The 57671-nt window shown below is 71.4% G+C and carries 46 protein-coding genes and 4 pseudogenes (1 of these 50 running past the window's edge); 19 read left to right on the top strand and 31 right to left on the bottom strand.

All coding sequences use genetic code 11. The features are described 5' to 3' along the window. The 6 genes from AC0666_RS09905 to AC0666_RS09880 all read right to left on the bottom strand — a co-directional run. On the bottom strand, positions 1–766 hold the 5' portion of the coding sequence (locus AC0666_RS09905; protein WP_478707390.1) for an ATP-grasp domain-containing protein. It extends 509 nt beyond the left edge of the window; the window shows 766 of its 1275 coding nt (coding positions 1–766); the start codon lies at positions 764–766; its stop codon lies beyond the left edge, outside the window. After that, complete coding sequence (locus AC0666_RS09900) at positions 763–2082, bottom strand: MFS transporter (RefSeq protein ID WP_478707389.1); 1320 nt, start codon at positions 2080–2082, stop codon at positions 763–765. The genes AC0666_RS09905 and AC0666_RS09900 overlap by 4 nt, the downstream gene beginning before the upstream one ends. After that, entirely contained in the window at positions 2079–3143 is a 1065-nt protein-coding gene (locus AC0666_RS09895; RefSeq protein WP_478707388.1) for an NAD(P)/FAD-dependent oxidoreductase, read from the bottom strand. The genes AC0666_RS09900 and AC0666_RS09895 overlap by 4 nt, the downstream gene beginning before the upstream one ends. Positions 3144–3181: 38 nt before the next feature. Further along, positions 3182–4729, bottom strand: a complete 1548-nt coding sequence (locus tag AC0666_RS09890) for a class I tRNA ligase family protein (RefSeq protein ID WP_478707387.1) — start codon at positions 4727–4729, stop codon at positions 3182–3184. Beyond that, positions 4726–6006 carry a lysine N(6)-hydroxylase/L-ornithine N(5)-oxygenase family protein gene (locus AC0666_RS09885; RefSeq protein ID WP_478707386.1) on the bottom strand — a complete coding sequence of 427 codons (1281 nt, stop codon included), beginning with the start codon at positions 6004–6006 and terminating at the stop codon, positions 4726–4728. The genes AC0666_RS09890 and AC0666_RS09885 overlap by 4 nt, the downstream gene beginning before the upstream one ends. Before the next feature lie 92 nt (positions 6007–6098). Then, on the bottom strand, positions 6099–7433 hold the full coding sequence (locus AC0666_RS09880; RefSeq protein ID WP_478707385.1) for an MFS transporter: 1335 nt from the start codon (positions 7431–7433) through the stop codon (positions 6099–6101). A gap of 161 nt (positions 7434–7594) precedes the next feature. Between AC0666_RS09880 and AC0666_RS09875 the strand changes: the two genes are divergently transcribed. Then, positions 7595–8275 carry a 2'-5' RNA ligase family protein gene (locus AC0666_RS09875; RefSeq protein ID WP_468973149.1) on the top strand — a complete coding sequence of 227 codons (681 nt, stop codon included), beginning with the start codon at positions 7595–7597 and terminating at the stop codon, positions 8273–8275. Here the strand turns inward: AC0666_RS09875 and AC0666_RS09870 are convergent. Next, on the bottom strand, positions 8254–9702 hold the full coding sequence (locus tag AC0666_RS09870; RefSeq protein WP_468973152.1) for a glyceraldehyde-3-phosphate dehydrogenase: 1449 nt from the start codon (positions 9700–9702) through the stop codon (positions 8254–8256). The genes AC0666_RS09875 and AC0666_RS09870 overlap by 22 nt on opposite strands. A 115-nt stretch (positions 9703–9817) precedes the next feature. Then, the gene (locus tag AC0666_RS09865) at positions 9818–11809 is read right to left on the bottom strand and encodes an APC family permease (RefSeq protein ID WP_478707555.1); all 1992 of its coding nucleotides are present in this window, start codon (positions 11807–11809) and stop codon (positions 9818–9820) included. A gap of 306 nt (positions 11810–12115) precedes the next feature. Between AC0666_RS09865 and AC0666_RS09860 the strand changes: the two are divergent. Both AC0666_RS09860 and AC0666_RS09855 read left to right on the top strand, forming a co-directional pair. Then, a pseudogene (locus AC0666_RS09860) lies at positions 12116–12508 on the top strand (potassium-transporting ATPase subunit KdpA); the annotation flags it as partial. 10 nt (positions 12509–12518) lie between these two features. Beyond that, positions 12519–12725 (top strand): annotated as a pseudogene (locus AC0666_RS09855) (potassium-transporting ATPase subunit C); the annotation flags it as partial. 95 nt (positions 12726–12820) lie between these two features. Here AC0666_RS09855 and AC0666_RS09850 read toward each other — a convergent pair. Further along, complete coding sequence (locus AC0666_RS09850; protein WP_478707384.1) at positions 12821–13192, bottom strand: carboxymuconolactone decarboxylase family protein; 372 nt, start codon at positions 13190–13192, stop codon at positions 12821–12823. Between the two features lie 82 nt (positions 13193–13274). Here AC0666_RS09850 and AC0666_RS09845 point away from each other — a divergent pair, with 82 nt between their 5' ends. After that, the gene (locus AC0666_RS09845; protein WP_478707383.1) at positions 13275–14150 is read left to right on the top strand and encodes a LysR family transcriptional regulator; all 876 of its coding nucleotides are present in this window, start codon (positions 13275–13277) and stop codon (positions 14148–14150) included. Here AC0666_RS09845 and AC0666_RS09840 read toward each other — a convergent pair. Then, a complete protein-coding gene (locus tag AC0666_RS09840) occupies positions 14099–14530 on the bottom strand; it encodes a Fur family transcriptional regulator (RefSeq protein WP_468973161.1) in 432 nt (143 codons plus the stop codon). The two genes, AC0666_RS09845 and AC0666_RS09840, sit on opposite strands and share 52 nt — an antisense overlap. A gap of 377 nt (positions 14531–14907) precedes the next feature. Between AC0666_RS09840 and katG the strand changes: the two genes are divergently transcribed. From katG to AC0666_RS09820, 4 genes are all read left to right on the top strand, one after another. Beyond that, entirely contained in the window at positions 14908–17139 is a 2232-nt protein-coding gene (gene katG / locus AC0666_RS09835) for a catalase/peroxidase HPI (protein WP_468973164.1), read from the top strand. 92 nt (positions 17140–17231) lie between these two features. Beyond that, positions 17232–17588: a VOC family protein gene (locus tag AC0666_RS09830; RefSeq protein WP_468973167.1), complete on the top strand. Its 357-nt coding sequence runs from the start codon at positions 17232–17234 to the stop codon at positions 17586–17588. A 61-nt stretch (positions 17589–17649) separates the two neighbouring features. Beyond that, entirely contained in the window at positions 17650–17862 is a 213-nt protein-coding gene (locus AC0666_RS09825; RefSeq protein WP_468973170.1) for a hypothetical protein, read from the top strand. Beyond that, the gene (locus AC0666_RS09820; RefSeq protein ID WP_468973173.1) at positions 17862–18092 is read left to right on the top strand and encodes a hypothetical protein; all 231 of its coding nucleotides are present in this window, start codon (positions 17862–17864) and stop codon (positions 18090–18092) included. Before AC0666_RS09825 ends, AC0666_RS09820 begins: the two co-directional genes overlap by 1 nt. Positions 18093–18156: 64 nt before the next feature. On the opposite strand, the gene AC0666_RS09815 is transcribed toward AC0666_RS09820, so the two are convergent. Together AC0666_RS09815 and AC0666_RS09810 are read right to left on the bottom strand one after the other, a co-directional pair. Further along, positions 18157–18429, bottom strand: a complete 273-nt coding sequence (locus tag AC0666_RS09815; RefSeq protein WP_468579622.1) for a hypothetical protein — start codon at positions 18427–18429, stop codon at positions 18157–18159. Then, positions 18420–25580 carry a polymorphic toxin-type HINT domain-containing protein gene (locus tag AC0666_RS09810; RefSeq protein WP_478707382.1) on the bottom strand — a complete coding sequence of 2387 codons (7161 nt, stop codon included), beginning with the start codon at positions 25578–25580 and terminating at the stop codon, positions 18420–18422. The genes AC0666_RS09815 and AC0666_RS09810 overlap by 10 nt, the downstream gene beginning before the upstream one ends. A 382-nt stretch (positions 25581–25962) precedes the next feature. Here AC0666_RS09810 and AC0666_RS09805 point away from each other — a divergent pair, with 382 nt between their 5' ends. Then, complete coding sequence (locus tag AC0666_RS09805; RefSeq protein WP_468973179.1) at positions 25963–30903, top strand: FG-GAP-like repeat-containing protein; 4941 nt, start codon at positions 25963–25965, stop codon at positions 30901–30903. A 141-nt stretch (positions 30904–31044) separates the two neighbouring features. On the opposite strand, the gene AC0666_RS09800 is transcribed toward AC0666_RS09805, so the two are convergent. Both AC0666_RS09800 and AC0666_RS09795 read right to left on the bottom strand, forming a co-directional pair. Further along, entirely contained in the window at positions 31045–31479 is a 435-nt protein-coding gene (locus AC0666_RS09800) for a nuclear transport factor 2 family protein (protein ID WP_468579487.1), read from the bottom strand. A gap of 35 nt (positions 31480–31514) precedes the next feature. Beyond that, positions 31515–32243, bottom strand: coding sequence for a helix-turn-helix transcriptional regulator (locus AC0666_RS09795; protein ID WP_468579489.1), 729 nt, complete (start codon positions 32241–32243; stop codon positions 31515–31517). 167 nt (positions 32244–32410) lie between these two features. On the opposite strand from AC0666_RS09795, the gene AC0666_RS09790 reads away from it, so the two are divergent. Then, on the top strand, positions 32411–33577 hold the full coding sequence (locus AC0666_RS09790) for a copper resistance D family protein (protein WP_468973184.1): 1167 nt from the start codon (positions 32411–32413) through the stop codon (positions 33575–33577). Between the two features lie 13 nt (positions 33578–33590). Here the strand turns inward: AC0666_RS09790 and AC0666_RS09785 are convergent, their stop codons facing one another. The 5 genes from AC0666_RS09785 to AC0666_RS09765 all read right to left on the bottom strand — a co-directional run bounded on the left by AC0666_RS09785 (position 33591) and on the right by AC0666_RS09765 (position 39979). After that, complete coding sequence (locus AC0666_RS09785) at positions 33591–34637, bottom strand: tetratricopeptide repeat protein (protein WP_478707381.1); 1047 nt, start codon at positions 34635–34637, stop codon at positions 33591–33593. A gap of 441 nt (positions 34638–35078) precedes the next feature. Beyond that, the gene (locus AC0666_RS09780; RefSeq protein WP_468973190.1) at positions 35079–35630 is read right to left on the bottom strand and encodes an LppU/SCO3897 family protein; all 552 of its coding nucleotides are present in this window, start codon (positions 35628–35630) and stop codon (positions 35079–35081) included. A gap of 57 nt (positions 35631–35687) precedes the next feature. Beyond that, the gene (locus AC0666_RS09775; protein WP_478707380.1) at positions 35688–38138 is read right to left on the bottom strand and encodes a SpoIIE family protein phosphatase; all 2451 of its coding nucleotides are present in this window, start codon (positions 38136–38138) and stop codon (positions 35688–35690) included. Positions 38139–38424: 286 nt separating this feature from the next. Continuing rightward, entirely contained in the window at positions 38425–39501 is a 1077-nt protein-coding gene (gene tsaD, locus AC0666_RS09770; RefSeq protein WP_478707379.1) for a tRNA (adenosine(37)-N6)-threonylcarbamoyltransferase complex transferase subunit TsaD, read from the bottom strand. A gap of 97 nt (positions 39502–39598) precedes the next feature. Beyond that, the gene (locus tag AC0666_RS09765) at positions 39599–39979 is read right to left on the bottom strand and encodes a nuclear transport factor 2 family protein (protein ID WP_361723197.1); all 381 of its coding nucleotides are present in this window, start codon (positions 39977–39979) and stop codon (positions 39599–39601) included. Positions 39980–40177: 198 nt separating this feature from the next. Here AC0666_RS09765 and AC0666_RS09760 point away from each other — a divergent pair, with 198 nt between their 5' ends. Next, positions 40178–40909, top strand: coding sequence for a hypothetical protein (locus AC0666_RS09760; protein ID WP_468973199.1), 732 nt, complete (start codon positions 40178–40180; stop codon positions 40907–40909). Positions 40910–40952: 43 nt separating this feature from the next. Here the strand turns inward: AC0666_RS09760 and AC0666_RS09755 are convergent, their stop codons facing one another. From AC0666_RS09755 to AC0666_RS09745, 3 genes are all read right to left on the bottom strand, one after another. Beyond that, positions 40953–42212 carry a molybdopterin molybdotransferase MoeA gene (locus AC0666_RS09755; RefSeq protein ID WP_478707378.1) on the bottom strand — a complete coding sequence of 420 codons (1260 nt, stop codon included), beginning with the start codon at positions 42210–42212 and terminating at the stop codon, positions 40953–40955. Between the two features lie 129 nt (positions 42213–42341). Next, positions 42342–43487 (bottom strand): RNA polymerase sigma factor, encoded by a 1146-nt coding sequence (locus AC0666_RS09750; protein WP_478707554.1) that lies wholly within the window; start codon positions 43485–43487, stop codon positions 42342–42344. Between the two features lie 8 nt (positions 43488–43495). After that, positions 43496–43903: a YciI family protein gene (locus tag AC0666_RS09745; RefSeq protein WP_361723206.1), complete on the bottom strand. Its 408-nt coding sequence runs from the start codon at positions 43901–43903 to the stop codon at positions 43496–43498. 627 nt (positions 43904–44530) lie between these two features. Between AC0666_RS09745 and AC0666_RS09740 the strand changes: the two genes are divergently transcribed. Genes AC0666_RS09740 through xdhC form a run of 3 tightly spaced genes read left to right on the top strand, consistent with a single transcriptional unit; the run spans position 44531 to position 49288 of the window. Then, positions 44531–46030: a xanthine dehydrogenase small subunit gene (locus tag AC0666_RS09740; protein ID WP_478707377.1), complete on the top strand. Its 1500-nt coding sequence runs from the start codon at positions 44531–44533 to the stop codon at positions 46028–46030. Further along, complete coding sequence (xdhB, locus tag AC0666_RS09735) at positions 46027–48426, top strand: xanthine dehydrogenase molybdopterin binding subunit (protein WP_478707376.1); 2400 nt, start codon at positions 46027–46029, stop codon at positions 48424–48426. Before AC0666_RS09740 ends, xdhB begins: the two co-directional genes overlap by 4 nt. Position 48427: 1 nt before the next feature. Further along, positions 48428–49288, top strand: coding sequence for a xanthine dehydrogenase accessory protein XdhC (xdhC, locus tag AC0666_RS09730; RefSeq protein ID WP_468973210.1), 861 nt, complete (start codon positions 48428–48430; stop codon positions 49286–49288). Positions 49289–49336: 48 nt separating this feature from the next. Here xdhC and AC0666_RS09725 read toward each other — a convergent pair whose 3' ends face one another. Next, positions 49337–49711 carry a VOC family protein gene (locus tag AC0666_RS09725; protein WP_468973213.1) on the bottom strand — a complete coding sequence of 125 codons (375 nt, stop codon included), beginning with the start codon at positions 49709–49711 and terminating at the stop codon, positions 49337–49339. Positions 49712–49843: 132 nt separating this feature from the next. Here AC0666_RS09725 and AC0666_RS09720 point away from each other — a divergent pair, with 132 nt between their 5' ends. Beyond that, on the top strand, positions 49844–50011 hold the full coding sequence (locus AC0666_RS09720; RefSeq protein ID WP_468973216.1) for a hypothetical protein: 168 nt from the start codon (positions 49844–49846) through the stop codon (positions 50009–50011). A gap of 67 nt (positions 50012–50078) precedes the next feature. Here the strand turns inward: AC0666_RS09720 and AC0666_RS09715 are convergent, their stop codons facing one another. Both AC0666_RS09715 and AC0666_RS09710 read right to left on the bottom strand, forming a co-directional pair. Beyond that, positions 50079–51443 carry an NAD(P)-binding domain-containing protein gene (locus tag AC0666_RS09715; RefSeq protein WP_468973219.1) on the bottom strand — a complete coding sequence of 455 codons (1365 nt, stop codon included), beginning with the start codon at positions 51441–51443 and terminating at the stop codon, positions 50079–50081. 49 nt (positions 51444–51492) lie between these two features. Next, on the bottom strand, positions 51493–51690 hold the full coding sequence (locus AC0666_RS09710; RefSeq protein WP_478707375.1) for a hypothetical protein: 198 nt from the start codon (positions 51688–51690) through the stop codon (positions 51493–51495). Between the two features lie 129 nt (positions 51691–51819). Between AC0666_RS09710 and AC0666_RS09705 the strand changes: the two genes are divergently transcribed. After that, positions 51820–52191, top strand: a complete 372-nt coding sequence (locus tag AC0666_RS09705) for an ArsR/SmtB family transcription factor (protein ID WP_468973223.1) — start codon at positions 51820–51822, stop codon at positions 52189–52191. Further along, the gene (locus tag AC0666_RS09700; RefSeq protein ID WP_478707374.1) at positions 52188–52685 is read left to right on the top strand and encodes an N-acetyltransferase family protein; all 498 of its coding nucleotides are present in this window, start codon (positions 52188–52190) and stop codon (positions 52683–52685) included. The genes AC0666_RS09705 and AC0666_RS09700 overlap by 4 nt, the downstream gene beginning before the upstream one ends. A 78-nt stretch (positions 52686–52763) precedes the next feature. Here AC0666_RS09700 and AC0666_RS09695 read toward each other — a convergent pair whose 3' ends face one another. Both AC0666_RS09695 and AC0666_RS09690 read right to left on the bottom strand, forming a co-directional pair. Beyond that, a complete protein-coding gene (locus tag AC0666_RS09695) occupies positions 52764–53570 on the bottom strand; it encodes an aquaporin (RefSeq protein ID WP_478707373.1) in 807 nt (268 codons plus the stop codon). A gap of 37 nt (positions 53571–53607) precedes the next feature. Continuing rightward, positions 53608–53922, bottom strand: a complete 315-nt coding sequence (locus AC0666_RS09690) for an ArsR/SmtB family transcription factor (RefSeq protein WP_468973230.1) — start codon at positions 53920–53922, stop codon at positions 53608–53610. A gap of 102 nt (positions 53923–54024) precedes the next feature. Here AC0666_RS09690 and AC0666_RS09685 point away from each other — a divergent pair, with 102 nt between their 5' ends. Next, on the top strand, positions 54025–54441 hold the full coding sequence (locus tag AC0666_RS09685) for an arsenate reductase ArsC (RefSeq protein WP_478707372.1): 417 nt from the start codon (positions 54025–54027) through the stop codon (positions 54439–54441). Between the two features lie 89 nt (positions 54442–54530). On the opposite strand, the pseudogene AC0666_RS09680 reads toward AC0666_RS09685, so the two are convergent. After that, a pseudogene (locus AC0666_RS09680) lies at positions 54531–54794 on the bottom strand (2'-5' RNA ligase family protein); the annotation flags it as partial. A gap of 168 nt (positions 54795–54962) precedes the next feature. Further along, entirely contained in the window at positions 54963–55394 is a 432-nt protein-coding gene (locus tag AC0666_RS09675) for a GNAT family N-acetyltransferase (RefSeq protein ID WP_468973236.1), read from the bottom strand. A gap of 121 nt (positions 55395–55515) precedes the next feature. Between AC0666_RS09675 and AC0666_RS09670 the strand changes: the two genes are divergently transcribed. After that, entirely contained in the window at positions 55516–56085 is a 570-nt protein-coding gene (locus AC0666_RS09670; protein ID WP_478707371.1) for a LysR family transcriptional regulator, read from the top strand. Between the two features lie 29 nt (positions 56086–56114). Here AC0666_RS09670 and AC0666_RS09665 read toward each other — a convergent pair whose 3' ends face one another. Then, the gene (locus AC0666_RS09665; RefSeq protein ID WP_478707370.1) at positions 56115–57020 is read right to left on the bottom strand and encodes a LysR substrate-binding domain-containing protein; all 906 of its coding nucleotides are present in this window, start codon (positions 57018–57020) and stop codon (positions 56115–56117) included. Positions 57021–57348: 328 nt separating this feature from the next. Next, a pseudogene (locus AC0666_RS09660) lies at positions 57349–57671 on the bottom strand (amino acid permease); the annotation flags it as partial.

Raw genomic sequence — 57671 nt, 5'->3', positions numbered from 1 at the left:
CCTCCGGGATGTCGGCCGGCACGGTGTGCGCCATCTCCACCGGGTGCGGCCCGGGGAAGAGCTGTTTGCCGGTCACGTTGACGAACAGCGCTCCGCCGCCGCGTACGAGCATCTCGACGCTGTACTCCGGCCCCTCCACGTACTCCTCGGCCAGCATGGACAGCCCGATCGGGCGGTCCGGGACGAAGATGCCCTCGTCCTGCACGAGGCAGTCCGCCCAGGCCGTGTCGACCTCGGCCGGGTCGTGGACCACCCGGGTGCCCACCGAGGCCTGCCGGTTCGCGGGCTTGAGCACCACGGGCCCGGTTCGGCCGCGCAGGAAGGCCCGCAGGTCGTCCGGGCCCGTGACCGGGACACTGGCCGGGTTGGCGATACCGGCCGCGGCGCTGACCTGCCGCAGCAGTGCCTTGTCCCGCAGGATCTGCGCGGCGCCGAGACCGGCGCCGGGCAGCCCGTAGCGTTCGGCGAGCCTGGCGGCGAACGGCGTCGCGTACTCGATCGCCGGGATCACGGCCGAGGGCCGCAGGTCGCGGTGGGCGAGGTAGAACGCGTCGGCGGTGCCCGGGAGGTGGTATTCCCACTCGATCAGTCCGCGGACGAACGCCACCCCTTCGATCTGCTCGCGCACGTGCCGCTTGCGGACGACGTCCGGCTCCTCGACGTAGACCACCGAGCGGTCCGGCTGGAACGCCCCGATGGCGGCGAGGGTGACGCCCACGAAGCCCACGACCAGCACGGGCCCGACGTCGTTCCGGTGCCCGGTCACGACGTGCCCCCGACGGATTCCGGCTTGGCCCGGGTGCTCGGGGCCCCGTCCGCCGCAGCGCCCGGTTCGGCGGGCTCCTTCACGCCGGCCAGGGCGAGCAGTCCGGCGATCCCGGTCACGACTCCGCACAGCAGCCAGAAGCCGCTGCCCATCCGGCTCCACAGGAAGACGCCGAACAGGGGGGCGAGGGCCGAGGCCATGCCGCCCACGGCCTGCATCGTGCCGATGTACCGGGCCTTGATCGCCGCAGGGAAGGTCGCCGGGTGGGCGAACATGCTCGGCGCAGCGATCATGATCCCGCACACGACGAGCACCGCGCCGGTGATCGTGAAGGCACCGGACCGGGAGGACAGTCCGTACGCCGCGAGGCCGACCGCCTCGACCAGGTGGCCGGTGATCACGCGGACGTGCTTGGGCAGGCGGCTGAGGTACGCCGTGATCTTGAGCTCGCAGGTGATCAGCACGACGGAGGAGACGGTGAGCACGGTGCTGTAGAAGCTGGTGGGGTACCCGTCCTCGACGAGCTCCAGTGGCAGGGCGATGTGCCCCTGCGCATAGGTGAGCGAGCCGAGCAGCACGGCGGCCAGGAAGTAGAGGTACGCGCGGTCCCGGAGCATGGCCGCGTACGCCGAGCGGCCGCCGGGGGCGGGCTGCGGCCCGGCACCGGCCGCCGCCGCGTCCGTGTCCGCCGCGTCCGTGTCCGCCACGCCTTCGGCCGGCGCCAGTTGCCTCGGCAGCAGGGCGAAGGCCAGCAGCGCGTAGACCAGTGCGGTGGCGCCGTCGATCCAGAACAGCAGGTCCCAGTCGACCAGGATGAGCCCCGCGGCGATCAGCGGCGCCACTGCGGCGCCGATGTTCAGGGCGATCCGCATCATCGAGAAGGCCATGACCTGGTACCGGTCCGGCATCAGGTCGCTGAGCAGTACGGCGGCCGCCGGCCGGTACGCCTGGGTGAACAGTCCCGCGAGGCCCACGACCACGAGCAGGGGCACCAGCCTCCCGGGCCCGCCCAGCCAGGGGATCGCCGCCACCAGGGGGGCCGAGGCGGCCATGGCCGTCATGATGGTGGCCCTCGGCCCGAACCGGTGGGTGATCTCCCCGCCCAGCATCGTGCCGAAGACCGAACCGGCGCTGTAGGCGACGAGGCTCAGGCCCGCCGTGCTCACCGACGCGCCGCGGAAGGTGAGGTACAGAACGAGGAACGTCTGCACGAACGCGCCGAGTTGGTTGATCAGTACGCCCCCCAGGAGATACCGGACCGGGGCGGGGGTCGCCTTCAGCGCATCGAACACTCGGACCGGGGCTTCCTCCGTCATACCGCTCCTTCCCTCAAGGCATCGACGATCTGTCCCGCGACGAGCGGAGCCTGGCTGAATCCGGAACCACCGCAGGCCGCGCGCGACCAGACGGCGGGACCGACGCGGGCGAGGACGGCGCCGCCGGGGTCCGCCCCGCCGGCATCGCCCGCAGCGGTGACGTCCGCGCCGACGGCGTAGTGGCACGTCCGCACGGCGGCGACGGTGTACCGCTCGATCTCGGACAGCGGGGCCGTCCGGGCCAGTTGCCCGGCCCAGGGCAGCTGGCCCTCGCCCTCCGCGTCCTCGGTGGCGGCCACCTCTCGGCACACCGCATCGGAGCTGATCTTCAGGAGGGTGCCGTCTCCGGGCGGTACGACCCAACCCCGGCCGTCCGCACCGAGTCCGCCCGCCGCGGGTGCGCCGTCCCACCACCGGGCAGTGTCCCCCGGCGGCCGCAGGTACACCATGGTCTGGCGGTACAGGGAGACCGGATGCGGGACCAGGTCGCGCGACCACGGTCCGGCCGCGACCAGTACGAGGTCGGCGACCAGCGGCTCCCCTGCCGCCGGGGTGACCTTGGCGGAGTCCGTGTCGATCTCCACCACCGGGCAGTACGGGCGCAGCGTGACCCCGTCCTGCCCGGCCAGCCACCGTGCGGCGGCCCGCAGCACCCGCCGTGCGAGCAGGACCCCGCCCTCCACGTCCAGGAGCCCTGCGGTGCCGGCCGGGAACTCCAGGTGTGCCAGCCGCTCCGGTTCCAGCGTCTCGACGGGGACGGCCGCCTCGGCCGCTGCGGCGGTGTCGGCGGCGAGCTGCTCCCGGGGGCGGGCCGTGACCACGCCGACCGGCCGGCACAGGGGGGTGGCCCACAGGGTTTCCAGTTCCCGCCAGCGGCTGCGAGCGGCGGTCATCCGCCGGGTGGCGGCCGCGTCGTCCGGGTGGAAGGTACGGATGACCCGGTGCTGGTCGTGGGAGCTCGACCGCGGGTTCGGGATCGGCCCGCGGTCCAGTACGGTCACGCGGTGCCCGGCCCGCGCGCATTCCACCGCGGTCAGCAGCCCGGTGACGCCCGCGCCCACGATGATCACCTGTCGGCGTCGGCGAGCGGCCGCCGCCCTCACGGGCCGGTCTCCGCCAGCCGCGGCAGCCGTACGGGTGTGAACCGCGCGGCGTGCGGCCGGGCCGGGATCGTCCGGTCGTCCGGCAGGGCCTCGGCTGCCAGGTCGATGAGCAGGGGCGCCGCACAGCGCAGGAACACATCCACCTCGTGGCAGAAGTCGCCCGCGTCGTCCGCGGTCACCTCCCACCGGTCCAGCCGGGCCAATTGCTCGCAGAGGGTGAAGGCGCCGGCGGTCAGGCTGAACCGCCGGACGCCGAAGGCGGCCCCGAACCGTTCCGTGATGCGCGCGGCAGCCTCCCGGGACCGCTCGGACACCGGCAGCGGTCCGCGGCCGGTCCAGGCGGCGGCCTTGTCCGCCACCCGGTTCCACGGCCGTACGAGCCGGGCACCGGTCACCTGCGTCATGGCCTCGCGGGTGAAGTTGGTGCGCTGGAAGTCCGGTCCGGTCGCCGCCAGGTAGAAGCGGGTGAGGTCCCGTGGAACCTCGGCGGCCAGTTGCCGTCCCGTCACGACGTGCCCGCGGCTGGTGGAGAACTTGTCGTGGTCCAGCTCGTAGAACTCGTTCGTGACGAAGTGCTCGGGCAGGGCGTAGTCGCCGAGGGCCAGCAGCATCGCCGCGCCGACGACCGCGAAGGCGAAACCGGCGTCGGATCCGAAGAAGTACACGACCTTCGCCCCGGCCTCGGAGAACCACAGCTCGTCGTCGGCGGAGAGGACGGCGCCGCGCTGTTCGGCCGCGAGGGCCGTGGTGTGCATGCTCCAGGCGATGGTCTCGGCGTCCGCGTACAGCACCTGGCCCGCGACCTCGGGGAACGGCGCGGGGATGCCCCAGGAGATCGGCAGGGTGACCGGGTAGTCCGGGAGCGGCCGGGCGAGGACCTCCTCGACCATCTGGGCCAGGCGGGGCCGCATGGTCGCGCTCTGCCGGGCGAAGTACGCGGTGAGCGCCTCGCGGTACTCCTCCAGCGGCAGCACGAGCACCTGCTGCTCGCGCAGTTCCACCGGATCGTCGGGGTGCAGGGTGGAGTGCGGGTCGATGAGGTCGCCGGAGGCGATCCAGTGCCCGCAGTTCTCACAGAGTCCGGCGCACCCCTCGGCGAGGCACACCGGGCAGCCGCCGCGCACGTAGGCGTCGGTGAGGTACTCGCCGGTGCGCGGGGTGTAGGGGAACGGGACCGCTTTCAGGCGCAGTCGGCCCAGGCCGTGCAGGCGCTCGAAGAAGTGCCGGACTGTCTTGACGTACCGGTCGCCGAACCGGACGAAGCCGTCGGGTTCGATGCCCACGGCCGCCAGCGTCTCCTCCACCTGGGCGGCGGAGCGGACGCGCAGGTCCTGCGGCGGGAGGCCCAGCCTGCGGGCGGTGGTCACGATGTAGTTCTGGGTGAAGTGCACCCCCGTGCCGAACAGTACGTCGCCGCCCGCCGCGCGTCCGTACCTGGCGCAGACGTCCGCGGCGAGGAAGGGGCCGGCCAGGTGCCCGAGGTGCAGGTCGCCGTTGGCGGTCGGGCCGGGCGCGATCACCAGCGTGCGCTCGTGTGCCGTCATGCCCTGCTCCCCTCGGCGATGGCGCGGCGGGCCATGAGGTCGGTGAGGATGTCCTGCGAGCGGTGCGCGAGGACGCTGATGAGGGAGTCGGCGATGCCGTGCGTCTCCTCATTGACACCCTGCAGGTACACCGCTCCCCAGGCCGAATCCCCCAGGTCCACCCGGTAGGAACGGCTCACCGACACCTCGTCCAGCCCCACCTGCGCGGCCAGTTCCCGGACCAGCGCGGGCTTTCGCGGGTCGTAACCGGTGCCCAGCAGCACCAGATCGCACCGCAACGGCTCCGTCTTGCCGCTCAACCGGTCCCGCAGGTCCAGCACCACCTCCTCGCCCTCCACCCGGGCCCCCACCACCTCGGTCATCGCCCGCACCGAGGAACGCTGCGGTCCCAGCACTTTCTGCCGGTACAGCGTCGTGTACAGCTCTTCCAGGAACGGCGGGGCGAGACCCGCGTAATTCGTGAACCTCAGCTCCTCCAGGAGTTGTTCACGGACTTCCGCCGCTGTGTCGTGGAAATCGTCCACGAAGGAGGGGAAGAACAATTCGTTCACGAATTTGCTGGTCTGGTAGTTCTGGAGTCCGATCGACCGTACGACCATCGTGATCTGGCTGTGCGGCAGGTCCTCGTGGAGGGCGAAGAACATCTCCGCGGCGCTCTGCGCCCCGCCCACGACCACCGCGCGGACCGGCTTCTCCTTCGGAATGCCGGCGATCCGCGACCGGTACTGGGTGCTGTGGACCACCCGGTCCCCGGGCAGTCCCGCGAACACCTCCGGGATGCGCGGATCACGGCCGCCGCCGACCACCAGATCTCGGCACCGGATCCGGTCCCCGTCGGTCAGCAGCACGCTCCAGCCGGCCACCGACCCGTCCGCGCCGCGCACCGGTTCGACGCGTTCGGCGCGGGCGCCGCAGCGGATCTGCACCCGCTCCAGCGACGCCGCGACCCACTGGAGGTAGTCCGAGAACTCCCAGCGGAAGGGGTGGAACGTGCCCAGGTTCACGAACTCGTCCAGCCGCCCCTGCTCGTGCATGAAATTCAGGAACGAGAACCGGCTGCAGGGGTTGCGCAGGGTCACCAGGTCCTTCAGGAAGGACACCTGGCTGCGCGCCCACGGCATCAGCAGATCACGCTGCCACTTGATGTCCGGACTCTGCTCCAACAGCAGTGTCCCGTCCGCCAATTCGGCAGGACCCGACTCCTCGATGGCCACTGCGAGCGCCAGATTCGCCGGACCCGCACCGATCGCCAGGACGCCAACCTCCCGGTCCGTCACACTTCCCCCTCGATCACATGGATCCCACTCGCGGACAGGCAGTAGCGAGGCTAGGTATCCGCTGTTCCCGATCGATAGGGGAAGTTCTCCCGTCAGCTGGGGAATCTGAGCCGGGAAAGGGGCTGCGACCCGGGCACGGCGTCCAGCCGGTGCAGTGAGGTGCGCCGCTGTACGACGGCCAGCCCGGCGACCGCCGCCCCGAGCAGCAGCCAGCCCGCCGGCCCGGCCGTCATCACCGCCCCGGTGAGCAGCAGCGGCCCGGCGGACTTCTGGATGGACGGGGACATGCCCGCCACGCCCAGGTACGCGGCCCTCTCCCCGTCGGGCGCGAGGGAGACGGCGAGTTCCCAGGAGCTCACCGACCGCATCAGCTCCGCCGTGGTGGCCAGCACCGCGCTCGCGAGCATGACGACGGAGGCGGTCCAGACCCCGTGGCCGGGTGTGAGGGCGATGAGGGTGCAGCAGGCGAGCAGCGTCAGCCCGTACAGGCGGGCGACCCCCGCGGCCTGGCGTGGATCCCGGACCCGCGCCGACACCCGCAGCTGGAGGAGGAGGACCAGCACCGTGTTGATGACGAGGAAGGCGGGGACCAGGGCATGGGGGGCGTCGGTGTGGTGGACCAGCCACAGCGGCAGCCCGACGCCCAGGATCGAGTCGTCGAGGTTCATCGGGATGTCCAGCAGGACGAACCGCAGGTAGCCGCGGTCCCGCCACGGATTGGGCCCGCGCCCGGGCGCGGGTGCGGGCCGGGGACCCGCAGCCGGTGCGTCCGCGGCCGTAGCGGCCACCAGGGTGTGGCCGGGCTGCTCCCGGGTGCGCCACACCAGCGCCGCGGCGGCGAGGAAGGACAGCGCGTTGCCGAGGATCAGCGCCTCGTAGGCCCCGCGGGTGCCGACGGCCAGGCCGAGTGCGGCGATGCCCGCCCCGAGTGCGTACCCGGCGTTCGCCGCACTGCGCGACAGCGCCTGGTACGTGGCGCGGCGCTCGCCGGCGGCGCGGGTCGCGAAGAGCATCTCCAGCGTCTTGGCCGCCCGGTCGCCCAGGGAGGTGAGGGCGACGACGGACAGCAGCAGCTCGAAGCGGCTGACGACGAGCAGGGCGCAGAGCACGACCAGGCGCAGCAGGTGACAGCCGATCAGCAGCGAACGCACAGGGAAGCGGCCCGCGAGGTGGCCGGCGAGCGGCGAACCGGCGATGCCCGCCACTCCGGCCGCCCCCAGGAGCAGACCCAGCCGACCGGCGTCCAGGCCCACCACGAAGGTGAAGAAGAGGACGGAGGAGGCGGCCCACACGCCGGTGCCGATGCGGTCCAGCAGCTGGGCGAGCAGCATGATCCGGGCGTCCCGGCCGCCCGGGGGCCGGCGCAGCTGCGCCACCAGCCCGGTCTTCTGCCGCCGGCCCTTGCCGGTGTCCACGCCGCGCCGCATGTCAGGCCCCCGTATCCCTGTGCGTACCCTTGGAAACTATCTCGATGTCGAGATACTTCGCGGTAGCCTGCCGCACAACAATCTTGACGTCAAGATATTTGGGCCGGGGTGGGGGCAGACGTCGGCGGACCCGCGGGCAGCCGCGGGCGGAGAATGGCGGTGTGGAAGCCCGACCGGACTACGGCGGGGCCGAGCCCGCCGTCCCCCTCGACATCCCGCCCACCGCGCGTACGGCCGTGGCGTGGATCCCTCCGCCGGAGCTCTGGCCGGCCATCCAGGACATCCGCCGGGAGCACGACCCGCAGATCCGCCGGTGGCCCCCGCACGTCAATGTGCTCTTCGGCTTCGTACCGGAGCAGGACTTCGGCCGGGCGGCCCCGCTGCTCGCCGAGGCGGCCGGGGAGAGGGAGCCGTTCGAGATCCGGCTGGAGGGGGTTCGCTTCTTCCGGCACCGGCAGTACGCCACGATCTGGTGGGACCCGGCCGCCGCGGGCGCGGCTCCGTGGACCCGCCTGTACGGCGCCCTGACCGAGCGCTTCCCGGGCTGCCGGGGGCGGCGGGCGGGCTTCACCCCGCACCTCTCCCTCGGCCGGACCCGCCACCCCGCCGAGCTCGCCGCCGCGTGCACCGCCCGGTTGGGCAGCGGCTCGTCCCGGGTGGACCGCCTGGTGGTGCTCGCCCGGGACGCCGACGGGCCGATGCGGCCCCGGGCGGCCCTCGCCCTCGGCTCCGGCGCCCTCACCTGGCAGCCGAAACACTCCGGCCCGGATCCGCAGGAAGCGGATCCGGGCCGGAGAGCGGGTCGGACGGACCGTCGGGATCAGACCGCCGGAGCCGGGTAGGTCGGGTACTCCACCCCGGAAACGTGCTGGACGACGCGGATGACCTGGCAGGAGTAGCCGAACTCGTTGTCGTACCAGAGGTAGAGGATGGCGTTGTCGCCGTCGACCTTGGTGGCGCCGGCGTCGACGATCGAGGCGTGGCGCGAGCCGACGAAGTCCATGGAGACGGCGTCGGGGGCGGTGGTGAAGTCGATCTGGCGCTTCAGCGGCGAGGACAGCGAGACGTTGCGGAGGTAGTCGAGGACTTCCTCGCGGGTGGTCTCGCGGCCGAGGCGCAGGCTGAGGATGGCGATCGAGACGTCCGGGACGGGGACGCGGATCGAGCTGCCGGTGATCGGCGCCTTGAGGTCGGGCAGCGCCTTGGCGACGGCGGAGGCGGCACCGGTCTCGGTGATCACCATGTTCAGCGGCGCCGAGCGGCCGCGACGGTCGGCCTTGTGGTAGTTGTCCAGCAGGTTCTGGTCGTTGGTGAACGAGTGGACGGTCTCCACGTGGCCGCGCAGCACGCCGTACTCGTCGTCCATGGCCTTCAGCGGCGGGACGATGGCGTTGGTGGTGCACGAGGCGCAGGACAGGATGCGCTCGTCCGGCTTCACCATGTCGTGGTTGACGCCGTGCACGATGTTCGGGACGTCGCCCTTGCCCGGGGCGGTCAGGACGACCTTGTCGATGCCGGGACGCAGGTGCTTCGAGAGCCCCTCGCGGTCGCGCCACTTGCCCGTGTTGTCGATGAGGATGGCGTCCTTGATGCCGTACGCCGTGTAGTCGACCTCGGAGGGGTCGTTGGCGTAGATCACCCTGATCGCGTTGCCGTTGGCGACGATCGTGCTGTTGGCCTCGTCCACGGTGATGGTGCCCTGGAACTGGCCGTGGATGGAGTCACGGCGCAGCAGCGAAGCGCGCTTGACCAGGTCCTGCTCGCCGCCGCCGCGGACGACGATGGCGCGCAGGCGCAGGCCGTTGCCGGAGCCGGCCTTCTCGATGAGCAGGCGAGCGACGAGGCGGCCGATGCGGCCGAAGCCGTAGAGGACGACGTCGCGGCCCTCGCGGCGCTGCTCGATCTTGTTCTCACCCGTGGCACCGGCGACGGCGCCGGCGGTGAACTCCTCCACGGTCAGACCGCGGTCGTCGCTCTTGTACATGGCCGCGAGCATGCCGATGTCGATCTGGGACGGGCCGAGATCAAGGGTGGCGAGCGCCTGCAGGAAGGGCAGGGTCTCGGTGACCGACAGCTCCTCGCCGTCGATCTGCCGGGCGAACCGGTGGGTCTTGAGGATGCTGACCACCGACTTGTTCACCAAGGAGCGGCTGTGAAGCAGGACAGTGACGTCCCGCTCCCGCTGCAGCTTCCCGATGATCGGGATCATCGACTCCGCGATCTCCTCGCGGTTTTTCCAGTTGGTGAACGAGTCCTCGTTGACAGTCACAGGATTATCTTTCGAGCTAGGCGGTGCTCATATGCTAACCCCTCCCGATTTTGGCCCATCAGGCGGTACCGCCTGAGCGGGGATACGCCCCTCCGTCGCGGCTGGATGCCCCGGTTCAGGGCGATTTGCCGGAGGTGACGGCGCGCTCACGGGGTGGGGTGGGCTCCCCCCGGCGGTACGCGCCGGGGGCTCGGGCCACCGGGTGGTCGGCGGAGGCGGCGGAGGTCAGCTGCCAGGGCACGCTCGTCACCATGACGCCCGGTGTGAAGAGCAGGCGGCTCTTGAGCCACAGCGCGGACTGGTTGTGCAGGAGGTTCTCCCACCAGTGGCCGACCACGTACTCGGGGATGAAGACGGCGACCACGTCACGCGGCCCCGCACGCCGGACGGAGCGCACGTACTCGACGACGGGCTTGGTGATCTCGCGGTACGGGGAGTCGATGACCTTGAGCGGTACGTCGATCTCGAACTCCTCCCACTGCTGCCGGAGCCGGGCCGTCCCTTCGCGGTCCACGGCCACCGTGAGCGCCTCCAGCCGGTCCGGCCGGAAGGCCCGCGCGTAGGCCAGGGCGCGCATGGTCGGCTTGTGCACGGTGGACACCAGGACGATCGCCAGCACCCGGGAGGGCAACTGCCGTTCCGCGCGCGGATCGGTGACCGCGAGTTCGGCGGCGGTGCTGTCGTAGTGCCGGCGGATGCCGCGCATCATCAGCCACAGCAGGCCGGCGGCGAGCACGGCCAGCCAGGCACCCTCGGTGAATTTGGTGATCAGCACGATCACCAGGACCAGGCCGGTGACGACCGCGCCGGTGGCGTTGACCACCCGGGACCACTGGTGCCGGCGGCGCGCGGCCGGAGCGGTCCCGGTGCGCAGCTCGCGGTTCCAGTGCCGGACCATGCCCGTCTGGGAGAGCGTGAAGGAGGTGAACACCCCGAGGATGTAGAGGTGGATCAGACTGGTGACGTTCGCCCGGTAGCCCCACAGCAGCAGACCGGCCACCACGGCCAGCGCCAGGATCCCGTTGGAGAAGGCCAGCCGGTCGCCGCGGTTGTGCAGCTGGCGCGGCAGATAGCGGTGCTGGGCGAGGATCGAGGCGAGCAGCGGGAAGCCGTTGAAGGCGGTGTTCGCGGCGAGGACCAGCACCAGGGCGGTGGCGGCCTGGAGGAAGTAGAAGCCGATGCTGTCGGTGCCGCCGAAGACGGCGGAGGCCAGCTGGGCGATCACGGTGCGCTGGGTGTACGCCGAGCAGTCCCCGCCGAGGCCGGTGAGCCTGCAGGCGTCGTCGGTGATGTGCACCCGGGCCACGACGGCGAGGGTGGTGACGCCGACGAACATGGCCACCGCGGTGATGCCCATCGCGGCCATGGTGGCTGCGGCGTTCCGGGACTTGGGCTTGCGGAAGGCCGGTACGCCGTTGGAGATCGCCTCCACGCCCGTCAGCGCCGTACACCCGCTGGAGAAGGCGCGCAGGACCAGCATGACCAGGGCGAGACCCGCCAGGCTCGCGTCCCCTTCTGCCGGCCTGATCCCGTACGCGGCGCTCTCGGCCACCGGGGCGTCGCCGAGCAGGTAGCGGAACAGACCGGTGGCCACCATGATCAGCACGCCGCCGATGAAGAGGTACGTCGGAACGGCGAACAGCCGACCCGACTCGCGCACCCCGCGCAGGTTCATCGCCGTCAGGAGGGCGACGAACCCGAGGGCCATCGGCACCCGGTGCCCGGCCAGTGAGGGCAGCGCCGAGATGATGTTGTCCACCCCGGACGCGACCGACACCGCCACGGTCATGACGTAGTCGACGAGCAGCGCGGCGGCGACCACCAGGCCGGCCGAGGGGCCCAGGTTCGTGGAGGCGACCTCGTACGAGCCGCCGCCGGTCGGGTAGGCGTGAACCACCTGGCGGTACGAGGCCACCACCACCGCCATCAGGGCGACCACCGCGGCCGCGATCCAGGGCGTGAAGTGCAGATACGCCAGGCCGCCGAGGGTCAGGACGACGAGGATCTCCTGCGTGGCGTAAGCCACCGAGGACAGCGGGTCGGACGCGAAGATCGGCAGCGCCAGCCGCTTGGGCAACAGTGTCTCGCCCAGCTCCTCGCTGCGCATGGCCCGCCCGATCACCAGCCGCTTGAGGACCTCGGTCACCTTGAGCACGGCACGAGCCTAGGGGGTGTCCCCCCGATCAGGCCGGAGCAGGGAGCGGTGTCCGGCGCGGTGTCCGCGCGGCCGCGTCAGGACGGCGTCAAGACTTCCGCGCCTTCCGTATGGAGCCCGTCAAGGACGGGCCGGGACGGCTGCGCCTGCGTTTTGCTCGTCCCAGGCCGATCTGGCCGAATCCACCTCATCACTTCATCCAGGAGCTCACGACGGCCGATCTGGCCTTCGTCGCCACCACGGTCGCGGTCTTTCGCGCTGGTGACCCTCATCCAGGGCAGCCTCCCCGGCTCGCTCGGCTTCGTGTCGATCGACCCCGACCAGGCCTTCGACACCGCCGCGTCCTTCGTGTCGAACACCAACTGGCAGTCGTACGCGGGCGAGCAGGCCATGGGCCACGTCGTGCAGACGGGCGGCCTGGCCGTGCAGAACTTCGTCTCGACCGCGGTCGGCATGGCCGTCGCCGTGGCCCTCGTACGGGGCTTCGCCCGCTCCCGCACCGGTGAACTCGGCAACTTCTGGGCCGACCTGGTGCGCGGCACCCTCCGCATCCTGCTGCCCCTCTCCGTGATCGGCGCGATCGTGCTGGTCGCGTGCGGGGTGATCCAGAACTTCTCCGGGATCCACGAGGTCGGCCAGTTCCTGAACGGGCACGGCACGGGCGGCAGCCGGCCTCGATCCGCACATCTCCCCGGCGTACGCGAAGCTCCAGGTCCACCGCGTCGCCGAGCAGAACGGGCTCGACGTCCGGCAGGTCGAACGGCTCGTGGAGCAGAACACCGAGGGCCGCACGCTCGGCTTCATGGGCGAGCCCCGGGTCAACGTCCTCAAGCTGAACATCGCCGTCGAGGCGCTGTCGCGAGGCTGACGGCGCCGGCCCGCCGGTCGGTTCCGGCGTGGGCGCCGGCCGGGCCGGCAGGCGCCCACGCACCGTCCGCAGGCGGTGAGCAGGCGCCGCGCAGCTCAGCCGTGGCCGTGCGCCCCCGTGGGCGCCGTCTTCCCGTGCCCTTGTTGGTCCCGGTGGAGGCGGTGGGAGAGCAGGCCGTGCGCCATGGCGCCGCCCGCGCTGACGGCCGCGGCGACGAAGGCGACTTCCGTCATCTCCTGGCCGGTCGCACCGGCCTCCGCGGCGCCGCGGGTATGCGTGTCGATGCAGTAGGCGCAGCGGTTGGCTGTGGCGACGGCCAGTGCGACCAGTTCGCGGTCCTTGCGGGAGACGACGCCGTCGTCGCGGAAGACTGCGGCGTGGAAGGCGAGGAAGGCGTCGGCTTCGGTCTTCGCCAGATCTCGGACCTGGCCGACGCGGTGCAGGTCAGAGGGGTGTTGGTAGGTCATGGCCTGATGGAAGCAGGCTTCGGCGGGCCGGGTCCAAGACTGCTTTGATCAGCCTGCACACCCTTTCGATATCGTCCCGGACATGGACTTGCGCAAGCTCCGGTACTTCGTCGCCGTCGCGGAGGAGGGCAATGTGGGACGGGCCGCCCGTCGCCTGCACATGTCCCAGCCGCCGCTCAGCCAGCGCATCCGCGAGCTGGAAGCCGATCTGGGCTGCGCCCTGTTCCTGCGCACGCCGCGCGGTATGACCCTCACCCCGCCGGGTGAGGTCCTGCTCGCCGAAGCCCGGAGGCTGCTCGAAGCCGCGGAGCGGGCCCGTGAGCGCGTGCGCCGGGCGGCCGGCGAACGCGTGCTGCGCGTGGGGGTGATGGGGCCCGGGGAGGCGGCGCTGTCCGCCGCGGTCGCGGAGTCCTTCATGGGCGCCCACGAAGGGGTGGCGGTCAGCCTCGTCCAGGGCGGGCTCGGCGACCCCACCCTCGGCCTGGCGGCCGGCCGGGTCGACGCGGCGATCACCTTCACGCCGTTCACCCGCTCGGGCCTGTCGATCCGCACGGTGCGGCAGGGCCCGTGCTACGCCGCCCTCCCCGCGTCCGACCCCCTGGCCACCGCCCCGCACGTGCGGCGCGCAGACCTGGCCGACCGGGTCTGCGTGCGGCTTCCCGCCGGCACCGACCCGGTGTTCCGGGCCCACTGGGAACCCCTCGGCACGCCGGACGGGCCGCTGGTGAGTTCACTGGACGAGTGCCTGCACGCCGTCCTGTGGCAGCGCGCGACGGCGTTCGTCCCCGAGCAGATCACGGGCGGCCACCGGCTCCCCGGCATCGCGTACGTGCCCGTGGCCGACCTGCCCCCGGCCGCACTGGTGGTCGCGTGGCGCCGCGGCGACCGCAACCCGCTGGTCGCCGACTACGTGCGCGCCGTCTGCTCCGCCGCGCAGGACGGGCACAGGCCGCGGTAGGTGACCTCGACCTGGGACACCGTGAAGCCGAACCGCTCCTCCTCCCGGAGGCCGGCCAGCGGACTGCCGGTCGGGTGCACATCGCGGATCAAACCGCAGTGGGAGCACACGAGGTGCTGGTGCGGACGGTGGGCGTTGGGGTCGTACCGCTTCGCGCGGCCGTCCGTCGAGACCTCCACGACCTCGCCGAGGGAGACCAGTTCGCCCAGGGCGTTGTAGACCGTTGCCCGGGAGATCTCGGGCAGCCGCCGCATCGCGAGGGCGTGCACCTCGTCGGCCGTGAGGTGCACGTGGTCGCCGTCGAGGACCTCCGCGACGACGCGCCGCTGGGACGTCATCCGCCAGCCGCGCGCCCGCAGCCGCTCCAGAAGGTCACTCATGTCGACTCACCTCTTCAGGTCGGCGGGACACCCCCGAATGTACCGGGGAGCGTCCGGTATCCGATCGGATATGGGTTTGGTGTTCTTCTTGACTTGGATTCTGTCCATCGTAGGATCGGCTTCGTTGACAGCCAAGGGACAGGCAGACACCGGAGCGGCAGGAGACGGGACGTGGCGGACCTCCGCCGAGGAACCACGCGGGGCCCGCAGTTAGGCGCGGCCACCCGCATCCCGCTCCCCTGGACCCTCCGGGACGGTGACCACCCCGGCGTCACAGCGATCGACGGGCCGGGGCCACCACCTGCGGCCCTGTGCCCCGACTGTTCCACCCCCGCAGTTACTGAGCACCGTGATCCGCCTGGTCCGGAAGGATTCCCATGTCTGAGAACCATGATGCAGTCGTCACAGACGCCAAGACGGAGGGCGGAGGTGGCTGCCCCGTCGCGCACGGACGCGCCCCGCACCCGACGCAGGGCGGCGGAAACCGCCAGTGGTGGCCGGATCGGCTCAATCTGAAGATCCTCGCCAAGAACCCCGCCGTGGCCAATCCGCTGGGCGAGGAATTCGACTACGCCGCGGCGTTCAACTCCCTGGACCTCCCGGCCGTCAAGCGGGACATAGCCGAGGTGCTGACGACCTCCCAGGACTGGTGGCCCGCCGACTTCGGCCACTACGGCCCGTTCATCATCCGCATGGCCTGGCACAGCGCGGGCACCTACCGGATCAGCGACGGCCGCGGCGGCGCGGGGGCCGGCCAGCAGCGCTTCGCCCCCCTCAACAGCTGGCCGGACAACGCCAACCTCGACAAGGCCCGCCGCCTGCTGTGGCCGGTCAAGAAGAAGTACGGCCAGAGCCTCTCGTGGGCCGACCTCATGATCCTCGCCGGCAACGTGGCCCTGGAGTCGATGGGCTTCGACACCTTCGGCTTCGGCGGCGGCCGGGCGGACGTCTGGGAACCCGACGAGGACGTGTACTGGGGTCCCGAGACCACCTGGCTGGGCGACGAGCGCTACACCGGCGACCGTGAGCTGGAAAGCCCCCTCGGCGCCGTCCAGATGGGCCTCATCTACGTCAACCCCGAAGGCCCGGGCGGCAATCCGGACCCGCTCGCCGCGGCCCGCGACATCCGCGAGACGTTCCGCCGCATGGCGATGAACGACGAGGAGACCGTCGCCCTCATCGCAGGCGGCCACACCTTCGGCAAGACCCACGGCGCGGGCCCCGCGGACCACGTGGGCGACGACCCCGAGGCCGCCTCCATGGAGGAGCAGGGCCTGGGCTGGAACAACACCTTCGGCAGCGGCAAGGGCGGTGACACCATCACCAGCGGCCTCGAAGGCACCTGGACGAACACGCCGACGGCCTGGGACAACAGCTTCTTCGAGATCCTCTTCGGCTACGAGTGGGAGCTGTTCAAGAGCCCCGCCGGCGCGCACCAGTGGCGGCCGAAGAACGGTGCCGGGACCGGCACCGTGCCCGACGCCCACGACCCGTCCAAGAGCCACGCGCCCACGATGCTCACGACCGACCTGTCGCTCCGCTTCGACCCGGCCTACGAGCAGATCTCCCGGCGCTTCCTGGAGAACCCGGCCGAGTTCGCGGACGCCTTCGCCCGCGCCTGGTACAAGCTGACCCACCGTGACATGGGCCCGGTCGTGCGCTACCTCGGCCCGGAGGTCCCGGCCGAGACGCTGCTGTGGCAGGACCCCCTCCCCGCGGTGGAGCACGAGCTCGTCGGCGCCGACGACATCGCCTCGCTCAAGAGCCGGGTCCTCGCCTCCGACCTGACGGTGTCCCAGCTCGTGTCCGCGGCCTGGGCGTCCGCCTCGTCCTTCCGCGGGAGCGACAAGCGCGGCGGCGCCAACGGCGCGCGCGTCCGCCTCCAGCCGCAGAGCGGGTGGGAAGTCAACGAGCCCGACCAGCTGGCGAGGGTGCTGCGCACCCTGACGGAGATCCAGGAGGGCTTCAACGCCGCTCAGAGCGGGGGCAAGCGGATCTCCCTCGCCGACCTGATCGTCCTCGCCGGCGCGGCCGCGGTCGAGCAGGCCGCGAAGGACGCCGGGTTCGAGGTCGAGGTCCCGTTCACGCCGGGCCGCGTGGACGCCTCGCAGGAGCAGACGGACGTGGAGTCGTTCGCCGCGCTCGAACCGACCGCCGACGGGTTCCGCAACTACCTCGGCAAGGGCAACCGCCTGCCGGCCGAGTACCTGCTGGTCGACCGGGCGAACCTGCTGACCCTGAGCGCCCCCGAGATGACGGTCCTCGTCGGCGGCCTCCGCGTCCTGGGCGCGAACCACCAGCAGTCGCGGCTCGGCGTCTTCACGAACACCCCCGGAGCGCTGACCAACGACTTCTTCGTCAACCTGCTCGACCTGGGCACGAAGTGGAAGGCGACCTCCGAGGACCAGCACACCTTCGAGGGGCGCGACGCCTCCACGGGCGAGCTCAAGTGGACCGGCACCCGCGCCGACCTCGTCTTCGGCTCGAACTCCGAGCTGCGCGCGCTCGCGGAGGTCTACGCGAGCGACGACGCGAAGGAGAAGTTCGTGAAGGACTTCGTCGCCGCGTGGGACAAGGTGATGAACCTGGACCGGTTCGACCTCGTCTGATCACACCGCCGTCCAGGCCGGCCCCGACGGGCCGGCCTGGACGGTTCTTCGTTTCCTCAACCGATCTTCAGTGGGGCACCTAAGCTCGGTGCATGGCACTGGAGTGGGAACAGACCGTGGTGGACGCCCGGGACCCGGGCCGGCTCGGAGGGTGGTGGGCCGAAGCGCTGGGATGGGCCGTGGTGAACGACTCCCCCGAGGAGTACGAGATCCGCCCGGCACCCGACCGGCTGCCGGGGCTGATTTTCGTACCGGTACCGGAGGAAAAGACGGTGAAGAACCGGCTCCACCTGGACTTCCGGCCAGACGACCAGGCCGTGGAGGTGGCCCGGCTGCTCGCGCACGGTGCCAGGCGGTGCGAGGTCGGGCAGGGCGGGGCGGTGTCCTGGACGGTGCTGGCCGATCCCGAGGGCAATGAGTTCTGCGTCCTGGCCTCGCGCGCCCGCTGAGCCGGGGCGGGCCGGGCGTCCGGCCGGCCGGGCCCGCCGGGGAGTCGGAGACGATCAGCGCATGAAGATCACCAGTCGGCGTGGCGTCCTGACTTCCGTGGCGGCAGTGGCCGCCGGTGTGCCCCTGCTCGACGACCTTGCCGGAAACGGCGCCACTGCCGCCGCGGCCCCCGCCACGACCACGGCCACGACCACGGCCACGGCCACGGGCGACCGGTTCCCCTCGAATGCCGCGCTGTACAGCAGCACCGGCTTCCAGGAAGGCGTGCACTGATGCGCCGCTTCCGCTGCAGCCCTCGGGCCGAGCTCCTCGACAACGCCGCCGCCACGAGCGCCCCCGTCCGCAGCACGGCGGTCATCGCCCCGCACGGCGGCGGCATCGAGGCGGGCACCACCCACTGCGACGCCCCGGCCGCCCTGGCCGCCGTACGCGAAGCCCTCGACCGGCACGAACTCGGCCTCGACGACCTGCCGGAACCCGTGCCCTACACCGGCACCCCCTAGAACGGGAGAACCCCGCCGGACGCGTGTCCGGCGGGGCTCTCCCCAGTGGTTCAGGCCGTACGGGCTACCAGGGCGGCAGCGGCAGTCCCGCCGCGCGCCTGGGCTCCAGGAAGTCCTCCCGGAAGATCTCCAGGGAGGCCCTGAGCAGTGGGATCTCCACCTCCGCACCGAGGTGGGTCAGCGTGGCCGACTCCTCGTCCATGCGGAACTCCAGCAGGAGCGCACCGCGTCCGGCGTCGGTCATCTCCACCACTTCCATGGCGTCGAAATCGTCGCTGCCGAGCACGGTGAGGGCGGCGTACTCGCGCGCCCCTACGGTGAAGAGCCTCATAGCCATCCCTCGAATTGGAGTCCGCCGCCGCGCAGACTCCATCTCCCGCCGCGGCCGGTGGATTTCTCGACGATGTCGAGAACGTGCCCACCGTAGAAGGGGGTGGACGGCTTGATGGCTCTGGTGGCGGTGGAGCTGCCGAGAAGTTCGTCCAGCAGTACCTCGGCCCCGTCGTTCAGTGCACGATAGTCGTTGAGGCGGTTGGCCCCGTTGAGGAACGGCAGATACTTCTTGACGTGGTCGGCGGTGCGCTTGACCGGGTCGGTGTGCTTCTGCAGGGCCCGGCCGGCCTCGGTCATGTGGAAGTCGCGCTGGAACGGCTTGCCGTTCTTCGGCGGGATCTCCTTCACTGCCGCCGCCCGCAGGTCGTCGTCCGTGGCGTTCTTGAGAGTGCCGCAGTTGTGGACCAGGACGGCGGCCGCGCCCGCACGCACGTAGTACGTGTGCGTGTCGGTGACCGTCAGGTTGTGGACCCGCTGTGCCTGCGTCCACGCAGCCACGGAGGTGACCTGCACCCACGTCCCGGAGGACGTCTGGAGCCACTGACCGGCCTTCAGCTCCCCGGCGTCGACCCAGCGCCCCTGCTCCGGCACCCAGAAGGGGTGGCCGTCGGTGGCGGTGATGACGTCGGTGGCCGCTCCCTTGTCGCCGTCGGTGTCGACGGTGATGCGGACCAGGTGCTTCTCGCCCTCGCCGGTGATCCGTGCGGAGACCGGTTCGGCGGTGGTGGTCCCGGTCTGCGGGTCGGTGGCGAGGACCTGCTCGCCGATCTCCACGTCCTCGATGGGCTTGGCGGAGCCGTCGGCCATCACGACCTCGGTGCCGGGGGTGAAGCTGTTGCGGACCTTGCAGCCGCCTCCGCCCCCGTCGCCGCTGTCGTTCTTCGTGGCCTTCTTCGGCTCGGCCGACTTGGAGGACTTGCCGTGCCGGTCGGCCTTCTTGGCGCGGGCCGCCGCCTCCTTTGCCTGCCGGGCCGCGGTGGCCTTGGCCTCCTCGGCCTTGCGGGCCGCCGCCGCGGCGCGTTCCTGTGCGGCTCTTCTGGCCGCGGCCGCTTCCTCCTCCAGTTTTCTGGCCCGTTCGGCCGCTTCCTCGACCTGGCGTTTCCATTCGGCCAGGTCCTCGGCGTACTTGGCCATCGCCTGCTGGTAGCGCTCGACGCGCGCGAGGATGTCCCGCGCGAGCTTCAGCTTGCCCATCCAGCTGTTGAAGGCGTCCCAGGCCCGGTCCAGGGCCTTCAGGATGCGCTTGGCCTTGCCCGCGAAGGGCAGGGCCGCCTCGAAGGCGAGGCCTGCGCAGGCACCCCAGTCGCCGCCGAGGCAGGCCTTGATGTCGTTGTAGCCGGAGGCGTCCTTGAGGATGCCGATGGCCACGTCCAGCGCCACGTCGAGCGCGCTTCGGCCGTTCGCCCAGTTCGCCCAGGCCACTTCCGCGTCGGTGAAGTCCTTGATCGGCATCACCGGGGGCGCAATGGCCTGGCCGGAGGGGTCCGAGAACGTCACGGGCGAGTTGTTGGCGTAGGCGTACGGGTTCTGCTGCGCGGCCTCGCTGTGGTCGACGATCGGGTCGACGGACAGGAACCGCCCGGTGGCCGGGTCGTACTCCCGGGCCCCCAGGTGGACCAGGCCGGTGGACTCGTCCATCTCGCCGCCGACGAAGGCCTTCTTGCCGGGCCACACCGCCGGGGCGGTGCCCCGCGCGTCACCGAAGGGGGTGAACTTGCGGCGGGTGACGGCCTGGGTGGCCGCGTCGACGGCCGTGGTGGCCGTGCCGTTGTTGTCGGCGAGCAGGTAGGAGGTGGTGACCGTGCCGTCCTTGGCGGTCTTCACCATCGTCGGGCCGGCCGTGTGCGCGTAGTAGCGCGTGGCCTCCACCGCGCCGTTCGGCTTCAGCTTGACCTCGGTGCCGGGCAGGTACAGCGTCGTACCGGCCGGGTCGCGCTTGATCAGGCGGTTGCCGTTGGCGTCGTAGAGGAACTCGGTCGTCTTCGCACCCTCGGTCACCTTGGCGAGGTGGCCCTCGATGTCCCACTCCATCTGCTGGGTGTTGCCCTGGACGGTGCGGGTCTTGGTGTTGCCGACCTCGTCGTAGGTGAACGAGTCGCTGCGGGTGCCGCCCGGACCGGTCGTGTCGACCCGCTGGAGGCGGTTGGCGCCGGGCTTGCCCGGGGTGCCGTACCCGTAGGAGCGGATGACGTCCTTGGTCAGGTCGCCGGTGGTGGAGTGCTGGACCTCCTTGGTGCGGTTGCCGGCCGTGTCGAAGGAGTACGACGTCCAGTACGGGGACGGACCGCCGACCTTCGGCGCGGAACCGGGACCGGTGGCGTTCGGCTTGACCGCGCAGTCGTCGCTCGCCGTCCACGCCTCGCTCATGCGGCGCATGTAGTCGTAGGCGAAGCACTGCGTGTCCGTCGTGCCGGTGGCGGCCGCACCCTCCTGGTCCTTGACCTTGAGGATGTTGCCGACGGCGTCGTACTCGTACGACGTGTCGTTGATCCGGCCCGGGGCCTTCTCCCGGTCATTGACGGTGCGGGTCAGGCGCCGGGTCTGCTCGTCGTAGAAATTGGTGGTGAACAGCTGGGAGCCGGCGGCGCCGGTCTCCGTGCGCAGCACGTCGCCCATCGGCGAGTAGTCGACCTTGCCCACGAACGTCTTGCCCGCCACGCCCATGACGGTGGGCAGTTCGAAGTGGTTGTAGGTCATGGTGACGCGCTCGGCGGGGAGTCCGCCGACCGCGGGCTGCTGCGTCCACGCGGTCAGGCCCGTGTTGGGCCGGTAGCCGGTGGAGAAGGAGTACGTGCCCGCGAGCGCGCCCTCGGACTTCGGGATGGTGACCGTGGATCCGGTGGGCCGGTACCCCTGGTCGTAGCCGGTGATCGCGTGGGTGTACGCGTTGCCGCCCACGTAGCGGGTGGAGGAGACCGGCAGGCCGACGGCGCCCGGCAGGGTGTCGTAGACGATCTCGCTGAGCTTGGCGCCGGACAGCGTGCCCTCGTGGGTCTCGGTGACCCGGCCCAGGGCGTCGTAGGCGAACGCCACGGTCTTGTTCCGCTGGTCGGTCACCGACTCCAGGCGGTCGCCCTTGCCGAAGACCTTGGACGTGGTGCCCTTCTCCGGGTCGGAGATTTTCGTCTGGCGGCCCCGGATGTCGTACTCGAAGGACCAGGTGTCCCCGGCCGCGTTGACGACGCTCTCCAGCTGGCCGCGCCGGTCGTAGCCGTAGCGGGTCGCGTCGTAGGCGCCGGTCGGCGAGTCCGAGCGGAAGTAGCGCAGCTCTGTCTTGCGGCCCTGGCCGTCGAGGAACGCCTGGGTCGGCGTCTCGCCGGTCGGCGGGTCGACGGTGATGCTGTCGCCGCCGTACGTGGTGGTCGTCCGCGAGGTCTCCTCGCCGAACTTGCGGGAGATCTGCGCGGTGGCCCGGCCGCTGCCGTCGTACTCGGTGACGGTGGAGGACGGCACCTCGTTGTCCTTCGGGGCCCACTGCTCGCCGGAGGCGGTGCCGCCGGTGTAGTAGGCGCCGTTGGACTTCCACACCTGGCCGAGGCTGTTGTAGAAGGTGTCCGCGATCAACCGGCCGCCACCGAGGGCTTCCAGCTGGGTCTGGCGGATGCGCAGGCTGCTGTCGTAGATCTCGTAGCTGCTGCGGTAGGTGCCGTCGTCGACGAGCGACTTGGTGGTGATGACGACGGGCGCGTCCGGGCGGACGTCGTAGGTGAACTCGGCGTCCGGGGACTTGGTGTCGGGGTCGCGGTCCGGGGACCACGCCTTGGCGAGGCGGCCGAGTGCGTCGTACTGCATGACGCTGCGGCGGCCGTTGGCGTCCTGCTTGGCCAGGATGGAACCGCGGCCGAGGTCCGTCTCGGTGGTGTCGGTGTGGCCGAGCGGGTTGGTGGTGACGACCTTGGTGACGATCTGCCCGGCGGCCGGGGTGTAGTCGATCCTGGTGACCTTGCCGAACACGTCGGTCGTGGTCTTCGGGCGCCCGTAGGAGTCGAAGGTGAGCGAGCCGTCCAGCGTGTACTGCGGCTGACCGCCCGCGTAGCCCGACAGCGACTCGGAACGGACCACGTTGCCGACGGCGTCGTAGGACAGGCGGGCGTCGGAGATGACGTCCTCGGGACGCTTCACGTCCTTGGCGTCACATGCCTTGCCGACCGTCTCGATCCGCTTCTCACGGCCGATGATCCACAGGGATTCATCGGACTCGTACTCGTAGCGGGTGCAGCTGTCGTCCTTGGGGTCCGAGACGTCGCCGAGGTCGGAGACCGACTGCGGCTTGCCCTGGTCGTCGAGGACGGTCTCCTGCGCGGTGCGCCGCCAGCCCCGGTTGTCCGAGAGCAGGGTGCGGGAGGAGACGTCGGTGGTGCCCCGGACGAAGGACTGCAGCGGCTCGATGCCCTCGCGCACACGGGTCGCCGTCGGGCCGTGGAGCCACGGGGTGTAGGTGGTCGCCGCCTCCAGGGCGCCGCCTTCGCCGTTGTAGGCCAGGACCTCGCGGGTCTGGCCGGCGAAGAGGCGGTGGTCGGCGATCTCCTTGCCCTCGGAGTCCTTGACCGACACCTTGCGCTTGCCGCCCGAGGGGGCGGCCCGGTCGCCGTCGAGGCCGCGGAAGAACAGCGTCTCGGTCAGGGACCGCTTGTCCGGCGCCGCACCGATCAGCGTCCGCACGCGTTCGTAGCCGCGCCACTGCGACCACGTGCGCGTGTGGGGGCGCATCGCCTCGGTCTCGTCGTCGTACGCCCACGCCGGCGCGCCCAGGTACTGGTACTCGGTGACGCGCGTCGGCGAGTTGCCGTTGCGGTCCTCCTCCTGCACCCGGTCGACGACGTGCTTGTGGAACCAGTCGGTGACGTAGAGCTTCTTCTCGCGCTTGGGGTCGCTCGGGTCCGGTATCTCGTTGATGACCGGGTAGCAGCGCAGGGTGTTCGACTCGTGGGACGCCGGGATCACGCGCGGGTTGGCGGCCCGGCACTCCGGGTCGCGGTAGTGCACGTTGACCGTCGAGCCGGTCTCGGTGTCGATGGCCTCGATGCGGTAGCGCAGGAACGGCGGCTTGCCGTCGTCCATGCCGTCCACGCGGTTGGGCAGCTGCTTGCCGCGGAAGGTCACCGGCGGGAGGCTGATCTCCTTGCCGTTCTTGCCGGTGTGCTGGACGGCGGCGAGCCACAGCGGGTAGTCGGTGCCGTCACCGGTCTGCGGGAAGTCCTGGGTGAGCTTCCAGGTGTCGACGGGCTGGTGGGCGGTGCCGTTCCAGACCTCGGTGGTGATCTCGGTCAGCCGCTTGCGGGTGAAGAAGGTCGGCGTGAAGCGGGCCTTGCACTCCTCCTTGGCGGCGCACAGCTGGTCACCGGGGGTGTCGGGCCACATCTTGGCGATGTTCCAGTCCACCTCCGGCTTGAGCTTGTCCTCCGCGCAGTCGAAGTCCTTCGTCTTCAGGCAGCGCTCGGCGACGGTGAACCGCACCTGGGCCGGGGCGTTCGCGAAGAGGTTGTCCTTGCGCAGGCCGTAGGAGATGTGGTCGAGCCAACCTCCGCGGTCGTAGGCGCGGTTGGTGGAACCGCCCGCGATCTTGTAGTTCGACCCGTAGTGGTTGACCTCCTTGTTGTACCAGTAGGTCATCGCGTTGCCGCGCGGGTCCACCACGTAGTCCAGGTTCCAGCGGTAGACCTCGTCGCAGACCGAGTTCGCGAAGTCGCCGGCCTTGAAGCAGTCCTCGCCCGGGTGGTTGCCGTAGACCGGCACCAGCAGCGCGGAGTGGGTGACGGGCTTGCCGGGGCTCCAGCCCGGCACCTTGTTCAGGCCGAAGTGGAACTGGACGCCCTGCGGGGTCGTGACCCGCCAGTACTCGCCCTTCTTGTCGCCGTTGTCGGCGCCGGAGAGCAGTTCCACGCGGGAGCCGTCGTCGTCGGACGGGCGCCAGACGCCGGTCTTGTCGTCCCGGACGAGCTGCGTGGAGCCGCCGTTGAGGGACATCGTGACGGTGGAGACGGCGTGGCAGAGGTCGCCCGTGTCGTCCTTGGGGTTGTTGAACCCGGAGCCCTCCTTCTTGTCCTGGCTGCAGGGGATGAAGGAGCGCTCGATGAAGTTGGACCCCAGGTCCCAGCCGTCGCCGACCCAGGAGGTCTGCTGCGAGGACGCAGAGGTGCGGCCGTCGATCTGGGCGCTGGAGTACCCGAGGGCCAGTGACGGGCTGGGTCCGCCGAGCGAGGCCGGCACGTCGAGCGGGTAGGACCAGGAGAAGTCACCGGCCGAGCCGCCCGCCTGCCAGGAGCCGGACGGGCTCAGGGAGGTGGCCTTGAAGGTGCCGTTGGCGCCGTCGGCGCTCGGCGCGGCGGCGAGCACCGTCGGGGCGGCCGCGGCGGCCGAGGCCAGCATCATGGGCGTGGCCGAGCGGGCGCCCTCGGTCGCGAACGAGCCGGTCGCGGCGGCGGAGCCGGGCTGTGCGGCGGTGTCGACGGTGGCCGTGAGCGTGCCGGTGCTCGCGTCGTTGCGCGCGGTGACCGGGGTGGCCGTGCGGCATTCCGGCCGCTCGGGCGTCGTCAGCACACAGGACGGCAGCGCGGTGAAGCGCAGCCGGGAACCCCAACTGCCGCCGTACGCGTTCTTGAAGGTGGTGTAGTCGAGTTCGACCGAGACCGGCGCGTCGCCGGCGCGGACGTCGGTCCGCTTGACGGCCATCAGGAGCCCGCCCGGGACACCCGCCTTGTCGGCGGCGCCCCGGTCGAGCAGGTCGACCTTGACCTTGACCGGGGTGTCGGCGGCCGGAGCGGCGCCGTCCGCGGACGGGGCGGCCGACGCCTGCGGGGCGCTGCGGTCCCGCGGCCCGGCCGGCGCTGCGGCCGCGATCCGCACCGGCAGCGTACCGGCCTTGGCCGGGCCCGCCTGCGGGGCGGCAGGGCCGCCCGCCGCGGGGGCCGAAAGCATCCGGGAGCGGCCGTCGGCGGGCGCGGAGCCCTGGGGGGCGGGGAGCTGGACCTCGGCGGAACCGGCCGCGGGCCAGGCCACCTTGGGCGGGGCGGTCCACTTGTTGCGCTGGGATTCGCCGGGTGTGGGGGCAGGCTTGCCGGCGACCGGCTTGCCGCCGACCTTGGTCAGCTTCTGCAGTGCGGGCGGGGTGGTCGTGGAGGCTGCGGACGCCGGTGGCGAGGCGAGCCCGGTCACGCACAGGGCGACGGACAGGGCTGGTATCGACCAGCCGAGCGCGCGTCTGCGCTTTCCGCCCCTAGCGTACCAATTTCGATTTCGCAAATTGGGTTCCGTCATAGGTCACGCATGCACAAATGTACACACTATTCGAAGGGTGATCCAAGACCGTAACAGTGAGGGCTGCGCCACATTTCCCAACACCTCTCGGCCACTAATTACGTACCGCAAAGTGGGCACCAAGACGAGGCAAATTCGGACAGATGGCGATCGGAATAGGAATTTCCCGTTCCGTTTATTCGGGTGGCGCCCCAGGTCGTGAGAAGCTCGCCCGGACTGATCAAGCCATCCGTGCGCAGGAACCCTCCGTACGTGCCCGGATCGACTACGAGGAACCTCCGTGAGACCACCCCTGGCGCGGCTCCGCGCCACCGGCCAGCCTCGCTTGCGGGCGTCGGCGCTGGTCACGACCCTGGCCCTGACCGCGGGCCTGTTGGGGGCCGCGCCCCTCGCCGCTGCGGCGACGGGTTCCGGCCCTGCCGCCGGCCGCTCGGCGCCCGCCGCCGAGGCCGAAAAGGCCGCCGCCGAGGCGAAGCGGACCGGAAAGCCGGTCGAAATCACCGGCCTGCGCACCGAGACAGACGAGGTGTGGGCCAATCCGAACGGCACGCAAACGGCAGAGCGCTCGCTGGTACCCGTACGGGTCCGTCAGGGCGGAAAGCTCATTCCCGTCGACACCACCCTGCGCAAAGGCGCCGACGGCCGTCTCGCACCGAAGGCCGCCGCAATCGGGCTGACGTTTTCGGGGGGCGGTGACTCCCCCCTCGCGGTGATGTCGGAGAACGGCCGCGACGTGGCCCTGAGCTGGCCGGCGCCGCTGCCCGAGCCCCGGCTTGAGGGCAGCAGCGCGGTCTACCCCGAAGTGCTGCCCGGGGTGGACCTGCGGGTGAGCGCCACCGTGGACAGCTTCTCGCACGCGCTCGTCGTCAAGACCCGCGAGGCCGCCGCCAACCCGGCCCTGACCTCCCTCTCGTTCGGCCTGAAGGCCAAGGGGCTGACCGTACGGGCCGAGGCCGACGGGCAGCTGCGGGCCGTGGACCCGGCCGGGCAGACCGTCTTCGGCTCGGCGAAACCGCAGATGTGGGACGCGGGCGGGCAGAAGGCCGAGGCCACCGCCGCGCCGCCGTCCCCCGCCACCACCACGCCGGCCCCGGCCGCCAAGTCCCTGCGCTCGGCTCCGGCCGCCGCACCCGCCGCCGTGGCCACCGCGGGGTCCGCCCCGGCCGCGGCGCTCCCGGCGCCCGTCGAGGGCGTCACCACCGGTGCCAAGCAGGCCGACCTGGGGGTCCGGCTGAACGGCGACACGCTCACCCTGACGCCGGACCAGAGCCTGCTCAAGGCGCCCGAGACCACGTACCCGGTCGTGATCGACCCGACCTGGGACGCCTGGAAGCAGGCGTGGACGATCGCGTACAAGCACAACGCGTTCCCGTCCTCGCCGAACACCAACTACTGGAACGGCGGCACGCTCAGCAAGGACGCCCGCGTCGGGTGTGCCCGGGACGCCGCCAACGGCAATGCCGTGATCTGCGCCAAGACCTTCTTCCAGGTCGGCATGAAGGACTACTGGGACAAGCAGATCATCGAGTCCACCCTGCGGATCAAGCAGAAGTCGGCCGGCTCCTGGAGCTGCAAGTCCGGTGACGTCCAGGTCTGGGAGACGGGCACCATCTCCAAGTCCACCACCTGGAACGACCAGCCCGACTGGAAGCGGCTCGTCGACTCCAGCGGCCAGTCCTACGGCGGGCGCAACTGCCCCGGCGACGGCGATGTGATCGAGCTCAACGTGAAGTCGGCGGTCGCGACGGCCGCCCAGAAACACTGGGGCACCTGGACCTTCGGCCTGAAGGCCGCGAAGGACACGGTCGACGTCTCCTGGCGCAAGTTCGACCCGAACAGCGCCCGCATCTCCACGACCTTCAACACCACGCCCGACAAGATCACGGAGCGTTCCACCGACCCGTCCGTGCCCTGCACGGGAGGGGTCATCGGAACCACCGACCAGATCGTCCTGCGCGCCCGGGTGAAGGACAAGGACAAGGGCGACGTGTCCCTCACCGCCGAGTTCCACTACTGGAAGGACGGCGCCACCACCCCGACCAAGGCCACCATCAAGGCCAGTAACGGCAACGTGGCACAGCTGCGCATCCCGGCCAAGGACCTGAACGGCACCTACCGGTGGGACGTGCGCACCCTGGACAACGTCGGTCCGGCCGGCCCCTGGGCCGGGCAGTGCCTCTTCACCATCGACCGGACCCGGCCGGACCGGACCCCGCTGGTGAGTTCGAAGCAGTTCCCCGAGGGCGAGGACGACCCGGACAAGACCGGTTTCGCCCGCTCCGAGGGAACGTTCACCCTGAGCGCCAACGGGGTCAAGGACGTCACCGCCTTCGAGTGGTGGACCGACTCCAACCCGAAGGTGAACAAGATCCCCCCGACCACCGTCGGCGGCTCGGTGGACGTCAAGTACACGCCGACCACGGCCGGTCCGCAGCGCCTGTTCGTGCACAGCCTCGACGCGTCCGGCAACCGGTCGAACCTCAAGGAATACCTGTTCTACGCCAAGCGCCTGGCCACCCGCGACAAGCACGGCGACCTCAACGGCGACGGCACGGTGGACATCTGGAGCGTCGACCCGGGCTCCGGCCTGCTGTGGATGCACCCGGGCAAGGGCGACGGCACCTTCGACCTCTCCCGCCAGCTCGACCAGGGCTCCTTCGCGGACACCGTCTCGCTGACGCACCGCGGCAGCTGGAACGAGGACTACTACGAGGACCTCGTCACGCTGCAGCCCAGCCCCGACAACTCCCGCAAGAACCTCTACGTCTACCCCAACAAGGGCGACGGGGACCTGGAGAGCGCGGACGCCAACCGCATCGAGCTCCAGGTGGGCAACCCCGACGTGGACGACCACTGGGCCGACGCGGACCAGGCCGTCGCGATCGGCAGCGTCGACGACGACAACGGCGACGGCAAGGTCGACGACGCCGACCAGTCGGACCTGCTGGTGAAGACCGGCGACCAGCTGTGGCTGTACCGCGGCTCCGCCGTCGGCTTCCTCGACGCCTTCGGCGAGCCGATCCTGCTCGGCAACGCCGACTGGAAGAACATGACCGTCATGGCGCCGGGCGACCTCAACGGCGACCGGCTGCCCGAGATCTGGGCCCGCGACACCGTCACCGGCAAGATCCACCAGTACACCAGCCGCACCACCACGGAGCCGGGCGCGGTCACCGCGGCCGACCTGTCGGTCTTCGCCGACCCGGCGGTCCGCACCACGTCCATCGGCAGCGGCTTCACCGGCGCCGCCTTCGCACACCTGTCCAGCAACGGCGACTTCGAGGCCAACGGCTTCGCCGACCTGTGGTCGCGCGACGGCAACGGCCGCATCACCGAGTTCCCCGGCCAGACCCTGGCCGGCGGTTCGGCGTTCGGCGCCGGCCGGCAGCTCGTGCTGGGCGGCACCTCCTGGTCGGAGTGCCAGGCCTTCACCTCCTCCGCGACCGGCACGCACACCCTGTGCGGCCCCATCCTGGCGAAGTACCTGGCCAAGGGCGGCACCTCGCTCGGCTACCCCACCACGGACGTCCTGGTCCCGGCTGACGGCGTGGGCCGCTACGTCAACCTCCGCAGCGCGGGCCAGACCAGCGACAACGGCTCCATCTACTGGCACCCGAGCAGCGGTGCCTGGGTGGTGTGGGGCGCGATCCGCGCCAAGTGGCTCGCCCTGGGCGCCGAGAAGGGCATCCTCGGCTACCCGACCTCCGACGAGAACGCCACCTTCGACAACGGCCGGTTCTCCACCTTCTACTCCGCCTCGGGCGGCAAGGGCGGCATCTTCTACTCCACCGACACCGGCGCCTGGTCCGTCCACGGCTCCATCTACACCAGGTACACCTCGCTCGGCGGCCCGGCGAGCCCGCTGGGCTACCCGGTCACCGACGAGACCAACGTCGGCGACGGCGCCGTCGCCCGCTTCAACCACTTCCGCAAGCGCTCCGACACCGAACCGACGGCCTCCATCTACTGGACAAGGGCCAACGGCTCCTGGCCGATCCACGGCTCCATCCGCAAGCGGTGGATCGCCCTCGGCGCGGAGAAGAGCACCCTGGGCTACCCGGTCTCCGGCGAGTACGAGGTCGCGGGCGGTGTGCGCGAGGACTTCGAGAAGGGCTACGTCCGCGCCAACACCACCACCGGGGCGACCGTCGAGCACCAGCCCGGCGACCGCACCGCGCACCTGCGCACGGACCTGTCCGGCGACTTCAACGGCGACGGCCGCAGCGACATCGCCACCGTCTACGACTACGGTGACAACACCACCGCCCTGTGGGTGTTCAACGCGCTGCCCGACGGCGGCTACGAGGCACCCACCGTGCGCTGGACCAGCACCAAGGGCGGCTTCTCCTACCAGCGCGCCAAGTGGGTGGCCGGAGACGTCAACGGCGACGGCCGCGCCGACATCGTCGCGCTGTACGGCTACGCCGACGGCTCCAACGCCCTGTGGAGCTTCCTTTCCAACGCCACCGGCACCTTCACCCCGGTCAAGGGGCTGACGGCCGCCGCGGGGAACTTCGAGTGGGCCAAGGCCAAGCCGCTCGCCGGCGACTTCAACGGCGACGGCAAGGCGGACCTCGCCATGGTCTACGACTACGGCAACGGCGAAGCGGGGGCCCACACCTGGACCGCGAAGGGTGACGGGTTCTTCAACTCGGCCGCCGCCAGCTGGCGGACGCCCGCGGGCAATTGGTGGATCGACCACGCCACCTGGCGGGTCGGCGACATGAACGGCGACAAGCGCGACGACTTCGTCGCCCTGTACGGCTACACCGCCGGAGGCGTCGCCGTCTTCACCTTCCTCGCCCAGCCGAACGGCGGCGTCGCCGCCCCGGTGAAGTCGTGGACCCAGCCCGCCGGAGGTGCATGGGAATACGCGAAGATCAAGTTCACGGTCGGCGACTACAACGGCGACGGCCGCTCCGACGCCGCACTGATGTACGACCACGGGGACGGCCACGCCTCGCTGTCGACGCTGCTCGCCAAGCCCGACGGCACGGTCGGGGACGCGGTCCGCAGCTGGGACACCCCGGAGGCGAACTGGTACGGGACGAGCGCCGGCATGCCGGTCTCGGGCGACTCCGACGGGGACGGCCGGGACGACATCTCCTCGCTGTACAACTACGCGAACGGCGCCTCGGGCACCTTCACCTTCAAGAGCCGCCCCGACGGCGGCTTCGAGAACGGTTTCCTGAGCTGGCAGACCCTGCCCGGCACCTGGTGACCGGAGCCGCACCACGGTGATCCGCCGGCGCAGGTGAGCGCCGATCACACCGGGGCCCCGTACCGCCACCACGCGGTGGTACGGGGCCCTTCGCCGCGAAGCGGGGGATGCGGCTCCCCGCCTGCGGGCTCTCGCCCGCGGCTACGCGGCGAAGCGGCGGTCGCCGGTCAGCGACCACACGGCGGCGATGCGGCCGTCCGTGACCGAGAACATGTCGATGCCGCTCTTGGTGACGGGTGCGCCCGAGCGGTCGGTGTAGGTCGCGGTCCACCGTGCGGCGAGCTGGCCGCGCGGCCCGTCGACGACGGGCGCGCCGTCGACGGCGTAGGTCAGTCCGGTGAGGCTCCGGCGGTGGGCCGCGATGAAGGCGGTGAGCTCGCCCCGTTCGAGGGTGGCTGCGGTGCCGGTTCCTTCGACGGCGTTCGCAAACCGGAGCCGGAAGCCCGGTGCGGTGATCTGCTCGGCGCGTACGAGTTCGCCGTTCCACAGTGCCGTCCAGTCGTCCAGCAGTCCGGTGCCGTGCTCCCGGGTCAGCAGGGCCGCTTCGGACGTGGGGGCGGTGGTCTGGGGAGACATGGGATGCCTTTCCGTTGTCGTGTGGGCCCCAGCCTCTACGCCTTGGGCGACAACCCCCTGTCGGTGTTTACGAGTGCGTCGAGAGCGACGAACTCCCGGCCCAGGGTGTCGAGCGCGGCAAGGTCCACCGGGCGGGGCGGCGGTGTCTCCGCCAGCGCCTCGGCCTCCCGGATGCGGTCGAGGCGGAAGCCGCGTACCGCGGCGCGCAGTCGGCACCAGCCGATGAGGTACCAGTGCTCGCCACCCAGGAATCCCAGGGGTTCGACCGTGCGGTCGGTGGTGGTGCCCTGCGCGTCGGCGTAGCGCAGACGCAGGAGCCGTCGTGTGGAGAGCGCCTCCCGCACGGCGTGGGGCAGGCCGGCGGGCGGCCGTGGGGAGGCGGCCAGCCGGACGCGGCCGGCGAGTTCGTCCGCTGCCCGGCGCTCCCGCGGGGGCATGACGGCGAGGACCTTGTGCAGGGCCGAACGGGCATCGGCCGCGAACGGCGTCCCGGCCAGGGCGTGCAACCCCACCGCCAGAGCGGTGGCTTCGGCCGGCGTGATCGCCAGGGGCGGCAGGGTGTGCTGTTTGTCCAGGACGTAACCGCCGCTGCGGCCGGGCTCGGCGTAGAGGGGGACACCGGCCTGTTGGAGGGCGCCGAGGTCGCGCTCGATGGTCCGGGTGCTGACGTCGAAGCGCCCGGCCAGCCAGCGGGCGCTTCTGGGCCGGGGAGATGCGGCGCGCAGCTCCTCCACCAGCGCGTAGAGGCGATCAGTACGGTTCACGGGACAGGACCGTAGCCCAGAGCGGGCTGAGCCGGTCCGGCTGCACGGCGTTCACGGGCAGCGGCCACCCGTGGCGCGGGCCGGGGCCTCCCACACGCTCAGCGAGTGCTCCGACCATTGACGGACCGCTTATTTAGGTTGACCTTATTTTAGGTTAGCCTTCCCTTATGAACTCCCTGTATCTGGCCGCCTCGGCCGACTACGCCATGCCTCCGCTCTGGCGCATCCTCACCAAGTGCGGGTATTTCCTCGGCCTGTCCGGGGCGATCGGCGCCACCGTGACCTACGCGGCCTCGGTCCGCCCCGCACTGCGCGCACCGGATACCCGCAGCGGTGATGCCGACGCCATGAGACGAAGAGCGGCCGGCTACCTGGCCTGGGCAGGGGTGGTCCTCGTGGTCGCGGGCTACTTTCAGCTCGCCGGCCGCGTGGCCCGGGCGGGCAAGGGCATGCCGTTCGGCGACGCCCTCGCACCGGACCGGATGGCGGACTTCCTGCTCGCGCCGGCGGCCAAGGGAGCGTGGATCGCCCAGGGCACGATTTACCTCGTCCAGAACGTCGTCCTGGTCCTCGCGTCCGCCGCCCTGATCGCCCTGTTCCTCCCGCGGGCGCGCCGCCACACCGACATCCTCGCGCTGACCGCCCTGCCCCTGACGCTCGCGGTGACGCTGGTGGCGGCGGTGCCGGCCACCAAGCCGAAGAACGCGGACAAGTGGCTGGACCTCCTCTTCGGCCAGACCCACATCATCAGCGGCGTCGTGTGGGTGGGCGGCCTGGCCCTCCTCGCCGTCCTCACCGGCGCCCGCGGCCGGCTGAGCGAGGACGCGGGTGCGCTGTGGGCTGACGTCTGGCGCCGGTTCGCCTTCGTCGCCCTGATATGCGTCGGCGCGGTGCTCACTTCGGGCCTGTGGATGAGCTGGAAGCACGTCGGCTCCGTCAGCCAGCTCTGGACGACCACGTACGGCCTGTTCCTGCTCGTCAAGATCCTGCTGGTCCTCGGCATGGTGACCGCAGGCGGCATCAACCAGTTCTGGCTGATGCCCCGTATCACCCGGGCCCGGCGCGAAGACGCCACGTCCTCGCTGCTGCACCTGACGCTGGGACACTTCCCGAAGGTCGTCTGGGCCGAGGTCGCCCTCGGGGTCGCCGTCCTGGCGGTCGTGCCCTTCCTCGGCGGCTCCGCCCGCTCCGAGGCGGGCAGCCCGCAGGCCGTCTCCAGCGGCAGCACCTTCGCCGTGGGCGCCCTCCTCGTCCTCACCCTGGCCGCCTCGCTCTACGTCACGGTCAGGACCTCGGAGGCCCTGGCCCGGCGCACGGCTCCGGCAGCGTCCTGACCGGCCGGGGGCGTCAGAGCCGGTAGCGGCGCAGCAGGCTCTCGGACTCCTCCAGAGACTGACGGGTTTCGGTCGTGGCCCGGTGACCGGGGCCCAGCACCCGGGCCTGGTCAGCGAGCAGATCCCGCAGGAGCGACAGGGCGCGGGGAAGGTCGCGGGCTGCGATCAGCCAGTGGACGAGGTCCCTGCGCGCGGACAGGGCCCCCGGATGATCGGCGTCGAGGAACCGTTCGTAGTCGGCGATCAGTACGGTGAACTCCGCGACGGCGTGGGCGATGTGCCCGCTGTGGCCCAGCAGGGTGGCGATGTTGCGCCGCGTGGCGAGGGTCCGGGAGTCGGCGGCGCCGTAGACGCGGACCTTGACCGGCAGCAGCCGCCGGAGCTCGGCGAGGCCCGCCGCGGGATTGAGCTCCCCGCGCCAACTGGCGAGGCAGCTGCGGGCGTTGAGCGTCTGGGCGCCGTTCACTCCGAAGGCCTGCTCATACAGGGGCTCCAGCTCGGTCAGCTCACTGATCGCGGCGGGGATGTCCCCGTCCTCACCGCGCCACCGCGCGAGGTTCCCCCGGGAGACCAGGGTGTGGGGGTGGTCGGCGCCGTGGATCCGGGTGCGGCGCTCGACGAGGTCCTCGAACCCGCGGACGGCCGCCGCCGTATCGCCGGCCTCGCCGAGGTGCGTGGCGAGGTTGGCCCGGTCGTTGAGGTTCTCGGGGACGTCCTCCCCCCAGGCGCGGGTACGGTCGGCGATCACCTGTCGCCGTTCCTGCGCCGCGAGCGCCGGATGTCCCGACGCGGCGAGCCAGGTCGCGTAGTGCCCGCGGGCGAGAAGGGTGTCGAGGTGGTCGGCGCCCAGATGCTCCGCTGCCGTGGCGGCGAGTTCCTTGAAGTAGGCGGCCGCGCCGTGGACGTCCCCGTGGCGGCCGAGGCTCTCCCCCAGGCCGAACAGAAGGGTGTGCCCGTCCGGGTCCCACAGGGCCGCGCCTCCGTGACCGGCCAGGGCGCGGGCGTTGAGCCGCAGCGACTCCTGCAGGCCTGCCTCGAACCGCTCGTTCCCCAGGGTCACGAGGGCATCGGCGACAGCCCGTACCCGGCCGCGCCAGGTCTCGGCCGCCGCCGGTTCGCGGCGCGACGCCTCCCTGGTGGCGCGCTGGATGCATCTCCCGCAGTTCCCGCCCCGACGCGAGGGCGCCGTGCGCCACTCGATGGGCCTGCTGGTCGGCCACCAGGGCGGCCAGCCACAGGCCCACGGTGGCTGTCCCGACCGTCGCCACCGCGCCCGGCACGTCCACGTGACCGCTGCCGACGAGTCCGAGGACGACGGAGATCATGGTGATCGTCGCGTAGAGCCGTTCCTTCAGCCGGGCCGCTACCAGCCGCACGTTCCGTCACGCCCCCACCGTACGGCGCGGGGCCGCCGCCCCTCCGGAACAACACCAGGCACGACGCGGCACGGCGGGCCGGACGGTGGCGGCTTCGATCCCGCCGCCCCGTCGGCCCCGTTCGCCTACTTCTTGATCTCGTTGAGACAGAGCACGAACTGCTTGCCCGACCGGCGCCGGGACCCGCTGGTCTGCTCGTGGTAGCCGATGTCCGACTTGCCTTCGCACCGGGCGGAGTCCAGGGTGCCGGGTATCACCTCGACCACCTTGTAGGCGGCCCCGGTGGTCCCGCACTTGACCACCTGCAGGTCGGGGCTGACCGTGGACCCGTTGTTCTTCAGGCAGTCCCCGACCTTCGCCTGGTCGGCGTCGTCCCGGCTCAGGAAGTAGCCCACGGCGACGACGATCAGGGCGATGACGACGCCGATGATCTTCAGGATCTTCAGGAAGCCCATGCCCCCGCTGCGGGCCGGCGGCGCCGGCGGCGGCGCAGCCCACTGCTGCTGGGGCGGGTACATCTGCTGCGGTGCGGCGCCGTAGGGGGGCTGGGCCTGCTGCTGCGGGAAGCCGGGCTGGGGCGGGTACCCCTGCGGCGGCTGCTGGGCGTACGGGGCGGGCTGACCGTACGGGGCGGCGGGGCCTGGCTGCGGCGGATAGGTCATACGGGAGTCCCCCATGAGGCGTGCGTACGTCTTTTTGACGTGCGCACGCTATAGCAATCGATCACCATCCCCTCAATCCGGCCGGCCCGCGCGGCCCTCGGTCGTCGGCCGCTTCACCGTGGGCATGGCCTGCTCAGCCCAGATGATCTTGCCCGTGGACGTGTACCGGGTCCCCCAGTGCTGCGTCGTCTGCGCCACGATGAACAGGCCCCGGCCGCCCTCGTCGTCGTTGGCCGCGTGCCGCAGGTGCGGTGAGGTGTGGCCGCTGTCGGAGACCTCGCAGATCAGCGTCTGGTCGCGGATCAGGCGCAGTTGGACGGGGCCGTCCGCGGCATAGCGGATGGCGTTGGTGACCAGTTCGCTCACCACGAGCTCCGTGGTGAACACCAGGTCGTCGAGCCCCCACGCGCGGAGCTGGGCGGAGGCCGCGGCCCGCGCCCGGCCGACGGCCTGGGGGTCGGCGTCCAGCTCCCACACCGCCACCTGCTGCCGGCCGAGGATCCGGGTACGGACCAGCAGCAGGGCCGCGTCGTCGTCGGCCGGGCGCGGCAGCAGGGCGCCGACGGCTTCGTCGCACAGGTCGTCCAGGGGCCGGCCCGACTGGCTCAGGACGGCGCTCAGCACGTCGAGTTGCTCGTCGAGGTCGCGGCCGCGGCTCCGCACCAGGCCGTCGGTGAAGAGGGCCAGCAGGCTGCCCGGGGGGAGGGTCACCTCCACGGACTCGAAGGGCATGCCGCCCAGCCCCAGCGGCGGTCCCGGCGGCAGTTCGGGGAAGGTCACCGTGCCGTCGTCCGGGTCCACCACGGCGGGCAGCGGATGCCCGGCCCGCGCCATCGTGCACGTCCCGGCCACGGGGTCGTACGCGGCGTAGAGGCAGGTGACCCCGAGGGCCTCGTCTTCGGGCACTTCCTCGCCCTCGATGCGCGCCGCGGCCCGCTCGTCGGCGCCCTGGGTGACGAGGTCGTCGAGCCGGGCGAGGACCTCGTCGGGGGCGAGGTCCATCCGGGCCAGCACGCGCACGCTGGTCCGCAGACGGCCCATGGTGGCGGCGGCGCCCAGGCCGTGCCCGACCACGTCCCCGACGACCAGTCCCACCCGGGTCCCGGACAGGGCGATGACGTCGAACCAGTCGCCGCCCACCCCCGCCCGGCTGTCGGCAGGCAGGTAGCGGTACGCGAGCTCCACGGCGGACAGCCGGGGCAGCAGCCTGGGCAGCAGGCTGCGCTGCAGCAGTAGGGCGGCGGCGTGCTCGCGGGCGTAGCGGCGGGCGTTGTCGACGCACACCGCGAGCCGCGCCACGAGTTCGTCGGCGACGGCCAGTTCGCCGTCGTCGAAGGGGTTGGTGCGGTGCTCCCAGATGAAGGACACCGCGCCCAGATCGGTCCCTTCGCTGCGGAGCGGTACGGTCAGCCGGTCCGGTTCGCGTTCCGGGCGGCCGGTGGCCGGGGGCCGAACATCGGCGAGGCCGGGGCCGGGGCCGGGGCCGGATCGTCCGCCGGGACGCTCCCCGGGAGGCCATACCCGCACCATCCGCGTGTCGGGCAGGGTAACGCTGCGCGGCCGGTCGGCGTGGAGCACCGTCTCCAGCAGGTCCACCGTGACCGCATCGGCGAAGGCCGGGGTCGTCACGGCGGCGAACTCCCGGGCCGTGTGGTGCATGTCGAGTGTCGTGCCCACGCTCCTGGCGGCCCGGACCAGCAGCTCAAGGCGCTGCTGGGCGAGATAGCGCGCGGTGATGTCGACCGTCTCCTCGCATACGCCCAGCGGTGTTCCGGCCGGGTCCTCCAGCCGGTAGTACGAGCACGACCAGACGTGGTCGCGGTCGGGGGCGGAGGGCGGACGGCCCCGGTAGTGCAGTTCGATCACGGGCTCGCCGGTGGCGAGCACCTCGCCCATGACCTCCTCCAGCGTGCCGGGCATGCCGGGAGAGACGACGACCCCGTGCGTGACCATGTCGTCCGGGCCGACTCCCGCGTACTCGGCGGGCCCCATCTCCTTGTAGAGAGCGGCGTTCGTCCACACCACGCGCAGCCGGGTGTCGTAGATGGCCAGGCCGACGGGCGACTGCGTGGCCAGCCCGCGCAGCATCGACTGCAGGGCGTTCCACTGCCCGGTCGCGCCGGCGTCCGCCATGGCGAGCAGCCGGGCGGGCCGCGCCTCGGCGCCGCCGGGCCCCTCGCCGCCGGGCCCCTCGCCGCCGGGCCCCTCGCCGCCGGGCCCCTCCCCGCTGGGCTCGCCGCCGGGCGACAGGGCGAGGACCGCCACCGCAGCCGGCGCCCTGTGCCCGTCGCGGTGGCGCAGCCGCAGCACGTGCAGCAGGCCCGGCAGGAGTTCGGGCGCCACGACATCGGTCACCAGCTCGGCGAATTCCCGGCCGAGCACCTCCGCCGCCGTATACCCGAGCAGCTCCGTGGCCGCCGGGCTCCAGCCCACCACCCGGCCCCCGCCGTCGAGGACCGCCATGGCCGCCCGGGACACGTCGAGAGGGCCCTGCAGTTCATCGAAGCCGGGGATCTCGCTCATGAGGCCTCCCCCCACTGCGCAGGCCGGCGCGCGGCCGGCGGCAGGGCGACGCCCGTCGGCGGTTCCCCGTACGGCGCGCGGGCGGTCCGCGCCGCGCGCCCGCCTCGGCACGGGCACGGCGGACGGCCGGCTCGTACGGAACGCCTCCGCCGTGGTCCGGCGCCCGGGTCACGCCTCTCTCCCGGTCACACAGCCAGGATGCCCCTCCCCGCGCCGCTGCCGCATCCGGACGGCCGCCGCGCGCACCCGGACGGCCGCCCCGGCCGGTTCCGCGTCGGGGAGCGGTTCACGCGGCCCGGACGGCCTGGCGGGCGCGGGGGGTCAGAGCCGCGTACTCCAGCGGTGCCGAGGGGTCGACGGACACGTCGAGCGGGGCCGGTTCGGCGCCGGAGCGGACCAGCAGGTCGCCGACGGCGGCGATCATCGCGCCATTGTCGGTGCACAGCGTCAGGGACGGGACGCGCAGTTCGATCCCGGCGGAGGCACAGCGCTTCTCCGCCAGGGCCCGCACCCGCGAGTTGGCCGCCACTCCCCCGACCACGACCACGACCAGCGTGTTCACGTCGTACGCGCGGCACGCCGCGAGCGCCTTGCGGGTCAGCACGTCCGCCACGGCCTCCTGCAGGGCGGCCGCACCGTCGGCGACGGAGAGCTCCTCCCCGCGAAGCCGGTGGCCTTCGACCCAGCGGGCCGCCGCCGTCTTGAGTCCGGAGAAGGAGAAGGCGTACGGGTCGTCGCCCGGGCGGGTGAGCGGGCGCGGGAAGACCACCGCCCGCGGGTCGCCGTCCCGCGCCGCCTTGTCGATGGCCGGTCCCCCCGGGTAGGGCAGGCCCAGGATCCGGGCCACCTTGTCGAAGCACTCCCCCGCCGCGTCGTCCAGGGTGTCGCCCAGGTGCAGGATCGGCTCGCGGACGAGGTGCCGTACGAGGAGCAGGGAGGTGTGGCCGCCGGAGACGATCAGCACCACACAGGGTGAGGGCAGCGGTCCGTGTTCGAGGGTGTCGGCGGCGACGTGCCCGGCCAGGTGGTGGACGCCGTACAGCGGCACGCCGGCCGCGTACGCGAGGGACTTGGCGCCGGCCAGACCCACCTGGAGTGCGCCCGAGAGGCCGGGTCCGGTGGTGACGGCGACCGCATCGATCCGGTTCAGCCGCAGTCCGGCCTGGTCGAGGGCCTGCCGGACCACCGGGTTGAAGGACTGGAGGTGAGCGCGGGCGGCGATCTCGGGCACGATGCCGCCGAACCGGGCGTGCTCGTCCATGCTGCTCGCCACCACATGCCCGAGCAGCCTGCCGTCCCGCACGATCCCCACCCCGGTCTCGTCGCACGAGGACTCGATCCCCAGCACCACCGGTCCGCCCACAGCGCGCCCCCTCCTATTACCTGATAGACGCAACTGCAATATATTCGCAATAAGCACCGCCTCCGGACCGGCCTGCCCGAGGCCGCCGCCGTGCGGGTCAGAACATGGTGTTGTCGTTCTCCGAGGTGGGCGGGATGGCCTGCAGGACGTCCCAGTGCTCGACGATCTTCCCGTCCTCGTCGAGGCGGAAGATGTCGATGCCCGCGTACTCCTCCTCGGGCCAGGTCTGGTGGCAGTGCAGGATCACGTGGTCGCCCTCGGCGAAGACACGCTTGAACTCGACGCGCTTTCCGGGGTATTCGGCGGCCATGCGCTCGAAGTAGTCGATGAACGCCTGCTTGCCGTCGCCGACGTGCGGGTTGTGCTGGATGTAGGTGTCCCCGGCGTACGCGTCGATCGCCTCGGCCGGGCGGCACCGGTTGAACATCAGGTCGTAGAAGGCCTTGACCGTGGCCTTGTTCTTCTCGGGATCGGTCATGGCGCCACCGTAGGTTCACACCCGGCTCGGGCGCGGCGCACCGCGCCGGTCGGACGCATCCGGCCGACCGGCCGGCGGGGAGCCGCGCGGCGACCGCGCGGGCGGCCGTCGGCGAGCGGGAATCGCCTGCGAAGGGCTGAACGCAGGGTCCCTCCTGCGTAGGCTCGCTCCGGCGCCCCAATGATCGAGGAGGACCCCATGAACCCCGCCGGGGAAGGGCTACGGCAGCTGGACGCGGTCAGCGTCCTCAATGCGAAGGCGACACTCGTCCATCTCCTCGGCCGGGCGGGGGTCCACCCGGAACACGCGGAGGAGCTGATCGGACTCGTCCAGGCCGGCACACTCGCCGTCGCGCACACCGAGATCAGCAGGATCGGGGAGAGCGCCCCGCGGGAGAAGGGCGAGCCCTACGCGTCCGGCTGGCTCGACGGCGCGCACGCCGTCGGGGACGAGCTCGCCGACATCGCCGAGCGGGCATTGCGGGACGCGGTCGGCGCCGATCCGTCACAGGGCTCCGCGGACGCCCGTCGCCCGGTCGGGAGGATGGAGCTGGAGCGGGCGAAGGTGGCCGTCGGGACCCTCTACCCCTCGTTCGCCGCGGTCTCCGACCTCGATCCCGAGGTCTCCGAGCAGGTGCTCACCGCCGTCCTCGGCACGATGAGCACCCGGGAGCGCACCGGGTACGCAGGCCGGCTGACGCGGTTCGCCTCGGCCCACCGCGTCCACCTGGAACGGCTGTACGCGGAGTACGGGCCCGGCAGCGCCATCGCGATCCACGGCCGCTACTCCCTCCTCCACTCCCCCACCAGCATCGCCGTCTTGGAACGCCTCGTCACGGAGCCGTCCGCGCTGCGGGAGGAGTGGGACGCGGCCGAACTGCCGCCTGCCTGGCTTGAGGGGATGACGAGGGCCTGGGACTCGGCCGCCTGACCCCGGCGACCGGCGCGAACCGCCGGTGCGGCCTCGGGTCCGGTCAGCCGGGTGTCAGGAGCAGCGGGACCGGATCGCCGTCGGCCCAGCCGGGCGGGATCGCGGCCAGCGCGTCGGCCACGGCGGCCCCTCGGAGGAACGCCGCGCCGTGTCCGTCGGTGATCCTGGCTCCCGGCCCGTCCCAGGTGGCGGGCACCAGCCGGGTCAGTCCGGGAGCGGGCCGGACCGGTCCCGTGACGGGTACCTGCGGAAGCGGACCGAGCGTACGCCCCGACAGGCCGGCGATCAGCGGGCCGAGCAGCGTGTGGGCGGCGACCAGGGCGGCGTACGGGTTCCCGGGCAGCCCCACCACCCAGCGGCCCGGGTCCAGTTCCGTGAGCAGCATGGGATGTCCGGGGCGGCAGGCGACCGTGTCGACGACCATCCGGGCGCCGGCCTCGTCCAGCAGGCGGCGCAGCTGGTCCGTGGCGCCGACCGACGTGGACCCCGTGACCACCACGACATCGCCGCTCCGCAGCGCCTGGACGGCCTCGGCCAGCAGCCCCGCCGGCCGATCGGGAACGTGCCGCACCGGGCAGCTCTCGCCGCCCAGCGAGGTGACCAGCACCGGCAGGAGCGGCCCGAGCGCATCGCGGACCCGTCCGGGGCCCGGTCGGCCCGCGTGCTCCAGCTCGTCCCCCGTGATCAGTACGCCGACCCGGGGCCGCGGCCGTACCTCCAGCGTGTCGTGGCCGCAGGAAGCGGCGAGCCCGACCAGCGCCGGGCCGATCCTCGTACCCGCCGGCGCGAGGCAGCCACCGGCCGGTGAGTCCTCGCCCGTCCTGCGGATGTGGCGACCGGGCGGCAGCGCCGGGCCCGACACCCGGTCACCGCCGCCGCCCGACGCAGACTCCAGCGGCAGCACGGCGCACGCCCCGGCCGGGACCTGGGCTCCGGTGGAGATCTCCACGCAGTCCCCGGCGCCCAGCACGCCCGACCAGGCCGCACCGGCGCGGACGGCCCCGCGGACGCGCCAGGGACCGGGGCCTGCCACCGCGTAGCCGTCCATGGCGGCCGTGTCGAATGACGGGAGCGGATGCAGGGCGCGCAACTCCGCGGCCAGCGTGAGCCCCGCGGCCTCGGCCAGGGGCACCGTACGGGGGGCCACCGGCCCGGGCGCACCGTGCGCCAGCATCCGGGCCCGCGCCCAGGACACCGCGTGATGCCCTGGCGGCGCGTCGGATGCAAGGACGGGGGCCGGGGTGGTGGCGGGGGCAGGGGCGGTGGCGGGGCCGGACGGGGCGGTGGCGGTCGCGGGAGGCATGGTCCGACCTTCGCCCCGCGGCGTTTCCGGGCGTCACCGGGAGGGTTGCCGCGGCGCTCCGATCCGCTCACCGTCCGCGGGCCGCGGAAGTGAGGCGGAGGTGAGGCTCTTCGCGGAGCGGGCGGCCTGTCAGCGACCCCGGCGGGCGTTGAGCCGGGCGGCCTGCCGGGTCAGGTGGTCGCGCTCGGCGAGGTCGGGCGCCTTGTGGGCCGCCTCGGCGTAGAGCCGTGCCGCCGTCGCCAGGTCGCCGTCGCGCTCGTGGAGGTACGCCGCCACCGCGGTGTGGCGGGGCAGTGCGGCGTCCAGCGCCGCGAGCGCCGCCAGTCCGGCGCGCGGGCCGTCGGCCTCGCCTACGGCCACCGCGCGGTTGAGCCGGACGACCGGGCTGTCGGTCAGGCGCACGAGCTCGTCGTACCACTCGACGATCTGCACCCAGTCGGTCTCCTCGGCGGTGGGCGCGTCGGCGTGGAGTGCCGCGATGGCGGCCTGGGCCTGGAACTCGCCCAGCCGGTCGCGGGCGAGGGCCGCCTGGAGGATCTCGACGCCCTCGGCGATCGCCCCGGTGTCCCACCGGCCCCGGTCCTGCTCGGCGAGCGGCACCAGGCTGCCGTCGGGCGCGGTCCGGGTGGCGCGCCGGGCGTGGTGGAGCAGCATGAGGGCGAGCAGCCCGGCCACCTCGGGGTGGTCGATCGCGGCGGCGAGCTGCCGGGTGAGCCGGATGGCCTCGGCGGCGAGGTCGACATCGCCGGAGTAGCCCTCGTTGAAGACCAGGTAGAGGACGCGCAGCACGGTGGCGACATCGCCGGGCCGGTCGAACCGCACGCCGGAGACGGTGCGCTTGGCACGGCTGATCCGCTGCGCCATGGTCGCCTCGGGCACCAGGTAGGCCTGGGCGATCTGGCGGGTGGTCAGCCCGCCGACGGCGCGCAGCGTGAGCGCGACCGCGGACGACGGCGTCAGCGACGGGTGGGCGCACAGGAAGTAGAGCTGGAGCGTGTCGTCCGCCGCGGGTGCGGGGCCGGGCGCCGGCTCCTCGTCGACGCGGTCCTCACGCCGGCGGCGGGCGGCGTCCGACCGGGTCGCGTCGAGGAACTTGCGCCAGGCCACGGTGACCAGCCACCCCTTGGGGTCCCGAGGAGGGTCGGCCGGCCAGCTGCGGATTGCCTCGACCAGCGCGTCCTGTACGGCGTCCTCGGCCGCCGCGAAATCGGCTCCGCGGCGGACGAGGATCGCGAGCACGCTCGGCGTGAGGCTCCGGAGCAGGGCTTCGTCCATCGGGGTGGTCACTCCGTGATGGTGGGCGGCGCGGCCAGGAACGGGCGCACCTCCAGCCACTCGTGAATCGGCTTCCCGCCCGCCCCGGGGGCGGCCGACAGCTCCCCGGCCAGCTCGACGGCGCGCTCGTAGCTGTCGACGTCGATCACCATCCAGCCGGCGATGAGGTCCTTGGTCTCGGCGAACGGGCCGTCGGTGACCGGCGGGCGACCCTCGCCGTCGTAGCGGACCCATGCGCCTTCGGGGGCGAGCGCCTGACCGTCGACGAACTCGCCCGTCCCCTCAAGGCGGGCCGCGAAATCGTTCATGTACTGCACGTGGGCCGAGATCTCCTCCGGCGTCCACTGGTCCATGGGCACGTCGTTGGCCGGGGCCGGAGCGCCGCGGTAGTGCTTGAGCAGCAGGTACTTGGCCATGGTGTCTCTCCTCGGTGCGGGTGCGGCGCGACCCATTGTGGTCGCGTTCACCCCGGGGACGGAGCCGGTCGGGGGTTCTCGACATCGTCGTCCGAAGTTTTTTTGCGACGCGGCGATCCCACCGAACAGAACGGTCTGGCATATGCGTGCCTGAGTGCCACATCCCCGTGGGGGATGCCGGTCAATACGGCCGGTCCGGTTCGAATGTGCGGACTCGTAGACGGCTCAGCGGCCGGCGGAGCGACGACGTCGACCGCAAAGACGAGGTGGACCTCCGCCGCACGTCGGCTTGACCGATGGACCTACGGCGACATAGCTTCTGCCGCACCGGTTCGTGGGTTCATGGAAGGAGGCGAAGTCGGATGTCGATCATCTCCGACGTGCGTCGCCTCGCCCACGAGACCGCCTGGGCTCCGGGCCGTGTAGCACACGGCTGCTGAGCAGCCCCTTTTTCCCGGCGTGCCCGACTGCGGCCCCGGCACCTTCCGATCTCTTTTCGCCGGCTGCGGCACGTCGTTGCGTGCGGATTCACGCGCCGGGCTCTCGACCTGCGCCACCGCAACAGAAAGCTTTCAAAATGGCGACTAGGACCATCCGATCGACCGCGCTCCGAAACGAGGACGTGCCATGGTAGCGGCGCGGATCACGGTCAACGGGAAAGAAGCACCGATTTCACCGGCCGCACCCCACACCACGGTGCTGGATTTCCTGCGCGAGCGCGGCCTCACCGGAACGAAGGAGGGCTGCGCCGAGGGGGAATGCGGCGCCTGTTCGGTCCTGGTGGCCCGTCCCGGGGTGAACAAGCCCACCGACTGGGTGGCGGTCAACGCCTGCCTGGTCCCCGTCGCGGCACTCGACGGTCAGGAGCTGATCACCTCCGAGGGGCTCGCCACCGCCGGCGAGCCCGGTACGGCTCCCACGCTGCACCCGGTGCAGCAGGAGATGGCGGTCCGCGGCGGCTCCCAATGCGGTTACTGCACACCGGGATTCATCTGCAGCATGGCCGCCGAGTACTACCGGCCCGAGCGCTGCGCGCACGCGGAAGCGGACTCGGACTCGGGATCGGGCTCGGACCTGGGATCGGGCGACGGCACCGACTCCGAGCACGGTCCGAACGGTTTCGATCTGCACGCGCTGAGCGGAAACCTGTGCCGCTGCACCGGTTACCGCCCGATCCGCGATGCCGCGTTCGCCGTCGGTACGCCCCCCGAGGACGACCCCCTGGCGCAGCGTCGCGAGCAGTCCCCTACGGCCCCGGCCGCCACCGCATACACCCAGGACGGAGCCGCGTTCCTGCGACCGGGCACCCTGTCCGAAGCACTGCAGCTGTTGCGCGAGCAGCCGGACGCGGTGGTGGTCGCGGGAAGCACCGACTGGGGGGTGGAGGTGAACATCCGTTTCCACAGGGCGGATTGCGTCGTCGCCGTCGACCGGCTGCCCGAACTCAGGGAGCTGCGGGTCGCATCCGACCACATCGAGATCGGGGCGGCGCAGACCCTCACCGAGATCGAACGCCGCCTCGACGGCAGCGTCCCGCTGCTGGCAGAGCTGTTCCCGCAGTTCGCGTCCCGGCTCATCCGCAACAGCGCGACCCTCGGCGGCAACCTGGGTACCGGCTCCCCCATCGGCGACAGCCCGCCGGTGCTGCTCGCACTGGAGGCGTCGGTGGTGCTCGCCCACCCCGACGGCGAGCGCGAGGTCCCGCTGGCGGACTACTTCACCGGCTACCGGCAGAGCGTGCGCCGGCCCGGCGAGCTGATCCGCTCGGTGCGCATCCCGCTGCCGCTGTCGCCGGTCGCGGCCTTCCACAAGATCGCCAAACGGCGCTTCGACGACATCTCCAGCGTGGCGGTCGCCTTCGCACTCGACATCGAGGACGGGATCGTCCGCAAGGCACGCATCGGCCTGGGCGGCGTGGCCGCCACCCCGATCCGCGCCCTCGCCACCGAGGCGGCCCTGGAGGGCAAGCCGTGGGCAGCCCGGACCGTCGAGGCCGCGGCCCAGGTGCTGCGGGCCCAGGGCACGCCGATGGACGACCACCGCGCCAGCGCCGACTACCGCGCTGCGATGCTCGGCCAGAGCCTGCTGAAGTTGTACGTACGAACCACCGAGGCGGTGTCGTCATGAGCCATTTGTCCGAGCGTCCCGAAAAGCCCGTCGTCGGCGTTTCGATGCCGCACGAGAGCGCCACCCTGCACGTCACCGGCACCGCGCTCTACACCGACGACCTGGTCTCCCGCACCAAGGACGTGCTGCACGCCCACCCGGTCCAGGTCATGAAGGCCCACGGCAGGATCACCGCGTTGCGCACCGGGCCGGCGCTCGCCGTACCCGGCGTGGTCCGCGTGCTGACCGGTGCCGACGTACCCGGCGTCAACGATGCCGGCATGAAGCACGACGAACCGCTGTTCCCCGACGAGGTCATGTTCCACGGCCACGCGGTCGCCTGGGTGCTCGCCGAGACCCTGGAGGCGGCCCGGCTCGGTGCCGCGGCCGTCGAGGTGGAACTCGACGAACGGCCCTCCCTGATCACCCTGCGGGAGGCGATCACGGCCGAGAGCTTCCACGGCGCCCGGCCCGTGATGCTGACCGGCGACGTCGACGCCGGTTTCGCCGACTCCGCGCACGTCTTCAGCGGCGAGTTCCAGTTCTCCGACCAGGAGCACTTCTACCTCGAAACGCACGCGGCGCTGGCCCTGATCGACGAGAACGGTCAGGTGTTCGTCCAGAGCAGCACCCAGCATCCTTCGGAGACGCAGGAAATCGTCGCGCACGTGCTCGGCCTGCACAGCCACGAGGTGACCGTGCAGTGCCTGCGGATGGGTGGCGGCTTCGGCGGCAAGGAGATGCAGCCGCACGGGTTCGCCGCCGTCGCCGCGCTCGGCGCCAAGCTGACCGGCCGACCGGTCCGGGTGCGGCTCAACCGGACCCAGGACCTGACCATGTCCGGCAAGCGCCACGGGTTCCACGCCGAGTGGAAGATCGGCTTTGACGCCGAGGGCCGCATCCAGGCCCTGGACGCCACCTTGACCGCGGACGGCGGCTGGAGCCTGGACCTGTCGGAGCCGGTGGTGGCCCGTGCACTGTGCCACATCGACAACACCTACTGGATTCCCCACGCGCGCATCGCCGGTCGCATCGCCAAGACCAACAAGGTCTCCAACACCGCCTTCCGCGGCTTCGGCGGACCGCAGGGCATGCTGGTGATCGAGGACATCATGGGCCGGTGCGCGCCGCTGCTCGGGCTGGATCCCATGGAGCTGCGGGAGCGCAACTTCTACCGGCAGGGCCAGTCGACGCCGTACGGGCAGCCGGTCGCCCACCCCGAACGGATCTCCACCGTCTGGCAGCAGGTCCAGGCGGACGCCGGCATCGCCGACCGCCGGCGCGAGATCGCGGCGTTCAATGCCGCGCACCCGCACACCAAGCGGGCGCTCGCGGTCACCGGCATCAAGTTCGGAATCTCGTTCAACCTCACCGCCTTCAACCAGGCCGGCGCGCTGGTGCTGATCTACAAGGACGGCTCGGTCCTGATCAACCACGGCGGCACCGAGATGGGGCAGGGCCTGCAGACCAAGATGCTGCAGGTGGCCGCCACCACCCTGGGTATCCCGCTGCACAAGGTGCGGCTGGCCCCGACGCGGACCGACAAGGTGCCCAACACCTCGGCCACCGCCGCCAGTTCCGGCGCGGATCTCAACGGTGCGGCGGTGAAGAACGCCTGCGAGCAGTTGCGCGAGCGGCTGCTTCAGGTGGCCGGCACCCAGCTGGGAACGAACGCCTCGGACGTGCGCATCGTCGAAGGCGTCGCGCGCGCCCTCGGCAGCGACAAGGAGCTGGCCTGGGACGACCTGGTGCGCACCGCGTACTTCCAGCGGGTCCAGCTGTCGGCGGCTGGTTTCTACCGGACCGAGGGTCTGCACTGGGACGCGAAGACGTTCCAGGGCTCGCCGTTCAAGTACTTCTCCTACGGCGCCGCCGCGACCGAGGTGGAGGTGGACGGCTTCACCGGCGCGTACCGCATCCGGCGGGTGGACATCGTGCACGACGTCGGCGACAGCCTGTCCCCGATGATCGACATCGGTCAGGTGGAAGGCGGTTTCGTGCAGGGCGCCGGCTGGCTGACGCTGGAGGACCTGCGCTGGGACACCGGTGACGGACCGAACCGCGGCCGGCTGCTGACCCAGGCCGCGAGCACCTACAAGCTGCCGAGCTTTTCGGAGATGCCCGAGGAGTTCAAGGTAAGGCTGCTGGAGAACGCCACCGAGGAGGGCGCGGTCTACGGCTCCAAGGCGGTGGGCGAGCCCCCGCTGATGCTGGCGTTCTCGGTACGGGAAGCACTGCGGCAGGCGGCCGCGGCGTTCGGGGCCGCCGGAGTCAGCGTGGAACTCGCCTCCCCCGCGACACCGGAGGCGGTGTACTGGGCGATCGAAGCGGCCCGCGGAGGCGGCGCGCAGCGGGACGGCCACGCCCGCAACGGGAACGGGATCCCCACCGACGCGAGCGCTTTCAGCAATGCCTGACATGACCTGGGTGACCGCGGTCGCGCGGTTGCGGGCACGCCGGGAACCCGGCGTGCTCGTGACCGTCGCGACCGTGCGCGGCCACGCGCCCCGCCGGGCCGGCGCGAAACTCGTCGTGGGCGAGAACGAGACCTGGGGCTCGATCGGCGGCGGCAACATCGAGGCCGTCGCGATCGATCGGGCCCGCGAGCTGATCGGCGTGCCCGATGCGGACGCGGAGCTGATGGAGTTCGCCCTCAACGACAAGGTCACCAGCCGACACGGCGTGCAGTGCTGCGGCGGAGCCGTCAGCGTACTGCTCGAACCGCTGCCGGTGGTCCACGCGGTGGCCGTCTTCGGCGTCGGGCACGTCGGGCTGGAACTGGCGCGCATCCTGGCCCGCCACGACCTCGATCTGCACCTGATCGACACCCGCCCCGACGTACTCGCCGAGGAACGGCTCGGCGGGCTCGCGGATGCGGTGGCACGGATCCACGTGCACCACACACCACTGCTTCCGGAGGAGGTGCTCACGGAGCTACCGCCCGGCACCCACGTCCTGATCATGACCCACGACCACGCGGAGGACGCCGCGCTGTGCGACGCCGCCCTGCGCACCGCCGGTCTCGGCTCGATCGGATTGATCGGCTCGGCCGCGAAATGGGCGCGGTTCCGGCAGCGCCTGTCCACCGAGGGCGGCCACGACGCCGCCACCATCGACCGGGTCAAGACCCCCATCGGCCTGACCGGGATCACCGGCAAGGAACCCGCCACGATCGCGGTGAGCGTCGCGGCGGACCTGCTGCGCACCTTCGAACAGGACCGCCCGTGGTCGGCGCCGAACGCTCTCGCCGCCGTTCCCGTACGCTCCGCTGGCGATTAGGCCCGCGGGACGCGGTCCTTCGCGTACCGCGCCAACGGACGCGCGTGGTCAGAGGGGCTGGAGCCGGTCGCGCAGGAGGCAGAACTCGTTGCCTTCCGGGTCGGCCAGGACGTGCCAGCTCTCGGTACCGGTCTGGCCGACGTCGACGGGCCTGGCGCCGAGAGCCAGCAGCCGCTCCAGCTCGGCGTCCTGGTCGCGGTCGGTGGCGTTGACGTCGATGTGCAGTGGGAGCTTCCCGGTCCGTGGGTCGCTGCCGGAACTGAGGACGAGGGCGGGCTGCGGGCCGCCGTCGGGCGGCCCGATCGCGATGCTTCCGTCGTCCTCGCGGCCGATTTCGACGTAACCGAGGACCTCGCTCCAGAACGCGGCGAGCCGGTCGGGATCGGCGCAGTCGATGACCAACTCACTGATGCGGCATGCCATGCCCGCCAGTGTACGTACGACCCGGCAGCCGATCACCGGCCGCGTACCGGAGGGGCGTTGTCCGGACGGCTTCGAGATCGAGCGGGCACACGGCACGCGGACGGGTGCGGATCCACACCTTGACGACCAGTCATGCTCGCGCTGCCGTACGCGTACGACATCCGGCGCAGCACCCTCGACCCGCTCATCAGGTCCCGTGCGGCGCAGACCCCCGGCGTCGATCTGCTCCCCGGCCACCAGGTGACCGGGCTGGTCCGGGAAGCCGGGCGAACCGTGGGGGTGCGCGCGTGGAACGGCTGATGTTTCAGCGGCAGCGCGCGACGAGTCGTGACCGGCTCGCCTCCCACTCTGGTGTGTGGCATGCAGGTCAGCAGCCGCCGGGGGCCGCGGTCAGGGTGCCGATGGTGAGGGTGGCCGGCGCGGCGCAGCATCCGCCGGCGTTCTGCTCGGCGGCCTCCGGCCGGTCGAAGAGGCCGGCGCCGCCGCAGACGCCGGTTTCGGGGAGGGTGAGTTCGACGCGTTCGGCGGCTTGGCGGTCGCCGGCGAGGTGGGCGGCGATGGAGCGGACCTGCTCGTAGCCGGTCATGGCCAGGAAGGTCGGGGCGCGGCCGTAGGACTTCACGCCGACGAGGTAGAGGTCCTTCTCGGGGTGAGAGAGCTCGTTGCGGCCGTGGGGAGGGACGGTGCCGCAGGAGTGCTGGTTGGGGTCGATCAGCGGGGCCAGGGCGAGGGGGGCCTGGAGGCGTTCGTCGAGGCCGAGGCGGAGTTCGTCCAGGAACGACAGGTCGGGGCGGAGGCCGGTCAGCACGATCACCTCGTCCACCGCGTGCAGACGACGGCCGTCCTCACCGACCAGGACCAGGCGGCCCTCCCCGTCCCGCTCGATGGCTTCCGTACGGAAGCCGGTGGCGGCGTCGGCGTAGCCACCGTCGACGGCGGCCTTGGCCGCCAGGCCGAGGGCACCGCGGGCGGGGAGCCGGTCGGCTTCTCCGCCGCCGAAGGTGGAGCCGGAGATCCCGCGGCGAAGGATCCAGGTGGTGTGCGTGCCGGTGCCGTCGTCGGCCTTGGCGAGGTCGGCGAGGGAGGCGAGTGCGGTGAAGGCGGAGGCGCCGGAGCCGATGACGGCGGTGCGCTTGCCCGCGTACCGGGCCCGGACGGCGGGGTCGGTGAGGTCGGGGACGCGGTAGGCGATCCGGTCCGCGGCCGCCTTCTCCCCGAGCGCCGCGAGGCCGCTGGCGCCGGCGGGGCCGGGGGTGGACCAGGTGCCGGAGGCGTCGACGACGGCGCGGGCGAAGAGGCGTTCCTCGCGGCCGCCATGGGTCTCGATGTGGACGACGAAGGGCTGCTGCTCACGGTCGGCGTCGACGAGCCGGTCACGGCCGGCACGGGAGACCCCGGTGACGCGGGCGCCGTAGCGGACGCGGTCGCCGAGGGCGTCGGCGAGGGGCTGGAGGTAGAGCTCGGCCCAGTCCCCGCCGGCGGGGTACGTCGCGCTGTCGGGCTTGGTCCAGCCGGTCGGCGCGAGGAGCTTCTCGGCGGCCGGGTCGACGACTTCACCCCAGGTGGAGAACAGGCGCACGTGCGACCACTCGCGCACTGCGGCGCCGGCGGCCGGCCCGGCTTCCAGGATCAGTGGCTCGATGCCGTACTCGGTCAGGTGGGCGGCCGCGGCCAGTCCTACGGGGCCGGCACCGATCACGACGACGGGAAGTTCGACGGTGGTCTTGCTCATGGGCATGTCTCCGGCTTTCGTGCAGGCGGGTGGGTGGAGCTTCGCTTCGTCAGCAGCAGTCGGCGCCGGTGGCGACGGCTTCGCGCTTGGCCTGCGGGTCGCAGCAGGCTCCGGCCGCTTCGGCGCGCCCGCTGGTGCCGCAGCACGGCGAGGATCCTGCGGGAGCCGTCTCAGCGGCGGGCTCCACGGTGACCGGGGCGCAACAGGAGGCCGCGGTTTCGGGGGCGGGAATGACCGGTTCGTGCATGACGACTCCCTCATTGTTTAGATGACTGTCGATGTCCTGTGTGGCCAGCATGACACCTGCTTCGATGGACGTCAAGATAGAAGCTTGTCGAATTAACCGATCTGATTCGACATGTGTCAACATAGGCGCATGTCGAATGCGAAGGTTCTGCCGCTCTTGGAGACCGAGGCCGTCGTGCGGTGCTGCCCTCCGCTGAACGAGCGCCCCATGTCCGCGGACGAGGCCGAAGTCGCAGCGAAGATGTTCAAGGCCCTCGGCGACCCCGTCCGCCTGCGCCTGTTCTCCGCCGTCGCCTCCCACGAAGGCGGCGAGGCGTGCGTGTGCGACATCTCCGACGTCGGCGTCTCCCAGCCGACCGTCTCCCACCACCTCAAGAAGCTGAAGGAGGCGGGACTGCTGTCCTCCGAGCGGCGCGGCACGTGGGTGTACTACCGCGTCGAGCCGTCCGTGCTCGCCGCAATGGGCACGCTCCTGGCCGGCGCCGCCAAGGCGACCGGGTGAGCCGGGTGCGGATCGAGGCGCTGCTGCCCGAGCACGCCGAGCAGGTCCTCGCGATCTACCAGGCCGGGATCGACGAAGGCAATGCCACCTTCGAGACCCGGGCCCCGGTCTGGGAGGTCTTTGACCATGGCAGGCTGCCCCGGCACCGCCACGTCGCCCTCGACGACGCCGACGCCGTGCTGGGGTGGGTGGCCGCGAGCGCGGTCTCGGACCGGTGCGCGTACGCCGGAGTGGTCGAGCACTCCGTCTACGTCCACCCCGACGCCCGCGGCCGCGGCGTCGCCCGCACGTTGCTGGACACCCTGATCGCCTCCACCGAGGCCGCAGGGATCTGGACCATCCAGTCCGGGATCTTCCCCGAGAACACCGCCAGCCTCGCCCTCCACCAGCGCGCGGGCTTCCGCGTCATCGGCACGCGCGAGCGGATCGGCCGACATCACGGCGTGTGGCGGGACGTGGTCCTGCTGGAACGCCGCAGCACCGTGGTGATGTGAGCCGCGCTGCACCTTCAGGCGTGGAGCCGCCATCCGGTCCCGGAGGTCCGGACTCGGCTCAGCGGCCGAGCTCGCCCGTCACGACTGAGCCGAGCAGGTCCCGGATCCCGCGGACGACTCGTTGCCGCCCTTCCCGTCCATGAAGATCAACGCGACCAGACCGAGTCCGGCCACCGCCCCGACCAGCTGCATGCCGATGAACCCGGCCACCGAGGACGGGGCGATCCCGGCGAAGCTGTCGGTGAACGCACGGCCGATGGTGACCGCAGGATTCGCGAAGGAGGTGGAGGAGGTGAACCAGTACGCGGCACCGATGTAGGAGGCCACCGCAACCGGCGCGAACCGCAGCCGGTCCGTACGCGCGAGGCCGAAGACCAGCAGGACCAGACCCGCGGTCGCCACCACCTCGCCGAGGAGCAGGTTCCCCGCCGAGCGGTCGTGCGTGGACCACTTCACCAGCGGCTCACCGAACATGGCATCCGCCAGGATCGCCCCCGCGATCGCACCTGCGATCTGGGAGGGCACGTACGCGGCCAGCTCGCGCGCGGTCAGCCCGGCGCCGCCGCGGCGCGCCGTCCACCACTCGGCCAGGCTCACGGCCGGGTTGAAGTGGGCGCCGGACACCGGGCCGAGGAGAGCGATCAGGACGCCGAGACCGAAGACGGTGGCGGTGGAGTTGGCCAGCAGCTGCAAGGCGACGTCATCGGTCAGCCCGCTCGCCTGGATGCCGGAGCCGACCACGATCGCCACGAGGGCGGCGGTCCCGACGAGTTCCGCGGCCGCGCGGGCGACCAGGGGTTTGCGGCGCGGGGTCGCGCCGGGCGCGGGCTGCGGAGGCGGGCCGGCGGCCATGGCGTCGCTCACAACGGGTCCGGCGGCGGTCAAGACGGCGTTCTCCTCGGGCAGGTGGGGCACAGCGGGGTTACGGGCAGGACCGCTTGAGGTTCGCTTCGGCGGCGGCACGCGCGGTCCGGGCGAGGTCGGCGAACTGACCGGCGAGCAATTCGATGACGTCCGGGCGCAGGCGGTAGTAGGTGAACCTCCCGCACGGCTCCGTGTCAACGATCCCGGCCTCGCGCAGCACCTTCATGTGGTTGGACAGGTTCGTCTGCTTCGCACCCGTCTCCTCCACGAGGTGAGTGGTGCACAGCGTCTCCCGCGCGAGGAGGGTCACGATCCGGAGCCTGAGCGGGTCGGCCAGAACCCGCATCAGTTCAGTGTCGACCGACGTCATCATGCGCCTGATACTGTCACATCACCGATGGCTGATATCAGCCTGGGCTGAACCCCGCCGCAACCCGATGACCTGCCGCAGCCTGCATGCCGTGAAGGAAGAACGATGCCTCCCCGCCCGCTCGCGTCCGTCCTGTTCGTCTGCATCCACAACGCGGGCCGCTCCCAGATGGCCGCCGGCTTCCTGCGGCACCTCGCGGGCGACCGCGTCGAGGTCCGCTCCGCCGGCTCTCTGCCCGGCGACCAGGTCAACCCGGCGGCCGTCGCCGCGATGGCCGAGCTCGGCATCGACATCTCCGACCAGAAGCCGAAGGTCCTCACCCCCGAGGCCGCCCAGGCCTCGGACTACATCATCACCATGGGCTGCGGCGACGCCTGCCCGTACTTCCCCGGCAAGACTTACCTCGACTGGCCGTTGGAAGACCCCGCCGGCCAGGGCGTCGAGGCCGTCCGCCCCATCCGCGACGAGATCAGGACCCTCATCGAGGGCCTGATCGCCGAAATCGACGCCGAGAACGCATGAACTCTTCGTGACTCCTGGTCACCCGGTCGGTGCGGGACGACCTCGACGAACCGGCCCCCATAGGGCGGGACCTCCGGCCATCGTTCGCAGACGGCTTGAGTAAGAGCCCGCAGCGGACCCTCCGGCGTCGGCACCAGGAAGAGCACATCGGGGAACCGCCCGAGGCCTTCGAACCGAACGTCGAAGGCGCAGTGCGCACCAACGACCAACTCGAGCGCGCCGAGCACGTCGGCATCGATGCGGCCATGGTCCAGAAATGGATAGAGTACCGTCACGTGCGCCGGAAGCGTGGCTCCGGCCGAGGAGTCGAACCGCTGGCGCCATTGGCCGACGAGCGGCTCGGCTTCAGGCACCTTGACCAACAGCACCGTTTCTTTCCGAATCCGTCGAACCGCAACTACGGCGAGGCGCTTGGCTTCCCCGCGCACCGTATTGCGGCAGCTCGTACCGCCTGCCTTGGTCCGGTCTCGCGTCCCCCCGTATCGCGGCTGGAGGCCCGTTTCGCCGAGGTGCTTGGGGGCTCACTGCTCCCCTAGAGTCATCCACTTCTCCGGTTTCTCCAGTGATGCGAAGCCCACCTTGGCGTAGACCGCGTGCGCGTCCGCCGTGGCCAGCAGGATTCGACGCAGGCCGTAAGGAGAAAGATGGTCCCGGATCGCAGTGGCCAGAGCGGTTCCCAGGCCCTTGCCACGTGCGTCGCGTGCGATGTAGACGTCACACAACCAGGCGAAGGTGGCCGAGTCAGTGACAACACGGGCATAACCGACCTGGGCGCCTGAGGCGCTGTCGTAGACACCGAAGTTGAGGGAACAGGCGATCGCCATGTCCTGCTTTTCCCTGGATCGACCAACGGCCCAGTAGGAGTCCTGTGACAGCCACTGGTGGATCAGCGCAGGATCGAGGCGGGCGGGGTCTGCGGATATCTCATATCCGGTAGGAAGTTCAGCGTTCATGAGTGTATTGATCCAGTCTGTGCAACTGACCATCCGGGCGCGGAATCCGGCATCCGAGTCCGGCCCGTGTTGTCCTGCTCTTATGGACGTCGAATCGGCTTCGGCGGCTAGGAATCTGAGCATGGGTCTTCCCCTGACGAGATGCGGCTTACGTTTGCTGTGCCAGTGCCACTGGCTGGGGGAACTCTCGGCGCAACCGCCTCGCGATCTAGAGACGTCGTTGCTGCGGATGTCCGTCAGCTGTGCCCGCCTCGGCAGTATCAGTCGCGCCGCAGCCGCGCTCGGGTACAGCCAGCCGGCCCTCAGCCAGCAGCTGCGGAAGCTCGAACGCTCCGTCGGGCAGCCACTGCTGCACCGCACGGCCACCGTAGGGAGCCCGACCAAGGCCGGCGAGGCATTGCTGCCCTATGCCGAGCGGATCCTGGCCCTGTCTGCCCAGGCTCTCACCGCAACCAGGCGAACGGTGACGGGGCATGTTTTCGAAAGCACCAGCCTGGCCGCCGTGCAAGCCGCCGTCCGGGCCGGCCTCGGCGCTGCGGCTCTACTGCCCGCCTGCGTGGAACCCGGCACCGCCGCGTACGGCGGCCTGCCAGAACTCCCTGACGTCGAACTGGGTCTCATAAGGCGGACAGGCACGGAAGGCGATCCGCTCATCGACGCGGTCGAAGACGTGCTCAGACGTCTGGCCTGACAAGAGCAGGGCCCCCGCGGCTCATGCGGTCACAGCACCAACTGCTCAGCAGCCCCGAGCAGTGCCTGCCGTGTGGCTTTGATGGTGGGGTGCTGGCCGCCTCCGCGACGCACGGCAGTGAGCAGTCTGCGCCTGTGATGAGCCCGTGGCAGTGGCTGTATGGGGACGGTCGGGGGACGGCCGCGCCATGCCAAACCCGGAAGCAGCGCGGCCGCATGACCCTGTTCGGCGAGCCGCAGATGCAGGAAGTGATCGGTGGACTCGTACCGGATGTCCGGTTCGAAGCCTGCTTCGCGGCACAGTGCCATAGACCAGCGGCGAGCGACGGTTCCCTCGGGCTCCATGATCCACGGCTGTCCTGCCAGGCTGAGGAGCGCCTCCATGGGGTCGGCCACGCCCCCGATGGTCGGATGAGCCAGATGCAGGGTGTCCTCACACAACTCCTCCTGCTCCACCTCCGCGGGCCGTGGACCGGGAATGCCGGGGTACTCCACGTCGATGATCAGATCGAAGTCACGCGCCAGCAGAGCAGAAATGGCCCTTTCCCGCTCCATCTGAGTGAGATGGACACGCAGCAGCGGATGAGCGGCATGCAACAAGGTCAGCGCGGGGGGGACCAGGGCCAGCGCCGCACTCTGAAAGGAAGCGATGCGGAGTGTTCCGGTCAAATCGGTCAAGGATGTCGCGATGTCGGTCTCTGCGCGTTCCAACCGCTCCAGGACAGCCTCGGTGTGGGCAACGAGGATCTCCGCCTGTTGGGTGAGGCGTACCCGCCGACCGACGTGTTCCAGTAGCCGGACGCCGACCTCGGATTCCAGCAGCGACAACTGCTGGGAAATGGTCGATGGACTGTAGGACAAGGCAGCGGCAACGGCGGCCAGCGTGCCACGGTGCTTGAGTTCCCTGAGAAGTCTGAGCCGGTGAAGATCGAACATGACAGCGCCTGAAACAGCTGGCTTCCTCTTGGAGAGCTTGTTCCGGACGCGCAGAGTGTGATGTCACGCTACGCCTCGCGGTTGACTCGGGCTGACGGCGGCGGATTGCAAGGATCAGCGCCGCCGGTTCTAGGGCTGGGTGCCGTATCGAGGGGTGTGCGGTGGCCAGGAATCCCTGGGGCGCGGTCGGATCGTAAGGCGACCACCGGGCCATTGAAGAGCGTTACGAGGTCACGTTGCATGCGTCCTGGGCAGGTTGGCGGCACGTATCAGGCAGGTGCACGCCACTGATGCCTGGGCGGGCCGCCCCGGTGGGTCGCCGTCGAGGTCATGGCCTGGCTTGGGCGTCCTCGGCTGCCCTGCGCATGCCGGCCACCCGGCCGCGCACGCCGAACCACCCCGCGACGAGAGCCCCGACGATCAGTGGCACACACAGCACGGTGGTCCGTGCGGCCCCGCCGTCGGCATACATCAGCACCAGGACGGAGGCCAGGAAGCCGAGGGTCACGATCTCGGTCCACGGCGAGCCGGGCAGCCGGTAGCCAGGACGCGTCAACTCGCCCTGCTGCGTCTTCCGCCAGAAGAGCAGGTGGCAGATCATGATCATGCCCCACGTGGCCAGGATGCCGATCGCCGCGAAGTTCAGGACGA

This window comes from Streptomyces sp. NPDC043680, assembly GCF_056436685.1.
This window is presented reverse-complemented; position numbering and strand designations above follow the sequence as displayed.

Bases quoted from the DNA above. Each gene is read 5' to 3' on its own strand.
- AC0666_RS09900 (WP_478707389.1), bottom strand. From the start codon at position 2,082: ATGACGGAGGAAGCCCCGGTCCGAGTGTTCGATGCGCTGAAGGCGACC.
- AC0666_RS09890 (WP_478707387.1), bottom strand. From the start codon at position 4,729: ATGACGGCACACGAGCGCACGCTGGTGATCGCGCCCGGCCCGACCGCC.
- AC0666_RS09880 (WP_478707385.1), bottom strand. From the start codon at position 7,433: ATGCGGCGCGGCGTGGACACCGGCAAGGGCCGGCGGCAGAAGACCGGG.
- AC0666_RS09865 (WP_478707555.1), bottom strand. From the start codon at position 11,809: ATGCGCAGCGAGGAGCTGGGCGAGACACTGTTGCCCAAGCGGCTGGCG.
- AC0666_RS09850 (WP_478707384.1), bottom strand. From the start codon at position 13,192: ATGACCTACCAACACCCCTCTGACCTGCACCGCGTCGGCCAGGTCCGA.
- AC0666_RS09845 (WP_478707383.1), top strand. From the start codon at position 13,275: ATGGACTTGCGCAAGCTCCGGTACTTCGTCGCCGTCGCGGAGGAGGGC.
- AC0666_RS09840 (WP_468973161.1), bottom strand. From the start codon at position 14,530: ATGAGTGACCTTCTGGAGCGGCTGCGGGCGCGCGGCTGGCGGATGACG.
- katG (WP_468973164.1), top strand. From the start codon at position 14,908: ATGTCTGAGAACCATGATGCAGTCGTCACAGACGCCAAGACGGAGGGC.
- AC0666_RS09830 (WP_468973167.1), top strand. From the start codon at position 17,232: ATGGCACTGGAGTGGGAACAGACCGTGGTGGACGCCCGGGACCCGGGC.
- AC0666_RS09825 (WP_468973170.1), top strand. From the start codon at position 17,650: ATGAAGATCACCAGTCGGCGTGGCGTCCTGACTTCCGTGGCGGCAGTG.
- AC0666_RS09820 (WP_468973173.1), top strand. From the start codon at position 17,862: ATGCGCCGCTTCCGCTGCAGCCCTCGGGCCGAGCTCCTCGACAACGCC.
- AC0666_RS09815 (WP_468579622.1), bottom strand. From the start codon at position 18,429: ATGGCTATGAGGCTCTTCACCGTAGGGGCGCGCGAGTACGCCGCCCTC.
- AC0666_RS09800 (WP_468579487.1), bottom strand. From the start codon at position 31,479: ATGTCTCCCCAGACCACCGCCCCCACGTCCGAAGCGGCCCTGCTGACC.
- AC0666_RS09790 (WP_468973184.1), top strand. From the start codon at position 32,411: ATGAACTCCCTGTATCTGGCCGCCTCGGCCGACTACGCCATGCCTCCG.
- AC0666_RS09780 (WP_468973190.1), bottom strand. From the start codon at position 35,630: ATGGGGGACTCCCGTATGACCTATCCGCCGCAGCCAGGCCCCGCCGCC.
- AC0666_RS09775 (WP_478707380.1), bottom strand. From the start codon at position 38,138: ATGAGCGAGATCCCCGGCTTCGATGAACTGCAGGGCCCTCTCGACGTG.
- AC0666_RS09765 (WP_361723197.1), bottom strand. From the start codon at position 39,979: ATGACCGATCCCGAGAAGAACAAGGCCACGGTCAAGGCCTTCTACGAC.
- AC0666_RS09760 (WP_468973199.1), top strand. From the start codon at position 40,178: ATGAACCCCGCCGGGGAAGGGCTACGGCAGCTGGACGCGGTCAGCGTC.
- AC0666_RS09755 (WP_478707378.1), bottom strand. From the start codon at position 42,212: ATGCCTCCCGCGACCGCCACCGCCCCGTCCGGCCCCGCCACCGCCCCT.
- AC0666_RS09750 (WP_478707554.1), bottom strand. From the start codon at position 43,487: ATGGACGAAGCCCTGCTCCGGAGCCTCACGCCGAGCGTGCTCGCGATC.
- AC0666_RS09745 (WP_361723206.1), bottom strand. From the start codon at position 43,903: ATGGCCAAGTACCTGCTGCTCAAGCACTACCGCGGCGCTCCGGCCCCG.
- AC0666_RS09740 (WP_478707377.1), top strand. From the start codon at position 44,531: ATGGTAGCGGCGCGGATCACGGTCAACGGGAAAGAAGCACCGATTTCA.
- xdhB (WP_478707376.1), top strand. From the start codon at position 46,027: ATGAGCCATTTGTCCGAGCGTCCCGAAAAGCCCGTCGTCGGCGTTTCG.
- xdhC (WP_468973210.1), top strand. From the start codon at position 48,428: ATGACCTGGGTGACCGCGGTCGCGCGGTTGCGGGCACGCCGGGAACCC.
- AC0666_RS09725 (WP_468973213.1), bottom strand. From the start codon at position 49,711: ATGGCATGCCGCATCAGTGAGTTGGTCATCGACTGCGCCGATCCCGAC.
- AC0666_RS09720 (WP_468973216.1), top strand. From the start codon at position 49,844: ATGCTCGCGCTGCCGTACGCGTACGACATCCGGCGCAGCACCCTCGAC.
- AC0666_RS09715 (WP_468973219.1), bottom strand. From the start codon at position 51,443: ATGAGCAAGACCACCGTCGAACTTCCCGTCGTCGTGATCGGTGCCGGC.
- AC0666_RS09710 (WP_478707375.1), bottom strand. From the start codon at position 51,690: ATGCACGAACCGGTCATTCCCGCCCCCGAAACCGCGGCCTCCTGTTGC.
- AC0666_RS09705 (WP_468973223.1), top strand. From the start codon at position 51,820: ATGTCGAATGCGAAGGTTCTGCCGCTCTTGGAGACCGAGGCCGTCGTG.
- AC0666_RS09690 (WP_468973230.1), bottom strand. From the start codon at position 53,922: ATGATGACGTCGGTCGACACTGAACTGATGCGGGTTCTGGCCGACCCG.
- AC0666_RS09685 (WP_478707372.1), top strand. From the start codon at position 54,025: ATGCCTCCCCGCCCGCTCGCGTCCGTCCTGTTCGTCTGCATCCACAAC.
- AC0666_RS09675 (WP_468973236.1), bottom strand. From the start codon at position 55,394: ATGAACGCTGAACTTCCTACCGGATATGAGATATCCGCAGACCCCGCC.
- AC0666_RS09670 (WP_478707371.1), top strand. From the start codon at position 55,516: ATGGGTCTTCCCCTGACGAGATGCGGCTTACGTTTGCTGTGCCAGTGC.
- AC0666_RS09665 (WP_478707370.1), bottom strand. From the start codon at position 57,020: ATGTTCGATCTTCACCGGCTCAGACTTCTCAGGGAACTCAAGCACCGT.